The organism is Ammoniphilus sp. CFH 90114 (assembly GCF_004123195.1).
Lineage (GTDB): Bacteria > Bacillota > Bacilli > Aneurinibacillales > RAOX-1 > YIM-78166.
Window position 1 is genome coordinate 807,402 of the sequence record NZ_SDLI01000001.1, and the last position, 57,671, is coordinate 865,072.

At 42.0% G+C, this 57,671-nt stretch carries 59 protein-coding genes and 1 pseudogene (2 of these 60 cut by a window edge); 42 read left to right on the forward strand and 18 right to left on the reverse strand.

From position 1 onward, the window contains the following. Together EIZ39_RS04270 and EIZ39_RS04275 are read right to left on the reverse strand one after the other, a co-directional pair. Positions 1 to 16, reverse strand: partial view of a DEAD/DEAH box helicase gene (locus EIZ39_RS04270; protein WP_129197720.1) — the start only. 2,726 nt of this gene lie to the left of the window's left edge; the window shows 16 of its 2,742 coding nt (coding positions 1-16); its start codon is at positions 14 to 16; its stop codon lies off the left edge, out of view. Beyond that, positions 13 to 1,515, reverse strand: a complete 1,503-nt coding sequence (locus tag EIZ39_RS04275) for an SWIM zinc finger family protein (protein ID WP_129197722.1) — start codon at positions 1,513 to 1,515, stop codon at positions 13 to 15. The genes EIZ39_RS04270 and EIZ39_RS04275 overlap by 4 nt, the downstream gene beginning before the upstream one ends. Before the next feature lie 166 nt (positions 1,516 to 1,681). Between EIZ39_RS04275 and EIZ39_RS04280 the strand changes: the two genes are divergently transcribed. The 20 genes from EIZ39_RS04280 (at position 1,682) to EIZ39_RS27205 (ending at position 21,595) form a co-directional block, all read left to right on the forward strand. After that, a complete protein-coding gene (locus EIZ39_RS04280) occupies positions 1,682 to 2,380 on the forward strand; it encodes a DUF881 domain-containing protein (RefSeq protein ID WP_205668502.1) in 699 nt (232 codons plus the stop codon). Beyond that, the gene (locus EIZ39_RS04285) at positions 2,381 to 3,118 is read left to right on the forward strand and encodes a DUF881 domain-containing protein (protein WP_129197726.1); all 738 of its coding nucleotides are present in this window, start codon (positions 2,381 to 2,383) and stop codon (positions 3,116 to 3,118) included. It begins immediately after the preceding gene. A 233-nt stretch (positions 3,119 to 3,351) separates the two neighbouring features. Then, positions 3,352 to 4,809 (forward strand): stalk domain-containing protein, encoded by a 1,458-nt coding sequence (locus EIZ39_RS04290; protein ID WP_129197728.1) that lies wholly within the window; start codon positions 3,352 to 3,354, stop codon positions 4,807 to 4,809. Between the two features lie 31 nt (positions 4,810 to 4,840). Further along, complete coding sequence (locus tag EIZ39_RS04295) at positions 4,841 to 6,211, forward strand: efflux RND transporter periplasmic adaptor subunit (RefSeq protein ID WP_129197730.1); 1,371 nt, start codon at positions 4,841 to 4,843, stop codon at positions 6,209 to 6,211. Then, the gene (locus tag EIZ39_RS04300) at positions 6,208 to 9,291 is read left to right on the forward strand and encodes an efflux RND transporter permease subunit (protein ID WP_129197732.1); all 3,084 of its coding nucleotides are present in this window, start codon (positions 6,208 to 6,210) and stop codon (positions 9,289 to 9,291) included. Before EIZ39_RS04295 ends, EIZ39_RS04300 begins: the two co-directional genes overlap by 4 nt. Positions 9,292 to 9,432: 141 nt before the next feature. Beyond that, positions 9,433 to 10,245, forward strand: coding sequence for a TrmB family transcriptional regulator (locus tag EIZ39_RS04305; protein ID WP_129197734.1), 813 nt, complete (start codon positions 9,433 to 9,435; stop codon positions 10,243 to 10,245). Positions 10,246 to 10,311: 66 nt separating this feature from the next. Continuing rightward, positions 10,312 to 11,043 (forward strand): AzlC family ABC transporter permease, encoded by a 732-nt coding sequence (locus tag EIZ39_RS04310; RefSeq protein ID WP_240675688.1) that lies wholly within the window; start codon positions 10,312 to 10,314, stop codon positions 11,041 to 11,043. After that, positions 11,040 to 11,357 carry an AzlD domain-containing protein gene (locus EIZ39_RS04315; protein ID WP_240675689.1) on the forward strand — a complete coding sequence of 106 codons (318 nt, stop codon included), beginning with the start codon at positions 11,040 to 11,042 and terminating at the stop codon, positions 11,355 to 11,357. The genes EIZ39_RS04310 and EIZ39_RS04315 overlap by 4 nt, the downstream gene beginning before the upstream one ends. A gap of 92 nt (positions 11,358 to 11,449) precedes the next feature. Next, positions 11,450 to 11,746, forward strand: coding sequence for a hypothetical protein (locus tag EIZ39_RS04320; RefSeq protein WP_129197736.1), 297 nt, complete (start codon positions 11,450 to 11,452; stop codon positions 11,744 to 11,746). Next, complete coding sequence (locus EIZ39_RS04325; protein ID WP_129197738.1) at positions 11,743 to 12,201, forward strand: hypothetical protein; 459 nt, start codon at positions 11,743 to 11,745, stop codon at positions 12,199 to 12,201. Before EIZ39_RS04320 ends, EIZ39_RS04325 begins: the two co-directional genes overlap by 4 nt. A gap of 235 nt (positions 12,202 to 12,436) precedes the next feature. Continuing rightward, on the forward strand, positions 12,437 to 13,744 hold the full coding sequence (locus tag EIZ39_RS04330) for an ABC transporter substrate-binding protein (protein ID WP_129197740.1): 1,308 nt from the start codon (positions 12,437 to 12,439) through the stop codon (positions 13,742 to 13,744). Between the two features lie 118 nt (positions 13,745 to 13,862). Next, positions 13,863 to 14,780 carry a carbohydrate ABC transporter permease gene (locus tag EIZ39_RS04335; protein WP_129197970.1) on the forward strand — a complete coding sequence of 306 codons (918 nt, stop codon included), beginning with the start codon at positions 13,863 to 13,865 and terminating at the stop codon, positions 14,778 to 14,780. 17 nt (positions 14,781 to 14,797) lie between these two features. Further along, positions 14,798 to 15,610 carry a carbohydrate ABC transporter permease gene (locus EIZ39_RS04340; RefSeq protein WP_129197742.1) on the forward strand — a complete coding sequence of 271 codons (813 nt, stop codon included), beginning with the start codon at positions 14,798 to 14,800 and terminating at the stop codon, positions 15,608 to 15,610. A 9-nt stretch (positions 15,611 to 15,619) separates the two neighbouring features. After that, the gene (locus tag EIZ39_RS04345; protein ID WP_129197744.1) at positions 15,620 to 16,366 is read left to right on the forward strand and encodes an MBL fold metallo-hydrolase; all 747 of its coding nucleotides are present in this window, start codon (positions 15,620 to 15,622) and stop codon (positions 16,364 to 16,366) included. A gap of 132 nt (positions 16,367 to 16,498) precedes the next feature. Further along, positions 16,499 to 17,302 carry an HAD-IIA family hydrolase gene (locus EIZ39_RS04350; protein ID WP_129197746.1) on the forward strand — a complete coding sequence of 268 codons (804 nt, stop codon included), beginning with the start codon at positions 16,499 to 16,501 and terminating at the stop codon, positions 17,300 to 17,302. A gap of 84 nt (positions 17,303 to 17,386) precedes the next feature. Beyond that, on the forward strand, positions 17,387 to 17,986 hold the full coding sequence (locus tag EIZ39_RS04355) for a glycerol-3-phosphate responsive antiterminator (protein ID WP_129197748.1): 600 nt from the start codon (positions 17,387 to 17,389) through the stop codon (positions 17,984 to 17,986). Positions 17,987 to 18,145: 159 nt separating this feature from the next. After that, positions 18,146 to 18,817 (forward strand): MgtC/SapB family protein, encoded by a 672-nt coding sequence (locus tag EIZ39_RS04360; RefSeq protein WP_129197750.1) that lies wholly within the window; start codon positions 18,146 to 18,148, stop codon positions 18,815 to 18,817. A gap of 20 nt (positions 18,818 to 18,837) precedes the next feature. Beyond that, on the forward strand, positions 18,838 to 20,526 hold the full coding sequence (locus EIZ39_RS04365; RefSeq protein WP_205668503.1) for a glycerol-3-phosphate dehydrogenase/oxidase: 1,689 nt from the start codon (positions 18,838 to 18,840) through the stop codon (positions 20,524 to 20,526). Positions 20,527 to 20,622: 96 nt separating this feature from the next. Continuing rightward, positions 20,623 to 21,159: a GNAT family N-acetyltransferase gene (locus EIZ39_RS04370; protein WP_164984890.1), complete on the forward strand. Its 537-nt coding sequence runs from the start codon at positions 20,623 to 20,625 to the stop codon at positions 21,157 to 21,159. Positions 21,160 to 21,241: 82 nt separating this feature from the next. Next, positions 21,242 to 21,595 carry a WGxxGxxG family protein gene (locus EIZ39_RS27205; RefSeq protein ID WP_129197754.1) on the forward strand — a complete coding sequence of 118 codons (354 nt, stop codon included), beginning with the start codon at positions 21,242 to 21,244 and terminating at the stop codon, positions 21,593 to 21,595. Between the two features lie 45 nt (positions 21,596 to 21,640). Here the strand turns inward: EIZ39_RS27205 and speD are convergent, their stop codons facing one another. The 3 genes from speD to EIZ39_RS04390 all read right to left on the reverse strand — a co-directional run bounded on the left by speD (position 21,641) and on the right by EIZ39_RS04390 (position 23,245). Further along, the gene (gene speD, locus EIZ39_RS04380; protein ID WP_129197756.1) at positions 21,641 to 22,039 is read right to left on the reverse strand and encodes an adenosylmethionine decarboxylase; all 399 of its coding nucleotides are present in this window, start codon (positions 22,037 to 22,039) and stop codon (positions 21,641 to 21,643) included. A 196-nt stretch (positions 22,040 to 22,235) separates the two neighbouring features. Beyond that, positions 22,236 to 22,811: a non-ribosomal peptide synthetase module gene (locus tag EIZ39_RS04385; protein ID WP_129197758.1), complete on the reverse strand. Its 576-nt coding sequence runs from the start codon at positions 22,809 to 22,811 to the stop codon at positions 22,236 to 22,238. Positions 22,812 to 23,035: 224 nt separating this feature from the next. Further along, entirely contained in the window at positions 23,036 to 23,245 is a 210-nt protein-coding gene (locus tag EIZ39_RS04390; RefSeq protein WP_129197760.1) for a hypothetical protein, read from the reverse strand. A gap of 154 nt (positions 23,246 to 23,399) precedes the next feature. Between EIZ39_RS04390 and EIZ39_RS04395 the strand changes: the two genes are divergently transcribed. Further along, the gene (locus tag EIZ39_RS04395; RefSeq protein WP_129197762.1) at positions 23,400 to 23,579 is read left to right on the forward strand and encodes a hypothetical protein; all 180 of its coding nucleotides are present in this window, start codon (positions 23,400 to 23,402) and stop codon (positions 23,577 to 23,579) included. Positions 23,580 to 23,594: 15 nt separating this feature from the next. Continuing rightward, positions 23,595 to 23,939 (forward strand): annotated as a pseudogene (locus EIZ39_RS04400) (hypothetical protein); the annotation flags it as partial. 59 nt (positions 23,940 to 23,998) lie between these two features. Here the strand turns inward: EIZ39_RS04400 and EIZ39_RS04405 are convergent. Both EIZ39_RS04405 and EIZ39_RS04410 read right to left on the reverse strand, forming a co-directional pair. Then, positions 23,999 to 24,889, reverse strand: coding sequence for a DMT family transporter (locus EIZ39_RS04405; RefSeq protein ID WP_129197766.1), 891 nt, complete (start codon positions 24,887 to 24,889; stop codon positions 23,999 to 24,001). A 171-nt stretch (positions 24,890 to 25,060) separates the two neighbouring features. Next, positions 25,061 to 26,272, reverse strand: a complete 1,212-nt coding sequence (locus tag EIZ39_RS04410; protein ID WP_129197768.1) for a Bcr/CflA family multidrug efflux MFS transporter — start codon at positions 26,270 to 26,272, stop codon at positions 25,061 to 25,063. A 172-nt stretch (positions 26,273 to 26,444) separates the two neighbouring features. Between EIZ39_RS04410 and EIZ39_RS04415 the strand changes: the two genes are divergently transcribed. From EIZ39_RS04415 to EIZ39_RS04425, 3 genes are all read left to right on the forward strand, one after another. Beyond that, the gene (locus EIZ39_RS04415; RefSeq protein ID WP_129197770.1) at positions 26,445 to 29,522 is read left to right on the forward strand and encodes an ATP-binding protein; all 3,078 of its coding nucleotides are present in this window, start codon (positions 26,445 to 26,447) and stop codon (positions 29,520 to 29,522) included. Next, positions 29,500 to 30,183: a response regulator transcription factor gene (locus EIZ39_RS04420; protein WP_129197772.1), complete on the forward strand. Its 684-nt coding sequence runs from the start codon at positions 29,500 to 29,502 to the stop codon at positions 30,181 to 30,183. The genes EIZ39_RS04415 and EIZ39_RS04420 overlap by 23 nt, the downstream gene beginning before the upstream one ends. Positions 30,184 to 30,281: 98 nt before the next feature. Next, positions 30,282 to 30,740 carry a GNAT family N-acetyltransferase gene (locus tag EIZ39_RS04425; protein WP_129197774.1) on the forward strand — a complete coding sequence of 153 codons (459 nt, stop codon included), beginning with the start codon at positions 30,282 to 30,284 and terminating at the stop codon, positions 30,738 to 30,740. A 91-nt stretch (positions 30,741 to 30,831) separates the two neighbouring features. Here EIZ39_RS04425 and EIZ39_RS04430 read toward each other — a convergent pair whose 3' ends face one another. Both EIZ39_RS04430 and EIZ39_RS04435 read right to left on the reverse strand, forming a co-directional pair. Then, positions 30,832 to 30,921 carry a YjcZ family sporulation protein gene (locus tag EIZ39_RS04430; protein WP_129197776.1) on the reverse strand — a complete coding sequence of 30 codons (90 nt, stop codon included), beginning with the start codon at positions 30,919 to 30,921 and terminating at the stop codon, positions 30,832 to 30,834. A gap of 369 nt (positions 30,922 to 31,290) precedes the next feature. After that, positions 31,291 to 32,304 (reverse strand): LLM class flavin-dependent oxidoreductase, encoded by a 1,014-nt coding sequence (locus EIZ39_RS04435; protein WP_129197778.1) that lies wholly within the window; start codon positions 32,302 to 32,304, stop codon positions 31,291 to 31,293. A 94-nt stretch (positions 32,305 to 32,398) separates the two neighbouring features. On the opposite strand from EIZ39_RS04435, the gene EIZ39_RS04440 reads away from it, so the two are divergent. The 3 genes from EIZ39_RS04440 to EIZ39_RS04450 all read left to right on the forward strand — a co-directional run bounded on the left by EIZ39_RS04440 (position 32,399) and on the right by EIZ39_RS04450 (position 35,273). Then, complete coding sequence (locus EIZ39_RS04440; RefSeq protein ID WP_129197780.1) at positions 32,399 to 33,202, forward strand: S1 family peptidase; 804 nt, start codon at positions 32,399 to 32,401, stop codon at positions 33,200 to 33,202. A gap of 40 nt (positions 33,203 to 33,242) precedes the next feature. Continuing rightward, positions 33,243 to 34,502 (forward strand): MFS transporter, encoded by a 1,260-nt coding sequence (locus EIZ39_RS04445; RefSeq protein WP_240675690.1) that lies wholly within the window; start codon positions 33,243 to 33,245, stop codon positions 34,500 to 34,502. 93 nt (positions 34,503 to 34,595) lie between these two features. Continuing rightward, entirely contained in the window at positions 34,596 to 35,273 is a 678-nt protein-coding gene (locus EIZ39_RS04450; RefSeq protein ID WP_129197782.1) for a GNAT family N-acetyltransferase, read from the forward strand. A gap of 24 nt (positions 35,274 to 35,297) precedes the next feature. On the opposite strand, the gene EIZ39_RS04455 is transcribed toward EIZ39_RS04450, so the two are convergent. After that, positions 35,298 to 37,475: a cell division protein FtsA gene (locus tag EIZ39_RS04455; protein ID WP_240675691.1), complete on the reverse strand. Its 2,178-nt coding sequence runs from the start codon at positions 37,473 to 37,475 to the stop codon at positions 35,298 to 35,300. Positions 37,476 to 37,643: 168 nt separating this feature from the next. Between EIZ39_RS04455 and EIZ39_RS26410 the strand changes: the two genes are divergently transcribed. The 9 genes from EIZ39_RS26410 (at position 37,644) to EIZ39_RS04495 (ending at position 43,264) form a co-directional block, all read left to right on the forward strand. Next, positions 37,644 to 37,820, forward strand: coding sequence for a hypothetical protein (locus EIZ39_RS26410; RefSeq protein WP_164984891.1), 177 nt, complete (start codon positions 37,644 to 37,646; stop codon positions 37,818 to 37,820). 87 nt (positions 37,821 to 37,907) lie between these two features. Beyond that, positions 37,908 to 38,255, forward strand: coding sequence for an STAS domain-containing protein (locus EIZ39_RS04460; RefSeq protein WP_483296009.1), 348 nt, complete (start codon positions 37,908 to 37,910; stop codon positions 38,253 to 38,255). Beyond that, entirely contained in the window at positions 38,255 to 38,713 is a 459-nt protein-coding gene (rsbW, locus tag EIZ39_RS04465) for an anti-sigma B factor RsbW (RefSeq protein WP_129197786.1), read from the forward strand. The genes EIZ39_RS04460 and rsbW overlap by 1 nt, the downstream gene beginning before the upstream one ends. Further along, on the forward strand, positions 38,710 to 39,477 hold the full coding sequence (locus EIZ39_RS04470; RefSeq protein ID WP_129197788.1) for a sigma-70 family RNA polymerase sigma factor: 768 nt from the start codon (positions 38,710 to 38,712) through the stop codon (positions 39,475 to 39,477). Before rsbW ends, EIZ39_RS04470 begins: the two co-directional genes overlap by 4 nt. A gap of 14 nt (positions 39,478 to 39,491) precedes the next feature. Further along, on the forward strand, positions 39,492 to 40,499 hold the full coding sequence (locus tag EIZ39_RS04475; protein WP_129197790.1) for a SpoIIE family protein phosphatase: 1,008 nt from the start codon (positions 39,492 to 39,494) through the stop codon (positions 40,497 to 40,499). Between the two features lie 238 nt (positions 40,500 to 40,737). Further along, positions 40,738 to 41,037 (forward strand): hypothetical protein, encoded by a 300-nt coding sequence (locus tag EIZ39_RS04480; RefSeq protein WP_129197792.1) that lies wholly within the window; start codon positions 40,738 to 40,740, stop codon positions 41,035 to 41,037. 99 nt (positions 41,038 to 41,136) lie between these two features. Further along, positions 41,137 to 41,526 carry an ATP-binding protein gene (locus EIZ39_RS04485; RefSeq protein WP_129197794.1) on the forward strand — a complete coding sequence of 130 codons (390 nt, stop codon included), beginning with the start codon at positions 41,137 to 41,139 and terminating at the stop codon, positions 41,524 to 41,526. A gap of 73 nt (positions 41,527 to 41,599) precedes the next feature. Continuing rightward, the gene (locus EIZ39_RS04490) at positions 41,600 to 42,310 is read left to right on the forward strand and encodes a DsbA family oxidoreductase (protein ID WP_129197796.1); all 711 of its coding nucleotides are present in this window, start codon (positions 41,600 to 41,602) and stop codon (positions 42,308 to 42,310) included. Positions 42,311 to 42,427: 117 nt separating this feature from the next. Then, positions 42,428 to 43,264 carry a hypothetical protein gene (locus tag EIZ39_RS04495; protein ID WP_129197798.1) on the forward strand — a complete coding sequence of 279 codons (837 nt, stop codon included), beginning with the start codon at positions 42,428 to 42,430 and terminating at the stop codon, positions 43,262 to 43,264. 32 nt (positions 43,265 to 43,296) lie between these two features. Here the strand turns inward: EIZ39_RS04495 and EIZ39_RS04500 are convergent, their stop codons facing one another. The 4 genes from EIZ39_RS04500 to EIZ39_RS04515 form a co-directional block, all read right to left on the reverse strand. Further along, a complete protein-coding gene (locus EIZ39_RS04500) occupies positions 43,297 to 45,408 on the reverse strand; it encodes a FapA family protein (protein ID WP_129197800.1) in 2,112 nt (703 codons plus the stop codon). Positions 45,409 to 45,592: 184 nt separating this feature from the next. After that, positions 45,593 to 46,126: a helix-turn-helix domain-containing protein gene (locus tag EIZ39_RS04505; protein WP_129197802.1), complete on the reverse strand. Its 534-nt coding sequence runs from the start codon at positions 46,124 to 46,126 to the stop codon at positions 45,593 to 45,595. A 63-nt stretch (positions 46,127 to 46,189) separates the two neighbouring features. After that, positions 46,190 to 47,239, reverse strand: a complete 1,050-nt coding sequence (locus EIZ39_RS04510; RefSeq protein ID WP_129197804.1) for an ABC transporter substrate-binding protein — start codon at positions 47,237 to 47,239, stop codon at positions 46,190 to 46,192. Between the two features lie 31 nt (positions 47,240 to 47,270). After that, complete coding sequence (locus EIZ39_RS04515; protein ID WP_164984892.1) at positions 47,271 to 48,623, reverse strand: nitroreductase family protein; 1,353 nt, start codon at positions 48,621 to 48,623, stop codon at positions 47,271 to 47,273. Between the two features lie 220 nt (positions 48,624 to 48,843). On the opposite strand from EIZ39_RS04515, the gene EIZ39_RS04520 reads away from it, so the two are divergent. Beyond that, entirely contained in the window at positions 48,844 to 50,751 is a 1,908-nt protein-coding gene (locus EIZ39_RS04520; protein WP_164984893.1) for a SpoIID/LytB domain-containing protein, read from the forward strand. 76 nt (positions 50,752 to 50,827) lie between these two features. Here the strand turns inward: EIZ39_RS04520 and EIZ39_RS04525 are convergent, their stop codons facing one another. Then, positions 50,828 to 51,697, reverse strand: coding sequence for a LysR family transcriptional regulator (locus EIZ39_RS04525; RefSeq protein ID WP_129197819.1), 870 nt, complete (start codon positions 51,695 to 51,697; stop codon positions 50,828 to 50,830). Between the two features lie 120 nt (positions 51,698 to 51,817). Here EIZ39_RS04525 and EIZ39_RS04530 point away from each other — a divergent pair, with 120 nt between their 5' ends. From EIZ39_RS04530 to EIZ39_RS27695, 3 genes are all read left to right on the forward strand, one after another. Continuing rightward, complete coding sequence (locus EIZ39_RS04530; RefSeq protein WP_164984894.1) at positions 51,818 to 52,783, forward strand: cupin domain-containing protein; 966 nt, start codon at positions 51,818 to 51,820, stop codon at positions 52,781 to 52,783. 73 nt (positions 52,784 to 52,856) lie between these two features. Further along, positions 52,857 to 53,081, forward strand: a complete 225-nt coding sequence (locus EIZ39_RS04535; RefSeq protein ID WP_240675707.1) for a DUF1450 domain-containing protein — start codon at positions 52,857 to 52,859, stop codon at positions 53,079 to 53,081. 85 nt (positions 53,082 to 53,166) lie between these two features. After that, entirely contained in the window at positions 53,167 to 53,436 is a 270-nt protein-coding gene (locus EIZ39_RS27695; protein WP_129197822.1) for an adhesin, read from the forward strand. A 64-nt stretch (positions 53,437 to 53,500) separates the two neighbouring features. On the opposite strand, the gene EIZ39_RS04545 is transcribed toward EIZ39_RS27695, so the two are convergent. The 3 genes from EIZ39_RS04545 to EIZ39_RS04555 all read right to left on the reverse strand — a co-directional run bounded on the left by EIZ39_RS04545 (position 53,501) and on the right by EIZ39_RS04555 (position 57,011). Further along, a complete protein-coding gene (locus EIZ39_RS04545; protein WP_129197824.1) occupies positions 53,501 to 54,145 on the reverse strand; it encodes an ABC transporter ATP-binding protein in 645 nt (214 codons plus the stop codon). Then, the gene (locus EIZ39_RS04550; protein WP_129197826.1) at positions 54,142 to 55,779 is read right to left on the reverse strand and encodes an ABC transporter permease; all 1,638 of its coding nucleotides are present in this window, start codon (positions 55,777 to 55,779) and stop codon (positions 54,142 to 54,144) included. The genes EIZ39_RS04545 and EIZ39_RS04550 overlap by 4 nt, the downstream gene beginning before the upstream one ends. Positions 55,780 to 55,916: 137 nt before the next feature. Beyond that, the gene (locus tag EIZ39_RS04555; protein WP_483296010.1) at positions 55,917 to 57,011 is read right to left on the reverse strand and encodes a Fe(3+) ABC transporter substrate-binding protein; all 1,095 of its coding nucleotides are present in this window, start codon (positions 57,009 to 57,011) and stop codon (positions 55,917 to 55,919) included. Between the two features lie 192 nt (positions 57,012 to 57,203). Here EIZ39_RS04555 and EIZ39_RS04560 point away from each other — a divergent pair, with 192 nt between their 5' ends. Beyond that, on the forward strand, positions 57,204 to 57,671 hold the beginning of the coding sequence (locus tag EIZ39_RS04560) for an electron transport protein (protein ID WP_129197828.1). Its footprint extends 1,413 nt past the window's final position; 468 of the gene's 1,881 nt are visible here — the first part of the coding sequence; the start codon lies at positions 57,204 to 57,206; the stop codon falls past the right edge of the window.

Sequence of the window (57,671 nt, forward strand, 5' to 3'; positions counted from 1 at the left end):
TATCAGCTTTCATCATGGAATGAGTTTTCCTTTCTGCAATTCTTCCTGCAAAGCGCGTAAACGCTTATGTTTGTCTACTAGTTGTAGAATAAAAATATTCCAGCGTTCCACTTGTTTTAATTTCTTATAGAAAGTTCGGAGCTTCTTTAACATTTTTACTGCTTGCTTATACGACTTGCGGTTTTTCTCTCGAATGAATTGCTCGACAGCACGATGGTATAGGGGAAGCAGTGCAGGTAAGTGAGCTGCCTCGATCCGCTTCAATATATCTTTATGAATATAAGGGGGAATAAAGCCTTCTGCAAGATGAAAGTCCACCCAAAGTCGATATTGTTCTGTTCTGAGCAAGTGCTCTACATAAAATGAGGTGCTAGATGGAAGAAAAGAGACAAGGACGTCCATCCATTCCTCGTCTGTTGATTGAACTTCAGCCCATTTTGCCCAGTATCGCAGGACCATGTGAACTTCAAATCGCTCTGCATATTTGAGTTGAGGGCGGAGCCAATGCAACCAGGCGTATAATCGATCCCATTGCTCCATATGGCTCATCAAGGATAAATAAGAATGAAATTGAAAAAGTTCGTTTGCCTCCAAAACAGGCTCTAATAAAGCCCTTGCTGATTCGTCTTGTCCAAGCATAAATTCCATGTGAGCAAGCATGAGTCGTAAGGTTCGTTTTTGTACGAGCGGAAGAGAGGGATGACTCCAGAGGCCCTCAAGCTTGAGTTTTTCCTCCCATGTGGACTCGGTATCAACCATCATATGGGACCATACCTGTCGGTAGACGACTAACCAGTCAATGGCTGCTGTATCTGATGCTAATACCTGAAAGGTAAGAAGAGAAGCCCATTCTTTGATCTGGTTAGGACTAGCCTTATCATCAGTTAGGGTGAGATACTGAAGTCGGTTTAAGTGCAGATGGAAAGCATCTTTTAGCTGTCGGTCCAACCCATAAGTGGATCGTCTAGAGACGTCCTCTAACTTTTGCAAACCAAACAATAAGAGATAAAGTTCATAAAGAAAGCGTTGTGGTTTGGACCAAAACTCGGTGTGTTGTTCCATATCAGCAAAAAATTTCTCATATCGGTAGGTTAGATCATAATTCAGCCCAGAAACATAGAGGGGAAAAGCTTGTTCAAAGATTTCCATCCATCGTCCAGGAGAATCTGTTTCTAAAAGCTCTACCGTTGATTCTTCTTGACTTGATAGGAAAAATTGTTCAGGATCTGTTAGTAAGGACAGAACCTGGCAAACGGTAGCTACAATATGCTTGCAAACGACATGATAGGGACAGCTGCAATGGCTTTCGAAAAACTGATCTAAATTTAAAATAACATGATATTGCCTAGTTCCTTTGACTATGGCGTCAATTCGATTATCACGAGCAACGGTGCTCTGAACGAACCCTCTTTGATAGTAATCGAGTCCTCGTTGTAAAATCACCTCGTCCACTGCTTCTCGCACGGTTTCGGCAGTATGAAGAACTTTGTTTTTGTTGATTTCAGGATACCTCACGTTCATTCCTCCCTTAAGGGAACATCATGCTTTACTTTAACAGAAGGTTTGGAAGGAAGCTAGAAGCAAAGATTTTCCGTAGTTTGACTTTTTTGCATGATCCATACTAGAATTTGTAGTATGATACATCCTATTTTGATCTTAAACTAGGGAAGTGATTCCTGGCGTGAGGATAAGAAAAGTACATGTATACATGAGTTTAGTAGCTCTAGTATTTGGATTTATGATCTCTTTTTCTGTGAAGTACACGAAGCAGGTGCAAGTCTGGGAGGAAATTCCGGAGCAATTAGACAAAAAGCAAGAAATACAGGAACAAATGATTAAGGAGCAAGTAGAAAAGCAGGCCTTAATGGATCAGTTGGTGACCGTCAAACAGGAAGTGTCAGCTTTCGAGAAAGAGCTTGCGTCCAAAGAAGCTTATGGAGAGGGCTTATTAGAAGAGTTGCAAACACTTCGTATGTGGGGTGGAGTGATTCCGGTTAAAGGACGAGGAGTTGCTGTAACACTTACGGAGAGTACTCAACAGAAGGACAATCTTGGGGGCGAGGCAACAGTACGCGAGGAGACCTTAAGACAAATCATTAATGAGCTTTTTGCAGCTGGAGCGGAAGCCGTTAGTCTGAATGGCCAGCGATTAACGACTCATTCGGCGATTGTATATTCTGGTTTAGTCATGTTGGTTAACGACACCAAAATTAATGCCCCGTACGAAATCTTAGCAATAGGAGATCCCGTTATACTTAAGACAGCATTGGATATGCCTGGTGGAGTCCTTGATCACTTAAGGCGCTATTCTAATGCGGGTATGCTTATTGAGAAGAAGGATGAGGTAGAGCTCCCTGCCTTCACAGGAGGTTCCTTATGAGTGATCGCAGCAAAAAAAAATAGAACAACCCTTTTACTCATAACGGTCACTTGTTTACTAGTTGGCTATCTCTTAGGTATACAATATTTATCTAATCAGCAAGAATCACAAAAAGATAATCAGGACGTTACCCTCCTTCGGCAAGAATTACAAAAGAAACGCGAAAATAATATGAACCTGCAAGCCGATATTGAAAAATCTCATGGCCTCCTTCAACAATATAGAAGTTCCATCAAAGAGGCAGATTCTTTTTCTGTTATTCAGGAAGAAATTGAACGTCTTCAAACCTTAACGGGGAGTGCAGGCGTGGAGGGTCAAGGGCTTATCGTGCGAATTGAAGACATTCCCTACGACGATAACGATAGTTATTTTGAAAACTACTTTGATGAGATTGTATATGATGATGACCTTCGGTACCTTGTTAATGAATTGTTTGCGTCTGGGGCTCGTCATATGGCTTTGAATGGCCATCGGATTACTCCTACCACTTATATTAGAACCGTTGGTGACAACATATTAATTGACACCATACCTATTAATACCCCGTATATCATTGAAGCCATTGGAGACCCTGCTCTATTAGAATCTTCTATAAAGATAAAAGGGTTTGAAGAGTATTTTAGCATCATGAATAAGCAGCTCGTCTTGGAAAGAATAGATAAAATGAGGATTAGCCCTTTTCGAGGCAGTCCCTATATTCGTGAGATGAAGCCTTTAGAAGAAAAAACATCAGGATAAAGCATCACCATTAGATAAGCCACCCTCAAAGAAGGGTGGCTTTAGTTGTTAAAACATCTTAACGAAGTGTTTTGACATGTTCCTGACACAATTCTCCATTACAATAATGGGTGCAATAAAGTCTTCTTAAGCTCAAAATGTGGAAAAAGTTGGCGAACTTCCACGAATTTAATTAAAATAGATATAATTCGCTGTTTGTTCAGCACGATACTTGCCAATGGAGGTGGAAGAGATTGAAGTGGAATCATAGATTAACTATTTTTCTTGCTTTAGGTTTACTTGTTGGATCGATTCCCAATGAAACTAGTGCACACTCGGATATACAGGTGAAAATTGACAACCATCCTATCTCTTTTGAACAGGCACCCATGATCTATCACGATTTTACCATGGTACCGATGCGAGAGATCTTCGAGAAATTAGGTGCAGAGGTGAATTGGAACCAAGACACGCAAACCGTGATAGCCTCAAAGGATAACGTGACTATTCAACTAAAGATAGGTTCAACGTATGCATTAAAAAATTATCAGCAGATTCCATTGGATGTGCCAGCATTCGTTCAAACTGGAAGGACAGTGGTCCCGCTGAGGGTAGTTAGTGAGTCCTTTGGGGCTGATGTGATTTGGGAGAAATCAACCAAAACGGTCTATATCACTTCCCCACAAGAGAAAATAGAATCAGATCCTTCCATAGCCATTTTAACCATGGAAGATGCGGTGAAGTCAGCGGAAGCGCATAGTTATGATATGAAAACTGCGCAACAGAACATCGAAAGCAATGATATAAAAATGGAAGACGCAGCGGATGAATTGGAGTACACCCCCATAGGCACTGGGAATGGCCAAGACGATGCGGCAGTTCGTTCAGCCTTTAAACAGGTTGCCTCTTCTAATATCAATTACTCCATGTCGAAGAAACAAGCTGAAGTGACAAGCGATCAGGTCCGGTTCAGTGTGATGAAAGCCTATCAAGATATTCTCGTAAAACAAAATGATGTCATTGATAGAGAAGAATCACTAGAAGTAGCCCAAATGGAAGAACAGGCTGCTCTAGCGAAAGCCAAAATGGGCCGAATATCCGAGGTGGAAAAAAATCAGATCATGAAAGCCAGGACAGAGGCTGAAAAGAATGTGCAAACCGCAAAGACGGCTCTTTCTGATGCCTGGACCAAGCTCAATACCTTGATGGGAAAATCAAAGGATCGTACTTATCTATTAGCGGACAAGCCTACCTATGTCGAGCCGGAGGAATGGGATGTGAACACCCAAATTACGAGAATGATATCGAGTAGTCCGTCCATTTGGCTCCTAGAAAAACAAGTAGAGCTTGCAGAGCTTGACGTGAATCTATTTTCGTTCAATGCGGGCGGAAACTATGATCTAACGAAGATGGATGTGGAGAAAGCACAGACGACATTGGCCAGAAGCAAAGAGCAATTGGAGGAGACGATCCGCAGCATGTACTCTGATATGGAGAGATTGAAGGACCAGTATCATGTGCTGAAGATCAATCTGCAAACAGCGGAAGACAACCTACGTGTAACCGAAGCGAAATACGCTAAAGGCTTAGTCACTGCCCTGGAAGTGAAAAGGGACAAAAACAGTTTCAACCAAAAGAAGAGACAGCTGGAAGAAATCGCAATCCAGATGGATCAGTTGAATCACAGGTGGAATAAGCCATGGACCAATTAAAAGGACAAGTCATGATGAGGGGAGAAACAAGATGAAAAAAAATCAGCTGGTGCTTTTAACGGTGTCCTTTTTGTTGATTACAGGCTGCTCGTCCGGCGGACCACAGGGATCGATGGGTGCCGCGCGTGGTCAGGGAGGCTTTGGGCAAGCTCAGCAAACTGTCGCTGTAGAGGTAGAACCGGTAGCTAAGGGAGATTTGACGGTTACCAAAAAAATCCTAGGAAATGTCGTATCGGATAGCGTGAGCGAAGTTTCTTCTGGAATATCCGGGGAGCTAATATCCCTTCAGGTTAAAAAAGGCGATAGGGTTCAAAAAGGGCAAATTCTTGCCACGGTGGATATCTCCGATACCCAAGAAGCGATCACACAATCGGAAATGGAAATAGAAAGCGCCAAGCAGCAGCTTGAGAATGCTCAAATTTCCAAGAAGCAAGCCCAACAGAAGGCACGGGATCTTCAACAGGCGGAGACGGATTGGGACAAAGCCAAGGAGGAACTAGAAGAAGCTCAGTACCTCTATGAACAGGGTGCCATCGCTTTAGCTGAATTGAAAGCTGCCCAGACGCTGGAGGAGGAAAGAAAAACGGCCTATGAGAATCAAGAGGCTTCTTTAGAAATTGAGATGGAAAAAGCGGATTTATCGATACGACAAAACGAGCTAAGTGTAAAAAAGGCGGAAATCAATCTCCAGCAAACGCTCAAGGATGTACGTGATACGCAGAGCGATGGGGTCATCCGCGCACCTATTTCAGGAGAAGTCATGGCCGTTAACTACAAGGTTGGCGAGAATGTATCTAGTCAACAGCCGCTGGTTACCATCTCGAACAACCAGCAACTAATCATCACCGCACAGGTTACAGCGGAGCAAAAAGCGCTTCTTCCGAAAGGGCGAGAGGTGAATGTGGAGACTGTCGCAGAAAGTAAAACGCTCAAGGCTAAGGTCGATTATGTCAGTGGAGCCACAAATGAGAATGGACTTTTCGATGTGGAATTGACCTTTGCAACCTCGGATACCTCTGTTGCTAGCGGTGAGGTGGTGCAGTTGACCTTTACGGAAACGTTGGTCGAGAATGCACTTCTCGTTCCAACGAAAGCCATTTTGCAGGAAGGTGACTCGCGTATTGTCTATACGGCTGAAGGCGGAAAAGCGGTTAAGCGGAAGGTGGAAATCATTAATAGTCAGACACACCTTACAGCGGTCCAAGGAGATCTTCAGGAGAATACTCAGCTCATAGTCAATGGGCACAAATTGGTGTCGGATGGAATGACCATCCTGCTTCCTGGACAGGAGCTCCCTGCGGTTGGCGGGGGTCCAGGTGAGGGGGAGAACGCTCAGGGACAAGCCGGGGAAGGGCAGCGAAGACAAGGACCGTCAGGTACTGGCGGGGGTGGCAGATCGTGAATATAATCAAGTCATCGGTACATCGCCCAGTTACGGTCATCATGCTCGTGATTTGTTTGCTCCTGGTAGGAGCGGTGACCCTGCGGGATATACCCATTGATCTGTTTCCGGAAATCGAAAACAAAACGGTAACCGTTTCAGCCTCCTACAATAATGTAGCACCGCAGGATATGGAAGAGATGGTGACGAGGCCCCTCGAGGCCCAAATCGCCTCTCTGAGCGGCGTAGAAGAAATGGTCTCCACGACGAGCACGGGATCAGTCCGTATCCGAGTGACGTTCGCGAATTCGGTGGAATTTGACAAAGCTGTTTCCGATCTTCAGATGAGAATGTCCAGAGTGGGTCGAACGCTTCCAGATGGGGTGGACACCCCTACAGTGGCCCAATTCGATGTGAACAGCATACCGGTGATGACGCTGGCCTTGGTGGGTAAAGACACGATTAGTCTGCAACAGATAGCTGACGATATGATGCCAAGTTTCGAGCGAATTGAAGGAGTTGCAGGCGTCTCCGTCCAAGGCGGAAGATCCGCCGAGTTGAAAGTCATACTCAATCCCATCTTGCTTAAGCAATATGGGTTGACGGCAAGCAGCGTGTCGACTGCGATCCGGGAGAAAAACGCTGCAGGAACGGTCGGTGCAGTTCCCAAAGGAGATGAAGAGATTCAGATCCGTGTAGATGGTGAGTATACTTCACTCGATCAGATCGCCCATACTCCCATTCGCTTAAAAGATGGAAAAACCATTACGGTCGAAGATGTTGCTGACATTACCAATACGTCAAGTGAAGTAGACAACATAACGCGAATCAATCAGGAAGAGGGCGTGCTTTTTTCCATTTCTAAACAGTCAGGCAGCAATACGGTGGATATCGCCGACAAGGTTTTAGCTACTATGGAAAACCTTCAGAAAGAATGGGGAGAAGACATCCGGCTTGTTGTGGTGAACGACCAGTCCACCTTTATCCGAAACGCAATTAGCGGAGTGACGCAAGCGATCACCATCGGGGGCGCCATTGCGGTATTGATTTTGCTATTCTTCTTGCGCAGTCTTCGAGCCACTTTGGTGATTGGTGTTTCGATCCCGCTTGCGGTCGTGACGACCTTTATTCTCATCCGCTATTCCGATCAGACCCTTAACGTAATTACTCTCTCCGGGCTAGCCTTGGGAATTGGGATGATGGTTGATAGCTCGATTGTTATTTTGGAAAATATCATCAAACATAAGCAAGACGGGCTTAGTGCAAAAGAGGCGGCAATTCAGGGTGGCTCGGAATTAGTTTCTGCCGTCATCGCATCGACAACGACGACGCTCGTCGTTTTCCTACCGCTCATTATGATCGATAACGGCCAAATTTCACAGCTGTTCGTTCCGATGGCGGTCATCGTTTCCTTTTCGCTTATTGCGGCTTTAGTCGTTGCTGTAACTTTTGTTCCTATGGTTGCGTCCAACATGCTAACCAACACCAAAAATGATAGGTTGGCGACAGATCCCGCATGGATCCGGTTATTATCCCGATCCTATGAACGCTTGTTACGGCTGAGCTTGAAACTGCGTTGGCTGGTCGTGCTTACTGTGGTTGCTATTACAATTGGAAGCTGCTTCTTTTTCTCCTCCTTCGAGGTTCAGACCTTCCCTCGTTCTCAGGAGCAAAGGCTGGACTTGTCTGCCAACTTTGATGAAGGAACCGAGTTTTCTAAGGTAGAGGCTTATGCCAATCAAGTCGAAGGAATTTTACAGAAGTACAAGGAGAATATTAAATTACTTCAAACCTCAATCAGTGAGACCAGAGTTCAAGTGTCACTTCAGCTGGTCAAAGCGGATGAGATGACAATGCCGACAGCGGCATTGAGTGCTGCAATTCAGTCGGACTTAAAGCAAAACATCGTGGGAGCTAATTTTACGGTGGGACGGCAATTCCGTTCGGCTGGGGGAAGTGGTTCTGCGCTGCAAGTCAGTATAGCGGGGCCCGATCAAGAAGTATTAACCACGCTTCTTGAACAGGTCGAACTCTTGTTATCGAGGGTCCCTTCGCTTGAGAATGTTGAGGTTCCGAGTGTGAGTGGGCGACCGCAATTTACTGTAAGGGTAGATGACACCGTAGCCTCTCAATACGGTCTTACGCAAGGGGATGTGATGGACCAGCTTAGTACGGTATTTGATGGTTTGTCCGCTGCTACAATGCAGCAAGATGGAAAAGAGTATAATGTGGTTATTCAATTACCTGAGACCGAATCGGATACTATCGAAGATTTATACGGCTTCTTGGTGCAGACCTCTGGTGGACAGCATGTTTCTCTCGAAACGATTGCCAGCATAGAGGAGGGCAAAGGGCCGGTTTCGATTCAAAGAGAAAACCAGCGCCAAATGTACACGGTGACAGCAGACATGGTAGAAGGAACAAGTGCTGCTCAGGTCATGGGACAGGTGAATCAGCTGCTTTCGCAAATTCCGGTACCTAACGGATATGAGGTCACTATGGGCGGTATGCGACAGCAATTCAACGAGTCACTAGGGAACCTCTTGTTAACCATTGGTCTGGCGATATTCCTCGTCTATACCGTGATGGCCGTGCAATTCGAATCCTTTACTCAGCCGTTTATTGTTATGTTCACCATCCCTACCGCGGTTGTAGGAGTGGTTGTAGCCTTATTAACCACAGGGTTACCGTTGAGCTTTCCGGTCTTTATTGGGATGATCGTATTAGCGGGAATCGTTGTGAACAATGCGATTATACTGATTGAGTATATTAATCAGTTAAGGGAGCGAGGAATGGATAAAGTAGAGGCCATCGTGGAAGCGGGGGGAAGACGTCTTCGGCCTATTTTGATGACCACCGTCACAACCGTGCTGGGGATGCTTCCTTTGTCCTTAGGTTTGGCTGAGGGAAGCGAAACGCAGCAGCCCATCGGAGTGGTCACGATCTTTGGTTTAAGTATATCCATGCTCTTCACCTTGTTTTTCATACCCATCATGTACACGTTAGTCGATGATGCTGTTTCATGGCTTAAACGCTTGTTTACAAAGGGAAATGAAGTGATTAAGGAAACGGGCGGCAACGGCAAACCGATGGAATCCTAGCATTTTTAATAGCGGGTGACCTAAAACAATGGGCCAGGCTCTTTGTTTTAGGTCACCCTCTTTTTTATTTTTTGTTCTTGATCTTTTTATCCATTTCGTGTGTAATAGTAAGTAGGATAATAACGACTAAGGGGTGTGGGGTTGGAACTTCTATTTAGTGAACTTCAGAAGCTAGGATTTTCTCAATATGAAAGTAAAGCCTATGTCGCCTTGTTGCAAAACTCACCGGTTACAGGTTATGAAGTTAGTAAGCGTTCTGGTGTACCACGATCGATGATTTATGAAGTGTTAGGTAAGCTGGTTGATCGGGGAGCTGTTTATCTCGTCCCCTCTGAACCTGTCAAGTATGCTCCTGTACCAGCTAAGGATATGCTTCAACGCATGCGAAATAATTTAGAAAACTCTATGGCTTTCTTGGAGACGACGTTAGAGTCTCTTGAACGAAAACCTGATTTGGAAGTCATTGTTCATCTCGATGGGGAAGAACAAGTGCTTCAAGAAATGACAGACGTCATTGGCCGAACTCAGGAGGAATTGTGGATTTCGGTGTGGGAGCCACAGGTGGAAAGAATCAAACGTGCGGTGGAGGAGCAGGTATCTAAAGAAGTATCCGTTTACTCTATTGTTTTCGGTGGCCAGGATCAACGAATTAGACACACCTATCATCACAATTACATGCCACCCGAAGTCGTGCAGAAGCGTATGGGTGGGCAATTGACAATCGTTGCACGGGACGGGGAAGAAGTAGTGATAGCTAATTTTTCAGACCAATCTGTGCCATGGGCGGTGAAAACGAAGAACCCAGCTCTTGTACTGGTGGCTACAGAATATGTGCGACATGATATTATGATCGAGGAAATCACGAGAGAGTTTGGAGAAGAGAAACTAGATCAACTTTGGCGCAATCGCCCTGATCTTTATCAAGTGGTTACTGGTAAACGGTTCAACCTCTAATGAACCGTTTCCTTTATGTTTTTTAATGTAGTGGTTAGAATGATAACTTCTAAAGGAGTGAGTAGTTTGAGTAACTCACCACAAGAACGACAATGGAAACAAGGCATTATGGATGCCGTGCCCATTGGATTAAGCTTTCTTTTATTTGGTGGAATTTTTGGCATGATGGCCATTCAAGCTGGGTTAAGCATATGGCAAAGCGTCGGGATGTCTTTCATCGTGTTTGCCGGCTCCGCGCAGTTTACTAGTCTTTCTATGATATCCGATCAAGCAAGCATATTGGCTATTATTTTAGCTACCTTTTTGATTAATTCTAGGCACTTGTTAATGGGATTATCCATGTCCCCTTACTATGCTGGATTCTCTAATCGATTCGTAACATTGCTTAGTTTCTTTCTTATCGATGAGCAATATGCCCTAACACTGAATAGATTTCGCCATTTTGCGCCAACGAAGTCTTACATTATGGGAGTGAGTTTTACCCTTTATTTTACTTGGGTTTTTGGAACTTTCCTTGGCACCATGACCGGCAGTTGGATTCCTGACCCAGAGGCGCTCGGCTTAGGCTTTAGTTTTACGGCTATGTTCCTTGCACTAGTTTTCTATCAGCTTACGAATTTGTTGCGTATCGCGACCTTTTTCTTATGTGGAGGGTTAGCAGTTGCTCTTGTCTTTGTTGTACCTAATGGTTTGCACCTACTGATAGCTGGTGTTCTATCCTTTGCCATCGGTTACGCATTCCCAGCAAAATCGAGGAAGGTAGTAAAGGAAGAACAACCAAAGGAGGTTACTGCGTGAGTATTCAAACAACCTTATTGCTGTTCTTCGGCATGGCAGCAGTAACTTACTTTTGTAGAAGAGCGTTCTTGCGCTTACCGAATCAACAATTATCAGAACGGTTGATGAGCGGTCTTTCGTATATTCCTATCGGGATTTTTGCAGGACTGATCTTCCCTTCCGTGTTTGTCCGAGAGGGTGCTTTTGAAGTCAATCCCCTCTATGTCATCGCTAGTATTTTATGTATGGCTCTTATGGTTTGGAAAAAGAATGTATTCTTAAGTTTTGGGCTAAGCTTATTGTTTGTTGTGGTATGGACGACGACCATGGGCTAAAACTCTTGTTCCATTCTCCATAGTGAAACCTTATCTGAATTGTTGCGTATAAGAGTGTTGCTGGATTTCCCTTTTATGGAGGATGGGATAGGATGATTATTTCTACACAACCGTACATAGAAATATCGCGGACCATTCAGTCGAACGGTCAGCATCGAATTGAATCAGAGCAATTATTAGTCTTATATAGAGATAAGATTATCACCGAGTCTCGTCATTTCTCACTTCAAGATATACTGGACATTTCGTATAAAGTGATTTCTGAAGAAACTGGATTTCTTTATCTGCATAGCAACCACCAAGTATTTTCTTTTTATGTAAAAACAAGTCCAACTGAATTTATCACCGAATATAAAAGATTAAAGGCAGAGGGGTACACGAACGAATGATTTTCTGGAATGTAAAAAAGCTAGCGGATTTGTTAAGAAATAATGAACTTACATCGAATCAAAAGCTAAGATATATCTTGGTGGTTTTTGCTTTCTTATCTATTACACCTTATGCCTACTTAGATAGTTCGTTTAATTCCGTTTATGCTTTAGAGATGATGGCTATTCTTTTTACGACGGTTTGGGGAATACGACTATGCTTTGAAGCGAATGAAGAGGGTGATGGGAAGGATTTTTTTGAACGATTTATCTGTATTGGCTTTCCTATTGTGATTCGGCTCGCTGTTATTCTAATCCCTCTTTATTTTGTTTTTTATATTGTCGTGTCCATTATTTCACAGGGTTATTATGGGGTTGGCACAGAGTATGGTTATATGGATGTGCTTGGAACCGTGCTTATTGAGATCATGTTCTATCTTCAAGTTCGAAAGTGGATTCGATACATGGCTTCATAGCGCAATGGAGAAAATTTCGAAGAATAGAATAAAAGATATTGAAAATATGTAATTATTAGTGTATTATTTGTTTCAAGATGTTACCAATATGTATTCTGGGTAGAGACGCGGAGAGCCCTGATTGCACCTTTTAATTCTTTCAGAAGTGAAGGAGTTATTTGTGCACTCAGGGTTTTTGTACTTTTTCTCAGAATAGCCATGTCCAGCCAATAATGAATAAAGAGGGGGATTAAAAGTGAGACGTTTATGGGCCTTATTTCTTGTTTTTACCTTAGCGCTGACAGCATGTAGCAGTGGAACAACGAATTCGAATTCAACTGCACCTGCTGGTTCAGGTGACAAACCAATAGAATTGGAGTTTTACTTTCCAGTTGCTGTTGGTGGACCTATCACCAAGATCATTGATGGTTTAGCTGCAGATTTTACGAAGGAAAACCCTAACATTAAAGTTACACCGATCTTCGGTGGAAGTTATCAGGATACGATGACCAAAGTGGCGACAGCTGTTCAGGGTGGCAATGCTCCGGACATGGCAGTACTATTGTCCACAGAGTTGTATACGCTCCTATCTATGAATGCTATTGAAAATTTGACACCACAATTTGAGAAATCCTATATCGATGATTTCTTTGAAGGGTTCATGGCCAATTCCAAAGTAGGCGATGATGTTTGGAGTGTTCCTTTTCAACGTAGTACCATTGTTTTGTATTATAACAAGGATGCCTTCAAAGCAGCCGGATTGGACCCAGAAAAAGCACCATCCAATTGGCAAGAGCTAAGAGAGTATGCGCAGAAGCTTACTGTAAAGGATGGACAGGGAAATGTGACACAATGGGGATTGGAGATTCCGAGCACAGGTTTTCAATATTGGATGTTTCAAGCTTTAGCGCTACAAACCGGGGATAATATTATGTCCGGAGACGGAAAGCAAGTCTTCTTTGATAATCCAGCCAACGTGGAAGCGCTTCAATTCTGGCATGATCTTGGAAAGAAGGATAAAGTTATGCCGGAAGGAATTATTGAATGGGCGACTGTTCCTTCTGATTTCTTAAGTGGTAAAACAGCCATGATGTTCCATACGACAGGAAACCTAACGAAAGTAAAGAACGACGCAAGCTTTGACTTCGGAGTGGCTTTCCTACCTGCTAACAAGCAATTTGGTTCACCAACTGGTGGAGGTAACCTTTATGTGTTTAAAGATATCCCTGAGGAAAATAAGAAGGCATCAGCCAAATTTATTGAATTCTTAACATCCCCTGAACGAGTGGCCCAGTGGTCCATTGACACCGGGTATGTGGCAACTAGAAAGTCTGCTTATGAGACAGATACATTAAAAAAATATGTGACTGATTTCCCACATGCGAAAGTAGCGATGGATCAACTTCAATACGCAAATAGTGAATTATCTACTTACCAGAATGGGCAGGTTCAAAAGATCTTGAATGACAATATTCAAGCTGCCTTAAATGGTACGACTAGCGTTAATGAAGCCTTACAAAAGGCTCAGACTCAAGCCGACCAAGTGTTAAAGAACTTCAAATAACATCGAAGACGGAAATAGGAGACTTAAAACTTAAGCGTTTTAAGTCTCCTATACCATAAAGATTGGGGGCTCTGTAGTGAAAGTGGAATCAAAGATGCAAGACAGTCCGTCCGTGATGATGGAAAAGAAGGTGAACTGGTTAACCGGGACGGGGAGAGGGTCCTTACCCCCCACTCGTTGGAAGAAAAATGCGTTTGCCTATAGTTTATTGCTGCCTTCTATGATTTTCTTGATCTTATTTACTTATTATCCAACCTTGAAGTCTATTTATTTAAGTTTTTTTAATTCAACAATGGGCCAAACCGAATTCGTAGGACTACAACAGTATAAGCAATTATTAGAGGATGATATCTTCCTCAAAGTCATGAAGAATAATCTCTTGCTTGCCATTGGAACGGTTCCAACGAGTATATTCTTAGCGATTTATCTAGCGATTTGGCTGAATGGCAAACTGAAAGCGAATGCTTTCCTGCGAGCCGCCTTTTTTTATCCGACAGTTATTCCTATGATAGCGATTGCTAATATATGGTTGTTTATTTATACACCTAGTTATGGATTATTAGATCAGTTTCTTGAGGTTTTTGGGGTGAAGGGTGTCAATTGGTTAGGGGATCCTTCATGGGTTATGTACTCTATGATTTTTATGCTCATTTGGAAGGAAGCTGGCTTTTTTATGATCTTCTACTTAGCAGGTCTTCAGAACCTCCCTCAGGATGTTTATGAAGCAGCTAGAATAGAAGGGGCGAAGCCTTTTCAAATATTCCGTCATATTACTTTTCCATTACTCATGCCTACCACGATGTTTGTTCTTATTATTGCGGTGACCAACTCTTTTAAACTTGTGGATCATCTCTATATTATGACAAAGGGTGGACCCGACAATGCAAGTAATCTTTTGCTTTACTACATTTATGAGACTGCATTTAGTTTTTGGGATATGGGGAAGGCTTCCGTCTTGACGGTTGTTCTGCTGGTCATATTGCTTGCGATCTCTATCTTTAACTATGCCTATCTGGACAAGCGGATTCATTACTAGAGAAAGGGGGATAGACCATGTACCGAATCGTAAACTACAGTGTTGTAACTCTTCTAGGCATTGCCTTTTTAATTCCGTTGATCTGGACCATCTTTACCTCCTTTACACCAACAAGTGAAGTAACATCGAGTTCGAATCCATTCTGGATTGATAATCCGACCGTGAGCAATTATATCGAGGCATGGAATACAGCGCCTTTTATCCAATACTATTACAATACCTTTATTATTGTGTTTGGAATCTTAGCTGTTCAGCTTTTTACGATTACGCTGGCAGCTTATGCTTTTGCTAGATTGGACTTTTGGGGTAAAAATGTAATCTTTATCTTGTTCTTAACTCAGCTTATGATCCCACCGGATATCTTAATTTTTCCAAACTATACGATCATGAAAGAATTAGGCTTAGTGGATTCGAAGCTAGCCGTTATGCTTCCTTATTGGGCTTCTGCCTTTGGTGCTTTCTTACTTCGCCAAACGTTTAAGCAAGTTCCTATCGATCTTGAAGAAGCGGCAAAAATCGACGGTTGCAGTTGGTGGAAAATCCTTTGGCATGTATATATTCCCGCGGCAAAGCCAACCTACGTAGCTTTTGCTCTTATTTCAATTAGTACGCATTGGAGCAACTTTATGTGGCCTTTGGTCGTAACGAATACGGTAGGTAGTCGTCCGTTAACGGTGGGAATGGCCATATTCGCTCAGTCTTTTGAAACAGGAGCGCAATGGGGAACGGTTACAGCAGCTACCATTATGGTTATCTTTCCTTTACTGCTTGCCTTCTTTGTTTTCCAGAGGCAGTTTGTGGAGAGCTTTATGCATTCGGGAATCAAATAGGAGGGCAATATGGATATTTTGTTAATGGGAACAGCGAGTGCTACGGCTGGTGCTGAACGTGATAATACGTATTTGTTAATTAGACCGCAAAGCCATTGGATTATGATTGATGTAGGAGGGAATCCACTTGGCAAGCTTAAGAAGCTGGGCATAGCAACTGACGAAATAAAAGAGATAGTATTCACTCATTTTCATATTGATCATATCTATGGGTTACCTTCTCTTCTTTGGGGGATGTGGCTGGATGGACGTAAGGAACCGTTAACGATCTATTGTTCAGAGGATAATGAATTAAGGTTAAGAAGTTGGTTAGAGGTAATGGGGGTAAAGGAATGGCCCATACAATTCGCCATTCAAGTTAGGACTTTTCCATGGAAAAAGGAGACTCAACTCATAGGTGGCGAAGGGTTTTCTATGATGACCTTTCCAAGCCTGCATTTAGGTTCTACGGTCGGCTTGAAAATGATGGATCAAGATGAAGTAATTGTCTATTCCGCAGATACCATGTTAAATCCGAGGATAAAAGAAGAGCCAAGAATTGATCTGTTAATTCATGAAGCTACCACAGCGTTTGAAGATCTTCCCAATCACACATCCTTAAAGCAGCTAACAGAATTCTATGAGCTGGACCGAGTGGGTGAGGTGATCGCGGTCCATTTAACAGATGGGGAGCCTTATGAGGAAGTAACGCAATCATTGAACCCACACATAAGAGAGAAAGTGAAGATTGGCTACGATTTAATGAAAATCAAATAAGCTACTGTGCAAGGGACAGAGACGTGGAGAATCCCAAGCCATGGAAGACTTTATCATTCGAAGGGTAAGGCTTTTTGTGGTTTGGGTTTTTTGTATTTTGTCTTAAAGAACTTTTGTGTAGAGGAGAAGCGTATGAAGAATTTTTCAGGGTATATTTTTGATTTAGATGGAACGATTTATTTAGGGGAGGAAATGATTCCAGGAGCTGTTGATGTCATTGATACTCTGCAGACAATGGGGAAGAAAGTGCTTTTCTTGACAAATAAGACGATAGAATCTAGGCAAAAATATGTAGCGAAGTTAAATAGATTTGGGATCAAAGTAGGTTTGCAAAATATTCTTAGCCCTGCCCTTGTTACCATAAAGTATCTTAAGGAGAAACACCCTGGTGAAAAGGTTTACGTAATTGGCGAAGAGATACTGAAGGAAGAGCTTGAGCAGGAAGGGATCTTATTCGCATCTACTCCGCAAGAGACCCAGGTCGTTCTTATCTCTTGGGATCGAGAGTTCCATTATTCGCATTTAAACTTTGCTTATCAAGCTATTAAGAAAGGTGCTGTCGCTATTGCTACCAATCCGGATCGTACCTGTCCGGTCCCTGATGGAGACGTTCCAGACTGTGGAGCTATGATAGGTGCGATTGAAGGCGCTACAGGACAGAAAATCGATGGAATCATGGGTAAGCCATCTATTTTGACAGCCAGTACAGCTTTAGAGATTCTAGAGTTAAAGCCTGAAGAGTGCCTTATGATTGGGGATAGAGTGGAGACGGATATCTTAATGGGTAAAGTGGCAGGGTTAAATACGGCACTTGTGCTAACTGGAATTACAAAACGTGAAAATATGGAAGGGGCTCCATACCAACCTGATTATATCCTAGATTCGGTTTACGATATCGTGTTGAAAAGGTCAACAGAGGAGTCATTTACGAGGTAATCTCTGAGAAAAGGAGGAAGTCGGTCATTTTTGCAGAAAACATTTAGATAGAGTTAGTATTCATGAGAAGGGCGTGCTGCAAAAATGAAAGACAATCAGGCCATCAAGACGATCCAATATGCATTGAAGAACAAGCCAGTGATCACATCTCTCGTAACGGAGGATGATTTAGACGCTATATTAGGGACCACGTCAAATATCATTTTCTTACTTAAAGGTGATATCTTTACATTAGGGAATTACGCTGAGCGAATTCGGGATGCTGGCAAACTGATCTTTGTCCACTTTGATCTTATTGAAGGGATTGGAAAAGATCAGATGGGTGTCAGGTATTTGGCCAATGAGATTGGAATTGACGGCATCGTCACGACCAAATCCAATATTATATTAGCAGCTAAGAAATACGGGATGATGACGATACAGCGGTTATTTGTCTTTGATTCGGTCTCTTTAGAAAATGGTATTAAAACCATTAAGAATTCTCAGCCCGATGCAATTGAGGTATTACCTGGAATGGTCATTCCGCGTATTTCGAAGCGTATTCAATCTGAATTAGGGGTTCCTGTCATAGCAGGGGGATTGATCCTAGACTTGCAAGACTTAGAGTTGGCTTTGGATAATGGAGCGATTGGCATCTCAACTTCGGCTAAAGAACTATGGCAATGGCAAGATATGAAAGCTTAGGATAAACTCTAGACAAGTTAATATGTAAATGGGTAGAGATGAGGAGAAACCCAACACGTGTGAATAGTCAGAAGACTAGTCTCATTGTGTTGGGTTTTATTAATTGGTTGAGAAAGGGAGGAGATCCAAACGTATACCATTGAACTTGATCATTATACGATGATGCTGCGCTTAGGATTAGCAGCTCTATTAGGCGGAATTATTGGTTGGGAGAGGGAACGGAGGAATAAACAAGCTGGTTTCAAGACTCACCTGTTAGTTTCAGTCGGATCTGCTCTGATTATGCTTACATCGATCTATGGTTTTGGGGATCACCTTCTCAATCATCCCAATGCTCGCTTTGATCCAGCACGTTTAGCGGCCCAAGTGGTAAGCGGAATTGGATTTCTTGGAGCAGGCGCCATTCTTCGTCATTCGAATCAAGTGATAACGGGCTTGACTACAGCGGCAACATTATGGGTCGTGGCAGCCATTGGTTTAAGTGTCGGTTCTGGTTTTTATGTTCCTGCTATTGCTACAACGGCAATCGTTATGTTTAGTGTTTTACTTCTAAGAGGAATAGAAAATCGTTTTGCTTCCTCTACTCAATCAAGAAAGCTTCGTATATTAGTAGCAGATCGACCAGGAAAATTAGGAGAGATAAGTACTGTATTAGGTTTTGAAGATGTGGATATTCGTAATATCTTCATCTCCGAGGAAATTGTAGATGAACTTCATAGTAGAGTAGTTATAGAGATGCAAATTCGCACGTCAAGGCACAAGAACGTCCTTAACATAATAGAAGGCCTCCAAAAAATTGAAGGAGTAAAGGAAGTACAGTTTGAAAGCTAACTGGAGAGGAGAGACTCGGTTTGAAAACTTATTTTTCTGCACGAGAAAGAGGAACTATTTTAAAAGAAATGGCAAGTGATACGTTGGATGTACTCGTTATTGGAGGGGGAATTACAGGTGCTGGGATCGCCCTTGATGGAAGTGTTAGAGGACTTCACATTGGATTAGTGGAAAAGGCAGACTTTGGCTCAGGCACAAGTAGCCGTTCCACAAAGCTTATTCATGGGGGGTTACGTTATTTAAAGCAAGGAGAGGTAAAACTGGTTCAGGAAGTAGGGAAGGAACGGGAGATTCTTTACCGGAATGCTCCACATCTTGTCATTCCTGCCCCAATGCTACTTCCAATCTATAAAGGAGGTACATATGGATATTGGGCATCCTCTATCGGTTTGTACATCTATGACGTTTTAGCCGGTGTGGCACGGAAGGAAAGACGCAAGATGCTAAGGAGTGAAGCTACGAAAAAGACAGAGCCTCTGTTAAAAGTGGACGGATTAAAAGGGGGTGGACTCTATTATGAGTATCGAACGGATGATGCCCGGTTGACTCTAGATATTGTGAAAACAGCAGTAAAACATGGTGCAAAGGCTATCAATTATGCAAAAGTGACGGAGTTCATCTATGATTCTACAGGTCAGGTCGTTGGGGTGAAGGTTCAAGATCAACTTAACGGAAAAAGGATTAATCTATTTGCTAAAAAAGTGGTAAATGCAGCTGGACCGTGGGTAGATGGGGTCAGAGATCTAGATGGTTCCTTACAGGGTAAACGCCTTTTCCTAACGAAAGGAGTTCATCTAGTGGTCGACTATCAGCGCTTACCAGTCAAACAGTCTGCTTACTTCGATACACCTGATGGGAGAATGGTGTTTGTTATTCCACGAGGACGGATTACTTATATTGGTACAACAGATACTGCGTATGATCAATCCATTGATGAACCTCGTGCAACAAAGGCCGACCGAAATTATCTTATCCAGGCAGTTAATGCGATGTTTCCGGAAGTGAAGTTAAAGGAAGAGGATATTGAATCTCACTGGGCAGGGTTACGCCCTCTTATTTACGAGGAAGGGAAAGGGCCTAGCGAGCTCTCAAGAAAGGATGAGTTGTTTATTTCTAGTTCAGGACTCATTACGATTGCTGGAGGAAAATTAACGGGCTATCGCAAGATGGCAGAGAAGGTTGTTAACCTTGTTTCACGTGACCTTAACACTTCGCTAGGAAGAGCACTCGTTAAGTGTACCACAGATCAGGTAATTATTAGCGGCGGGGAACGTATGGGTTACACCTCATTTGCAAATTGGAAAAAAGAGCTGTTTAAGAGAGGAGTAACCCTTGACCTTGAGGAGGATATCGTTCGTGAATGGATTGATGTGTATGGAACAAATACATTAAAAATCTATAAGAAACTAAGTGACTTGCCCAAGAATTCTCCCCATCGGGCCCTTCGTGCACAGCTGGCTTATTCTATCGAAGAGGAAATGACTGTGAATGCCACAGATTTCTTGAGACTGCGAACCGGCTGGACTTACTTTAACTTGAAGAAAGCGACAAAGTACGGTTCAATAATCATTTCTTATATGGCTGAAATGTTAGGTTGGGATCAGACGGAGGTTCAAAAACAGAAAGAAATGGTCTCAAACTTATTGAAACAAATTCATGAATTACCAGATTCGGATCAACCTTTGCGATCCCTAGCCATAGGAGAATAAGATTCGACTTTATAAAAATCTTCTAGACAAACTCAATTGATGGATTATATCATAAATTTAAGTTATTTGGTAACTTTTTACAATCAGGAGGGTGCAATGATCCATCAATTGAGGGAAATTCAAACGAACCGGCTTATCTTAAAGCCATTGGACAGGGAGGTTGATCTGTTTTCCTATGCTCAAATTATGAGTGAGGATGAAGTAGGGAGATGGTTACCTAAAGGTAGAGGCTATACTCTTGATGAAACCATAAGTTTTATGACTTATATGGAAGGTCATTGGATAAAGCATGCTTACGGGATTTGGGGAGTGTATTCAAAAGAAAGTCAAACCTTATTAGGTCACTGTGGGTTGAATTTTATTGAGGACTTGCAAAAGGTGGAAGTCCTTTATGCTTATGGTCAGAACGGGCGTGGAAAGGGATATGCAACAGAAGCAGGAGCACAGGTGCTAAACACTGCGTTTGAACAATTACATTTGCAAGAAGTCATTGCCTTAGCAAAACCTGAAAATAACAGGTCAAGAAGAGTAATTGAAAAACTAGGTTTACTTTATCAACAAGATATTCAAATGTGGAATATGGACTTGGTTTATTATTCGTTAGATAAGAATCAAAGAAACAAAGCGAAATGAGGATGTATAAGGGTTTGTCTCCTGGAAATGCTATAACTAATCTTTATTACTAACTAAGCATAATGACAGGAGGACAGACAACATGAAGAAGATGGCAACTGCTGGATTGTGTGCGCTTATCCTAAGTATGAACTTATCTATGGTTCAAGCTGCAGGAGATCGGACAAATACTACGGGAACGGATACAACTGGGACGACAATTAGAGGTGCAAATACTGTTGGAACACCTGGTGCAGGACCTGATGGGGCTGCCATGTACAATGTGGATAGAACTGGATATGGTACAGGTGCGGGAACAATGGGAACACCAGGAACTGGAACAGCACGTACAACCGCCGCTGACACAAGAGACTGGGGTTGGCTTGGGCTACTGGGTTTAGTGGGACTTGCAGGTCTTATGGGCCGTAATCGCAATCCAGAACCCACTAGGGAATAGAGGAAAAAGCTCGTCTATAACCCAGACGAGCTTTTGTTATGTTAATTATTTCACCATTACCTTTTCAATAGAACGTTCCACCACTTCAAGATCTCCGGTACCACGAATTAATTTCTTGGAGTGAGTCGTATTCGGTTTTAATACATTAACCATATATTCAATAGCTACTTCGGGATCAACGGTGTCTCCACAGGTATAGCAATCAAGTGCCGCAAAGCCGCGCTCAGGGTAAGTGTGGATAGAAAGGTGGCTTTCAGATAGGAGTACCAGTACAGTTGCACCTTGTGGGTCGAATTGTTGTGCTTGAACGGATAGCACGGTAGCACCACAAGCTTCGGCTGCTTCTACCATATGAAGTTGAAGACGCTCCGCATTGTTGATCAAATCAAAATCTACTCCCCAGCAGTCAATCGCTACATGTCTTCCAAAAGTTGAGTATTCGATTTCCTCCAGCCCCTCTCATTTCTTTGTATTACAAGATGTATATTAAGTAGTTTACGCTTTTTTTCACAACGATAGTAACTATAACATGTTTCGACAGGGGGATCAATACCCTAAAAATATAAAGAGGGTTCCTACTAAAGGAAACTTCAGTCAAAGTTTACCTTCAGAGTCGCCCTCACTGTATTCAATACAGAGTTTAAGCTTCAAGGATAAATAACTCGTGCGTTAGATTTTTTAGCTCCTGGTCAATTTCTTTTGTAAATTTACCTTTGCGTCTCTGATCAAGCAATTGATCAATCTGAAGTCGAACCCATGCAATTTGATCTTCCACGGACTGGTCAATGAGAAGACGCTTTAGCTCTCCCGTAATATCTTTAAATTCAAATACCAATCGAGTATCTTCACCACGGCATTCTTGAATCTTCGTGACTTGTCCGTATTGGTAGCTGTACTCCATGTGATAGCCTTCATATACCCGCTGTACCTTTCCATGGCCTTCAAACTGCTGAATAGCTTTTCGGAAGGTATTGGCTAATTTAAGATCCTTAACAGTAAACGAACCCTCAAAAACAAAGCGTTGCCCTAAAGGATGGAAAGTTAAAGGAATAGCCATTCCTTGGTCGTATAGGATGAACTCATGGTCGCCGTTCTCTAAAATGCGCACCTGAGTATGAGTTTGTTGTAAATCTAATAGCTCTAAGAAGGATTTCATTTGATCAAAAGTCAACTCTAGCTTCAACAATTCGTAATGAGTGGCTAACCGCTTAGCCATAATATCTCGCTCCTAATTAACCGGATGTCTTTATTATATAACATTAGCGAATATTCTTCTTGAGAGTGGAGTGCGTTGTATCGGAAGGAGAAGGGAACTTTGAACAGAATCCGTTAGAAGTGAGAGAAGATAAGTTAAATGCTCTTTATTTCTCTTTATTTCTTAGTATTGCACCTATGTCCGTTAATTGTAACAAGTATTAGGGGGGATAACAGTAGAAAGGTTTAGCTAATATGCCGGACAACCGTGTGATCCTTAATCTCTCTTATACGCTTATTAATAATTTGTACTTGTTGGTAGAGAGCCATTCTTTCTTCCCAACTGATATACTCCATGATTTGGTTTTTGATGGATTCTTTTTTATCCATAAGATGGTCTATATCTTGAATCGAAGAAATGGTTCTAGAGAATTCGTAATTATTTTCAAGAAACATTTCAATTCCTCCTTGGATCATAAAAAAGTTCTGTCTATTATGTCGTTCGTACGGAAATTCTTTTTTATGACCATCATTTGGTTTTAGAGCACCTGTTTTCGATGTTTTTCTGATAAATTATGGTACAATCAGAATGAAATGGAGGGAATAAATAATGAGTAGATACATGTTGCACATGATAAGGATCATGATTGTATCCCTATCTCTTGTCATCCTTGGAGCTTGTGCTAAAGAAAACCCAGATTCATTGCAATTAAAAAATCAGGATAATCAATGGGTCACTATAACAGGAGACAAGCCATCGGTCCTCTTCTTTTTCACTACTTATACCTGAGGGACCTGCCAACAACAGCTCGTGGAGCTGCATACCCATCTTGAACAACTCGATCCATTAGACGTAAACTTGTTCGCCATAAGCAAGGATAGCCCGAATGAATTGAAACGTCTTTCGGACGCTATGAAGGAGAGCTATCCTAGAGACGATGAAAGAGAGATCATCTTTTTATCAGACCCAAGCTTTGAGCTCATTGAAGCCATGAATATGAGAGACGGTGACACGGCTTACCGTGGATACGGCTTATTAGACCAGAAAGGCGAAACGGTGTTTGTTCAGATCGATGATCACTTTGGAGAAGAACTCGATAAGACGATATTGAGAATTACAGAAGAGTTAAAGAAGGTGCAACGCCCGTAAGAGGGCATGATGAAGGGCTGACTCAGATGAGCAGCCCTTTTTTCTTAAGTTTAAATAGGTTAACTTGCTGTTGGAATTCGACGAGGCTTCATTCGATTGACTTGAATGGTCCCCATAACTACCCCTACCACGATGAGAAGAGAGCCCATAAGCTGCGGAATGGTAATTTCTGTGCCTAGCAGGAGAAAACCGGAGACCATCGCAACAAATGGTTGAAGATTAAGAAAGATAGAGGCTTTCCCAGCACCGATTTTTTTCAATTGATTATTCCAAATTAGAGCGCAGATCCCTTGCATTACGATAGCAGTGGCAATGAGAAGCAGCCAGGCCCATAGGGGATGATTGCCACTCGATATTGGCTCAAAAGTAAAAGCAACAGGGATCAACAAAAACGTACCAGTGGCCGTAGCATACACGGTGGTAATAAACGAATCAAGCCGTTCCGTTAGTTTTCGTACGATAATAATGGAACAGGAAAAGGTGATCATGGCAAGAAAAATAAGGAGAACTCCAAGGGATAGATGGATACCGCTTCCTTTCCCAATAACGAAAAATACCCCAAGAATAGCGATCAATGATCCAACAATCATGTTCTTTGTTAATGTTTCACCCAAAAATACGGAGGCGAGATAGGCCGTAGTGATAGGGGTTAAAGATAGTATAAGAGCCGCAGTAGTCGCATCTGTTAGCTTCAAACCATTAAAAAAGGCGGTTTGGTTTAGAAGTGTGCCTATGAATCCTAAGAGCAATAAGAGCTTCCAGTCTTGTTTTGTGATCATGACCAGCCTGTTTGTGGAGTAGGCGTACCCAAGTAAAAATAACGTGGTAACCAAAAGACGAAAAGCGGCTAATAAAAGAGGAGGGAATTCTTGCACAAGAATAGAACCAAACACAAAGTTGCTCCCCCATAATGACACACAGAGTAACAACCATAAATAAGAACGAAGCATACTTGCAGCCTTCTTCCGGAGGTAATATATTGCTACCTCATCTTACCTCCGTAAATAAAAAAAAGTCCATATACATCTGTCTAAGTTTTATCAAAAACTAAGAATGAAGATAGGCAAAATAAGCCCTCAGCTCCAAAATATAAGCTGGGGCTTATTTCTTCGGTTAGGGATTCAAGCCGCTTCTTGTTTCTTTTCGCGTACAAGAACGGTATAGGCAAGAACCGAGCAGGCACTCGAACAGGCGATTACGATGCCCATTGGGAGTGCTGTGTGGCTCCCTCCTAAACCAACTAGAGGAGCGAACAGACCTGCAATAAGTAAAGACGTTACTCCAAGTAAGGCTGCAGCACTTCCGGCGACTTTACTTTGGGTTTGCATAGCTAAGGAGAAGCCTGCTGTATTTACTACACCAACACTTGATACTACGAAAAACAAGGGAGGGAGTACGGCAAACAGGCTCGCCTTGAGGAGTAGCATGATAAGTAGGATGGACCCTCCAAGAGCAGACATACGAAGTCCGATCATAAGCAATGTTGTTTCCCCTATTCGTCCTGCAAGTCTTCCTGTTACTTGCGTTGCAAGAATAATCCCTAGTCCGTTTAAGGCAAAGATATAACTGTACATTTGTGGCGTTACCCCAAAAACATTTTGAAAGACGAAGGAGGATCCAGAAATATAGGCGAACATGGAAGCGAAAACAAGGCCTTGTGAAATGGCGTACCCCATGAATGTGCGATTAGCCAAGAGCTGTCTAAAAGTTCTTATCGTTCCCTTGAATCCTCCCGTCATTCGGCGTTCCTTCGGCAGAGTTTCTGGCAACCAGAACGAGACGGTGATCAGAAGAATGGTCCCAACAATACTGAGTACAACAAATACTCCGTGCCATGAAGTAAACTGGAGTACTTTGGCCCCAATAATAGGAGCGAGGATCGGACCAAGTCCATTTACTAGCATAAGTAGTGAAAAAAATTTCGTTAATTCTGAGCCAGAATATAAATCTCGTACGATGGCTCGGGACAACACAATTCCCGCTGAACCTGCCAGCCCTTGGGCAAACCGAAAGAAAAGCAGGGCTTCAATGGAAGGGCTTAAGGCACATAATAATGAAGCTGAAGAATAAACAAGGAGTCCAATTAATAAGGGGATGCGCCGACCGCGAATGTCACTAAACGGCCCAACGACTAATTGACCGAGAGACAATCCGAGCAAGAAGAAGGTTAAACTAAGCTGAACAAGTGAGGCATTGGTACCTAGATCCTCTGCGATAATAGGAAAAGCAGGTAAATACATATCAATAGATAACGGGCCGATGGTGGCTAATGAGCCTAGGATGAGCGCAAATTTAATGCGATGTGACCCGGAGGGTTCCGTAAGGCTGTTCATGCACTACCACTCCTTTTCTTTCTCTCATCTTACATCCAATCATTAGACTGGTCCATATACATCTGTTCAACTTGTATGTAGAAAAAAGGATGTAGATCATTTAATTGTTTCTTGACTTGTTCCTTATACCAATTAAACTTAAAGATATTAACAGATTAATTGGAGCTTGGATATGAAAATAAAATTATATGCCTTGTTCGTTATTGTTCTATCTGTAGTTGTTGGCTTGCTAGGAACGGTGGCAGTTTTTGAAAATAAGAGTGCAGAAAATCCTAAGGCGAAGCAAGGTTATCTTGATTTAAGCCACTACGATTTTAATGATAAAGGACCTTTAAAATTGGATGGGGAATGGGAATTTATTCCTAATAAATTGGTGGATTCTCAATATTTCATAGATAACCAGAAGACTCCTCAATATGTAAAGGTTCCTTCTTTATGGAGAAAGTACTCGATAGAGGGGCAACAAGTTCCCTTATTTACTAGTGCAACCTACCGACTTGTGGTGAAGACGAATAATAAAGGGCAGATTCTTGGAATTAAAACTTCTAATATCCGGATGTCAAATACCCTTATCGTTAATGGGGAGAAAATAGCCCAAAGCGGTGTGCCTAAAGAGGATTCATCCTACGTTGCTCATAACACACCTTATGCTAAGTTTTTTTATGCAACGGATCATGAGTTAGAAATCATTGTTCATGTAGCGAATTTTGATTACGCATCTGGTGGAGGGATTATTGGTTCCATTTATTTTGGTGATGAGAGAAGCATTACCCATTTTCGAGAGAAGTCATTAGCCTATGATTGGATCATGATTGCTTCTCTATTGACAATGGCTGTCTATTATGTCGGTTTCTACTGGCATTTGCGAAAAGACGTACACTTGTTTTACTTTTCTTTGTTTTGTTTTGCAATGGTTCTTTATTCGGCTACTCATGGGGAGAAGTTACTGCATGGATTATATCCAGGGATGCCCTATGCCTTGTTTCAGAGATTGCAGGGGATATCTACTGTCCTCATAGGTTTTTTCTTGCTGCTTTACTATCATTTCTCGTTGCAATCTTTCTCCAAGCCATTCATGATAAAGCTTCTGAGTGGCTATGGGGCGATGCTCATGCTGTCACTTTTCTTACCCGCTTCGATTAACTCTCAGTTTCAGTTATTGCACTCTATCTACTTACTCATGGTTTTTCTCTACATTATATATATACAGGTGAATGCCATCCGGCAAAAAGTAACAGGTGCGATGTATCTTGTGAATGGGTCAATTACCTTAATTATTTATTTTGTCGTTGGAACATTAAATGTTATGGGAGATACGAATCTTAATACTTTACCTCCATTTCTTCCATTCATTTATCTTTTAATGCTTTCCCTATTTATGGCTCATCGTTTTTCGGACACTTATCGAAAAAACGAAGAATTATCACAACAATTACTAAAAGTAGATAAATTAAAAGATGAATTCTTAGCCAAGACGTCTCATGAATTTAAAACTCCTCTACATGGCATCATCAATATTACCCAAACGTTAATAGAGGATTTAGGGGGAAAAATCACGGTAGAGCAAAGGGAAAGTCTGTCCATTGTAACTCAGATTGCCAAGAGGCTTGCAAGACTGGTCAACGACATTCTGGATTTATCGAAATTAAAGCAAGGGCAATTAGAGCTGGATCCCAAACCGTTAGATGTTCACTCTTCTGTTCATGGGATCTTGCAAGTCTTTCGGTTTATACTGAAAGATAAAGAAGTAGAACTTATTAACGCCGTTCCTAAGAATCTAGCAAACATGTATGCAGATGAATTTCGCTTCGGGCAAATCCTCTTTAATCTTATAGATAATGCTGTAAAACATACAAAGGAAGGCTTTATTGAGATTACGGCAGAGGAGAGAGGCAACTACATTGAGCTATCCATTCGAGATACGGGAACCGGGATTCCACAAGACTTGCTAGAAAATATCTTTCAGCCATTTGCTAAGCGATCCCTAGAGGGTACTGGGCTAGGACTACCAATTACCAAGCAATTAATTGAACTTCAAGATGGATTCATCTCTATTCACTCTGACTTGGGACAGGGGGCTATTGTAAAGCTGCAGCTCCCGATTTCTAAAGGTACAAGGGAAATGAACTCCATTGATGAAGCGTTTATAGTCTCCTCACCGTTTCCCCATCCGTCTATGCGTTTAGAAACCCCTCAAGATCAGTATATTGGTGGAGAGTATACCATATTAGTCGCAGACGATGATGTTACGAACTTAAAATTGCTTATAGATGGTTTGTCTAGAGAGGGGTATAACGTTCTGGCAGTTCAGAGTGGAAGAGAGGTACTTGAACAGTTAGCAACGAAACGAAAAATAGATTTAATTTTATTAGACGTCATGATGCCCGAGATGTCCGGCTATGAAGTGTGCAAAGAAGTTCGCAAAGTCTACGGTTTAATTGAGTTGCCTATCGTGATGCTAACGGCGGCTATTCATCAAGATGAGATGCAAGCGGCTTATCATTCTGGAGCGAATGACTTCTTGCATAAACCATTTGAAATTCATGAATTAACCATGCGTATTCGAAGCTTGTTAATGATGAATCGAGCGGCTGTTGACATGGCCAATATGGAGGTTGCTTTCTTACAAGCTCAAATTAAACCTCATTTCCTATTCAACGTGTTTAATACGATTCTCTCTCTAAGTTATACAGATATTGAAAAGGCAAGGCATCTTATTAACAAACTGGCGGAGTTCTTAAGAGGTAGTTTTGAATTTACAAACACAGAGCATATGGTCCCTCTCTCAAGAGAACTTGCACTGGTTAAGGCTTATGTTGAAATTGAACGTGCCAGATTTAAAGATAGAATAAAAGTAGAGTATCAGCTTTCACAGGGAGTAGAGTTCCTGTTACCGCCACTTATCTTACAGCCTATAGTTGAGAATGCTATAAGACATGGGATAATGAAAAGAGCAGAAGGTGGATGGATTAAAGTTGGAGTTGAGCAAGTCAATGAAACCTATGTTATTTATGTAGAAGATAATGGAGTCGGTATGACCGATGAGCAATGTGGGGAGATTCTATCCGATCAATATAAAGGGAAGAGCGTAGGCCTACGAAATATTCAAAAGCGTTTATTTCACTTTTATCGTACAGGCTTGGACTTGAAAAGTGAAGTGGGAAGGGGGACAAGGGTGGTCATCCATATTACCCCACAGGCAATAGGCAAGAGAGGAGTAGAAATGGATGATAAAAGCCTTGTTAATTGATGATGAAGAGCATGCCTTAGACTTATTAGAAATTCTGTTGAATCAAGTAGGTGATGTTGAGATGGTTGGTAAGTTTACCAACCCCCTAAAGGCTGTGGAAATTCTTGATTCACTGATCTGTCACGTTGTGTTCCTGGATATGGATATGCCAAGGATGCTAGGGCTCGAAGTTGGTAAGATAATCAGGGAGAAAGCGTTAGACATTGATATCATTTATGTTACAGCCTACGATCATTACGCTATATCCGCTTTTGAATTAGAGGCCCTTGATTACTTGTTAAAACCAGTTGGATTAGACCGGCTTAATCAATCATTAAATAGAATTCGAAAAAAACGAGATGGCAAAAATGAGACTCAGAAAAAGTTTAGCTATCAGGGACTCGAAATTAATTTTGATACGTATACCGTTCTTAAGAACGGCAAAACAATTGAATTATCCGTAAAGGAGAAGCAATTGTTATTGTATTTAGTCGAACACCCCAATCAAGTATTTAGTTTAGATTCTCTGTACTCAACCATTTGGGGGGCTGAGAGTTACCGCGATACAAGAACCGTCACAGTTCATATGAGCAATCTACGCAAGAAAATAGAGGACAACCCGCTTCAACCAAAGATGATAAAGACGGTACGAGGATTTGGTTACCGATTCGAGATGGAATGATAAGATGACGCGAAAAACACTCCTATCCTTGGGGTGTTTTTCTGTACTCTGTTTCAAACAATATATCCTAAGCAGCTCATTATTAGGAGGTGAGAAGGATGAAGAAGGTTCAAAAGGTCGATCTTGATGAATTCTTAGACTTTCGCCAGTCATTGCAACTCTTGTCAATTGGAGCTAATGATCAAGGATTATTAGACGCAATAGAAGATTCATTGAGGAACGGGGAAGTAGTCTATGGGGCGTTCCACAATGGAGATCTGGTAGGTTTAATTGAATGTAGCGAAGAGGCTTTTCGACTCCATAATGCCCACAGTGCAAAAGAGATGTTGATTGGTACCATTTTTGTTCATCCAGCTTTTCGAGATCAAGGTATAGGTAAAGAGCTGGTGCAATTTGTGGTGAAGCAGGCAAAAACGGAGTATGTTGTAACAGATCCTATCGATCAACGTGCACAAGAGTTCTTTACTCATTGTGGTTTTATGCCTAATGAGATATTTCAGATGGATGAGGGAGGGGATTGGATGATGGTACTCCCGGTAAGCTATGGGAAATTTTAATCAAGAATTATCTGAAGTTTCTGTTGCTCACCCAACTATTTTGAGCATAAGTAAAGGGCTTACCCATAAGGGTTAAGCCCTATATTTGCGTCTATCGTGCAATAATGACCAGAAGAATGAACAGAACCAAAATTAAACTTAACCCTGTTCCTCCGTGTAATCCTCCCATAGGTGTACTCATCACTGAATCACTCCTTTTGTTTGGATTACTTTTATCTTATGCCTTTTCCCATCATCCGGGTGGGCTGCTGCCCTTTCAGAAGAAAAATAGGTTCATGCCTAGACTAAGTTGCTTGTCCCTGATGCGGTGGTGGGAGAGGAGATTAAAATAGGTGATTCAATAAGGGGAAGAATTCCCCTTATTTTTAAATTCATAGGAAAATGTTAAGATTTAAGGGGAAAAGTTTCCGTTATATTGGTAAAAAGGACTTATTACAGCCCTTTTTTGTTAATTAGCGGAAAATACTCCCCTTATTATTCCTATTTATAATATTTCTTCTGAAATAGCGGAGGATTTTCCTATTATTTCCGTCCTGGAGAGCCTTATAAACTAGGCTTTAGCGATTTCAGCTATCAGTTCATACGACCGAAGACGCGCTTGCTGGTCATAGATATGGGCAGCAATGATAAATTCATCGGCACGGGTTTCATTTAGAAATGCTTGGAGTTTATTCTTTACGGTTTCAGGGCTGCCAACGATGGTTGAGCGCAGTTGTTGGTGCACGATAGCTTTTTCACGTTCATTCCATAGCTCGTCCATATTCTTAACGGGTGGGCATAACTGGCTAGGGCGACCACGTATGAGATTCAAGAACGTCTGCTCTAATGAGGTGGCTAGCCACTGGGCCTCCTCATCTGTGTCTGCTGCAATGACATTGACACCGACCATGGCATATGGCTCTTCTAGTACCTCAGATGCTTGGAAGCTTCTGCGATATTGGGCAAGGGCTGGTAATGTATAGTCGGGTGAGAAGTGACTTGCAAAGCCGAAAGGCAGACCGAGTTTTCCAGCTAGTTGAGCACTGAAATCACTGGAGCCTAAAAGCCAAATTGGTATAGAAAGGCCTTCTCCAGGTATGGCTCGTACAGGCTGCGCATGGCCTGAAGTTGGATCTAGAAATGACTGAAGCTCGCGGAGCAACTCAGGGAAGTCCTGTCCACCAGTCATAAAATCACGTCGCAGGGCACGCGAGGTAGCATGATCGGACCCAGGGGCACGACCTAAACCAAGATCGATTCGGCCAGGGTACATAGACTCCAGTGTGCCAAACTGCTCTGCGATGACCAAGGGAGCATGGTTAGGTAACATAATTCCTCCCGAGCCGACGCGTATCGTGGATGTTCCTCCTGCAATGTATCCAATCACGACAGATGTAGCAGAACTAGCTACACCAGGCATGCTGTGGTGTTCAGCCACCCAGTATCTGTTGTAACCCCATTTCTCAACATATTGAGCCAATTCTAAGCTATTGCGGAAGGTGTCTTGTGTTGTCCCACCAACGACAATAGGGCAAAGATCGAGAACAGATAAAGGGATTTGTTGGAGTGCTTTTGCTTTAGACAATTTATCGTCCTCCTTTTATAAAGTAAGCTGGTTATTATTATATCGCTCTAGAGATTATTGCGCAAAAAAGAAGCGGCTGATGGAGTAAGCTGAAGTGCTATACTATATAGAAAAAAGACAATACGCTTTAATTGGGGTTGTGGTAGGAATGGACGATAAAAGACAAGAAGACACACTGCTTGAAGAAGAGGAGGACCTGACAGCAGAGTTGCTTGAGCAGAGCGAACGACGGAGAAAGAGAGTTCGGCAGATCGTCTCCGCTGTACTCGTGATTGCCCTCCTGCTTAACGTAGCTAGTGCATGGCCTCATGTGGTTCGATTAGAAGCTATTCAATTTCTCCAGACTTCTTATCGTCTCTATCAAGATGAGGGCATGAGAGAAAGGAAGCAGTCCGTTGTATCTGTGGTGGGACGAGATGGGAAAGGAACTGGATTTGTCATTGACGCATCAGGGGTAGTCATCACGAATGATCATGTTATTGCGGGTCAAAAGGGAATTTATTTGCATCTTCCTAGTGGAGAATCGAAACCAACTATCATCGATAAGTCTTTTCCTGAACACGACTTGGCCATTCTTCGGGTGGAAGGTGACCACTTCGAAGCCTTATCGTATGCTCCTCAATATCGTTGGAGAGAAGGAGAACGTGTTACGTTTATTGGAAATCCCCTTGGTTACTTATGGATAGCGAATGAAGGAGAACTACTAGGTACAACAAGGGTAGAAGGGATTGATCATCCTGTTATGGTTATCCGGGCACCTGTCTATCGAGGAAATAGCGGTAGTCCTGTTTTTAACCAAGAAGGGGAAGTAATCGGAGTTTTATTTGCTACCCTTGCTTTACAAGGTGAAACGATGGGTTTGGCTGTTTCAATTGACCACATTATTGGCGAGTGGTGAGGCTTTCAAGAGAATGTCCGATGTTGAGGAGGTTTTGGCTGTGCATTATGGTTGGGTTGTCGTGTGGCTTACGTTTTTTGCTGTGCTTGTTGCAGCCGGCATTCGTTCTATTACGGGTGTCATCATGGTACCGTTAGAGCAAGAGTTTGAATGGAGTCGCTCCGCGATTTCCTTTGCTTTTGCGATTAATTTGACCCTTTATGGTTTTGCAGGTCCGTTTGTAGCCGCAGGACTTGAGAGGGTGGGAATAAGAAAGATGATGGTGTATGCCATGTCTTTATTGGTTCTTGGACTGTCTGTAAGCTTGTTTATGACTGAGATCTGGCAGCTTCAGCTCATCTGGGGGATTGTAATCGGGTTAGGCTGTGGGGTATTTCTTACCGTGCTTTCTGCCACGGTGGCTAATCAGTGGTTTGAAAGGCGAAGAGGACTGGTGCTTGGGATGCTAATGGCTGCTACAGCAGCGGGGCAGATGATCTTTTTGCCATTGCTTTCGTACATCACGGATGTTTATTCATGGCGAGTAGGAATGTCATTATTCATTGTTTTAGGGATTCTCATGATCCCTATTATCGCAGTATGGATGAAAGATAAGCCTATAGATAAAGGACTGCTTCCTTATGGGGTAGAAAAGCATGAATGGAGGAAGACCGAAGAAGGAAATCAGAAAAATCCGATTACAGCAGCTTTTGAAGTTCTCTGGATCGGCGTTCGTTCTGGTCCGTTTTGGTTATTATGCATTAGCTTTTTTATTTGTGGACTGTCTACTGCTGGCCTCATCGGTACGCATTTCATACCTGCCTCCGCACATCATGGCATACCTGAGGTTCATGCGGCAAGTTTGTTTGCATTTATGGGTATTTTCAATATCATTGGTACGATGTTTTCTGGTTGGTTGTCTGATCGCTATGACAATCGCTGGCTCCTATTCTGGTATTATGGGTTACGGGGATTGTCTTTGCTCGTATTGCCTTATGCCTTTGAGATGAAGTCTTATGTTATGCTTATCGGATTCGCGGTATTCTACGGACTAGATTGGATTGCAACAGTACCACCTACCATTCGGTTAGCTGCGGATTACTTTGGTAAGCAACAAGGAGCTATTGTCTATGGTTGGGTGTTTGCAGCCCATCAAGTGGGGTCCGGGGTAGCCGCGTTTCTTGGAGGCTATTTCTATGAAATTTTTCATAGTTACACGATGACATTTGTGTCCGCTGGAGTCTTATGTATTCTAGCAACCCTCTTCGTTTTAAGCTTTAAAAAGAAGGAAGCATCTGTACCTGAGGCTATTGGTGCATAGGCAGTTAAGGGGTGGAGAGTTGTTTGCTTGATAAGTTAGTAAGTTTGGATAATAATAACGATGGTAATCATTTTGAAGGGAGAGTGGAATGAGATGGAATATCATCGCATTACGAGTATTGAAGATCCTTTATTCAAAAAGATGCATCAACTGATGCAAGACGTTTTTCCTCCGGAAGAAGTATTAGCTTTTGATCTTTGGAAAGAGCCTCTTGAAGATCCGGGTATTCGTGTTTTTGTTGCTGTCCACGACGGGGAGGTTGTGGGTACTACGGAATATCGTTATTATGAAGACTTCAATGTAGCCATGACTGATTTTACGATTATTGGTAAACCAGGTCTTGGAATTGGTCGTTACCTTGCGAAAAAACGAATGGAAGACCTGACTGCTTTGGCTGAGGCTAACGGCAAACAGTTATTTGGGATGTTCGCTGAAATTTATGATCCATATCGTGTAGAGGATCATGAGTTCGGTGGAGTGAAGCCAATGGACCCATATGTTCGCCGCGAAGTTTTATCTCACTTGGGCTATATGCGTCTAGATTTCCGTTATGTTCACCCATCCTGGAAGAATGATGGCGAGGCTGTTGAGGGACTTGACTTGTGTTTCTTACCGATGGATGATCAAACAGAAGAACTTGAAGCCAGTTTAATTGTTCAGTTCTTGAGAAGATATTATGCAGATTCTGTACTATCTAATAAGCCAAAATCTTGGTACGAGATGGTTGAAGAAGTAGAAGGAAAACAGACGGTTGCATTGCTTGCAATCTAGGATAAAAGGAAAGAGAGGGCGTCCTTAAGAAAGGGGCGCCCTCTTGTTGCAATCCCAATACAGCTCTAAAGAGTCGCCATGTCGGATTGCTGTCTGGTAGCTCGCTGGTACTTCATTTACCCGAATAACAAGCTCTGTTGCGCCATCTGGTTTAGGAATCTCTTGCGTATCAATGAATCGAAAAATATCGCTGAAAATAACACAGGATTGCTCGCTTGTTATTGCCGAGATTTTATCATTAGGCTGTAAACGCTGTTCTACATGGACAGGTTGACCGTTTACTTTAATCATAGCGGGATTGCAGGAAAGTGTGATCTGTTTTCCATTTAAATTTACTTCAATTTCCCTAGGTTGTGCGTCTTTCGGAATTAAGGTGGTAATGAAAGGAGTCTCTTTCTCCTCGCACTGAATCCAAATTCGATCTCCTTGTTTAATGCGGGAATGGAGGGAAGCTGGTTGATGATTAATGTAGCAGCCTATTTCACGACTCTCCCACGTATGCTCCACCCCATTTAAGCTGTATATCCAGGGTTTAGAATCAACTATATTTAATTGATTGGCTTTAGTTAAAACCTCTTGAACAGTCTGAGGGAAGGCAAAGTGAAGGCCATCCCGATCTTCAAGAACCCTGCTGCAGTCCGTGACTACCTGACCATTAAGCTCTATATCAGGCATAAGTGAAACTAACTCACCGTCTAAGTAAACATCTAAAGTACCGATTTCCTCCATAAAGTTCTGTATGCGGATCTCGGGAGGATCACCATCTTGACCCATCTCAATTTGAATTTTATCTTGATCCTGGATGAATGTATCTAAATGGGCTTGTTCATGATTCCGGGTTAACTTGGCTGAAGATCCATGACGACCAGGAATGAATCTGACTTTTCCATTTACGGTAATGGATATGGCGAGACCTGGTCTACCATTCAATCGCTTCAAGTCAAAACCTAAATGAAGAAGGACGTCCCCAATGGTTAAGGGTTTTAGATCAAAAAGACGTACCATTTCCCCGTTGACCGTTACAGACACATATCGAACGGGATGCTGGTGGGCTGCAACAGCAATTCCAATAGGGGTAACGTACTCTGGTCCATCAAGATGGGGTAACGTATCGGTTAAATTTTTGATGGCTTCTGTGTTTCTAACCGCCACTCGGGCTGGTGGAAGACCTAATAGGGTTGCTAGTTTCTCCGGCAGCATAGGAGTTAAGCTTCCTCCTCCAATCAACATAACGGCTTGAGGTGCTTTCGCATTTAACTCCAAAATCTTTTGACAAATACCCTTACTCAATTCATCAATATTGGACTCGATGGAAGAAACAATATCTCTTGGTGACAAGGAATAGTCCATTCCCAGAATATCAGTGAATGAGATTGTCTCTGTGTGAGCTAACTTGCGTTTTACCTCCTCTGCATCAGGAAAATCTAGAATAAATGCTTCCGAAAGAGCTTCTGTAATTTCATCCCCTGCATAAGGAACCATGCCATAAGCTGTTATGGTCCCTTCCGCTGTTATGGCCACATCCGACGTACCAGCTCCAATATCAACGAGGGCAATGTTCAACTTTCTCATTGTTGAGGGAATAAGAACATGTATGGCTGCTATGGGTTCTAAAGTTAAGGTGCTCATCTCAAGCTCGGCAAGCTGTAAAGCCGTAATTAGTGAGTCGACAACAACTCGTGGCAGAAACGTTGCTATGACATCAACCCTAGCTGAGTTTCCGCGTTGATGCACTAGATTTCCAATCATATCATCATCAAGGTAATAATTAACGGTACTATAACCAACACAATAGTAGTGACTAAAATCAGAACCCTTCTGCTCCTTGGCTAATAGCAGCTGTGCTTCTTGTACTGCTGCTAATTCCATAGCTAATACATCGTCTCGAGTTAGTGTGAATCGATCACCAATAAATTGATCAAAGGTTACTCGTTTGGTCTTGAGGGAACGGCCTGCAGCCGCAACAGCGACTTCTTTTAATGGGCCATTGCGTTCACTCAATCGATCCTTTACCTGTTGAATGACGCGAGATACCTCGATGACATCGTGAATTTGACCATCAAGCATCGAACGTTCTTTGTGTTCGATCATTTCATGATCTATTATTGAAATGCTGTCTCCTTTTAACTGAACGATCAACCCTACCACACTTCTCGTTCCAATATCTAATGCGAAAATAAATTCACGATCCGGATCTAACACAAGGGTGACAACTCCTTTAGTTTAATCATTATTAGCTAGTATTCGCTAATAATCGACATATTCCTTTTTACTTGATTAAGTTGACAACGGAATCTATCATTTTAGAGTTTCAAAGATCGACTATCAGGGTAAATAAAAAGTAAGTTCAAATGAAAGGAGACCATTATAATGAAAAACATTTATGCACGAGTAAGAGTTAGAAAAGGCAATCGCGTCATGAATGGGGTAATGGCCCAGAACGAAAAGGAAATGAAGAGATTAGGAAAAGAGATGGAATCCATGGAAACTCAGCAAGAAATGAATAAACAAGGTATAGTATCAGATCCGATCCAAAATAAAAGATAAAAAAGGGGCTTCAAGCCTCTTTTTTGTGTTTCAAAACGTTTGAATGAGGTTAAATAAATAAATGACTATGTAATAGAGGTGAGTGAAGTGGATACCATCCATAAATTTATGATTAAACAAGCGATAACCGAAGAAGGATACTATCTATTATTAATGGGTGAACTGGATTTATCTATGGCAGAAAAATTCAACGAAGTGGTTGAACCATTGGCCAAAGAAATAGGAAAGAAACTTACGATCAACTTGAAGGAACTGAAATATTTGGACAGTACAGGCATAGGGATCTTCGTTGCCTTGATTAAGATCCGAGAATCTATGGATGCCCCCTTCATTATTCAGGACGTTCCGCCCAAAATACAAAGGCTTTTTGATATTACAGGGATATCAAAATTTCTTACAATAGAGCAATCTAAACAGGAAAGGAAAGAAGGATAATGTCATCGAATCCAGAGGCCTATGTGAGACTAAGCATTCCATCTGACGCTGATTATATTGATCTCGTACGCTTAACTCTCTATGGAATAGCAACAAAACAAGGATTTAGTTTCGAGGAAATAGAAGATATGAAAGTAGCTGTGGCAGAAGCATGTAACAATGTTGTCTTACATGCCTACCAATCCCCACAGATGGGTTCGATTGATATTGAATTTAAGTGGGACTCGCAATCCTTGTGCATTCATGTAAAAGACTATGGGAAAAGTTTCAATTACGAAAAAGAATATACTGAAAGTACATCCTTACATGAGAAAGAGGTTCACGAACTTAAAGTGGGCGGTCTGGGCCTTTATATGATGCAAGCACTTATGGATGAGGTCAGGGTCATGAATAACGAGGGAACGGAGGTTGTCTTAACAAAGTTCCTCAAAAGAACGGAAGGAGAGTTTCTGGCATGAGTTCGAATCATTCCGAAGGAGAAGAGACGAAGGAGATGATCCAACGCTATCAGAAAACTCAGAATGAGGAGATAGCTACTCAGCTCTTATTAAAATACGACGGCATGATCCAGATGGCAGCAAGAAAGTTAACGCGAAGCAGACCCGATCTTATGGAGGACCTGTTTCAGGTAGGGAGAATGTCTGTTCTTCGTTCCTTGAATGAGTTTGATCCAGAGCAGAATACGATATTCGAAGCGTATGCAATGAAGAGTTTAATGGGGCATATGAAAAATTACTTAAGAGACAAGTCTTGGTATATCCAGGTACCAAGGAGAATTAAGGAGAAAAGTGCATCTGTTCAGCAGATGATTGACCATTTAACAATGAAATTGGAAAGATCTCCGCAGGTTGAAGAGATTGCGAATCATCTCAATCTTAGTGAGGAGGAAACTATCGAAATTTTAGTTAGTCGTGAGAATTATCAATTGGTATCATTAGAGACACCCTTATCCAAGCAGGACGATTCTGTGACCTTAGGTGATATGGTTAGTTTGGAAAGAGATGAATTAAAGGAAGCTGAGAAGAGACTCGACATCGAGGAGGCTCTTGAAAAACTAGGGGAGGAGGAGCGGAAGGTTGTACATTTGGCTTTTTTGAAAAATTGGCCGCAAAGAAAAATAGCTAACCATTTAAATATTTCCCAGATGAGTGTAAGCCGTGTTCAAAAACGAGCGCTTCAAAAATTGAAAAAGAACTTGTCTTTTTATACAACCAAGAGTTAAAGGAGGAGAAAGGATTGGCTCAACCATTGCAATCTCAGTATTCTGAACTTCTGTTTCAATATCTAAATAACAAGGGCGAAGCCCCGCTTTATGAAGCCCAGTTTGTCTCCAAGGAGTTTATACAAGAGCAAATCCTACCTGAAGAAGCCCTCCTCATGCATCTACAAGCGATGCAAGAAAAATACGATCTTCCGCGTGTGTGGAAAGATTCCTTTCAGTTTTTCTTAGAATTTTTAGTCCAGTATGGTTTAACTTACCGTGAAAGAGATACCTTATTGGCTAAACAACAGCAAATTGAAGCAGAGTTATCGTTGGCCGCTACCGTGCAGCACTCCTTATTGCCAGATCACCATCATTCTAGTATTCCTTCTGGAATTGATATTGGGGTTAAAACTGTGGCTTCAAGAAAAGTAAGTGGGGATTTCTACAATATCAATCCATATGAGCACGGTGTAGACATAGCGGTTGCAGATGTATCCGGTAAGAGCATTCCGGCTGCTATACTTATGGCTATGATTAAATTCGCCATGGACGGTATGTTGGAGGATGGAAGTCGGCCACATGTTATGCTGGAAAAGTTGAATCGTTTTATCTACAAGAATAGTGAACCTTCAAGGTTTGTCACCATGTTTTGGGGGAATTACCATGCCTTAACCAAGCGATTTTTATATGCGAATGCCGGTCATGAAGCTGCATTGTTTTACCGCTCAAGGGAAGATAGGTTTATGGAGTTGAAAACTGAAGGATGTGCGTTAGGGATATCTACTCGTTATGGTTATGAGACAAAAAGTATAGATATGGATCCCGGGGACTTTGTCCTCCTCTATACGGATGGATTAATTGAGACTCGCAACTCAGATGTAGTGGATGATAGCCAGTTTCTTCAACACCTATTAAGACAGATGGACAGGAAGGAGTCAGCTCAAGATATCGTTGAAAAGCTTTTTCAGCAAATTCTTGCGAAAAATGAAATGGAAATAGCAGATGACCAAACGTTATTGCTTCTTAAGAGGTTGAAGTGAGGGTAGGAAGATATTTCTTACTCTTTTTTTGTTTCAAATCATTTCCAGATGGGTAATAAGTATATAAGATAAGAGGCCATTGTCACAAGCACAAGGGAGGATGACGGATGCGTGTGAAACCATATGTCTGGAGAAATATTGATTTGGATACCCGACTTCGAATTTTGGAAGTTCTTTCAATGCATCAAAAACTTCGTTTATATTGCAGAAATTTAATATAACAAGGAGGATTAAAACTATGGGTACGAAGGTTAGATTTGTGGAGGATTTGAGTGATCTTAGGTATGTGTTATTTGAATTTGGTTTGGATGGTTACCTTCGTGATCATATTTATATCCTAACAAAGGAAGGGGAGCATACAGATGTTTCTGAATGCGACGATATTCTCTCATTAAATCAATACCGATCAACGAAGAAAGAACAATTAGTAACGGTCATGGGGGAGATTGGCGGGATGGACTGGGAAGACATTGACTATTATAAAGAAGAGATTGAGGACGGACTCATTATGGTGGTGGCTACTGACTGCAGGGAATAAGTAAGTTTAAGTTTTCTTCTTCATTCTATGATTCTAGTTTTATGAATTAAGTATAGTATAATTAGTTTAATAGAAGCAGAATCATAGAGGTGTATTTCCATGGTGAACGAAATTCTCATCAATCTTAATAAAGATCAGGACATCATTAAAGCAAGAGAGTTGGGACGTGAATTAGCTAAACAAGCAGGTTTTTCAGAAATGGAGCAGATGAGAACTGTAACAGCCATTTCCGAGTTGGCTCATTCTATGCATGAATATACTGTGGAGGCTGTCTTTAGTGTGAAGATGATGAAGGAAAAAGGAAAACGAGGGTTGAAGATAAAGATTAAGGAGCAGGGGACGGTTGACTCCGAGCCCAAACTGGATTCTACATCATTAGTAAACAGCGAGAACAATGGGATATTCAATGTTAAACAGCTTGTGGATGAGTTCATCATTCAAGTGGATCATGATAGAAGGACAAGCATTGAATTTATCAAATGGGGCTAACAGTCATCATTGGATATCAGAAAGAGGAATATGGTAAAATAATCGTAGAAAGATACCCTGGGAGGTGTAATATATGAAAATTGAAATTTGGTCTGACTATGTATGACCGTTTTGCTATATTGGCGAACGCCGGCTGGATGCCGCGCTAGAACGTTTTTCACATAAAGATAAGGTAGAGATCATCTATCGTTGCTACGAACTGGATCCCCATATGGACAGGAACGTAGATTATGATATTTATGAAAAGCTATCCATGAAATACGGAATGAGCCGGGAACAAGCGATTAGTGCTTGTAACGATATGAAGAAGCAGGCTGAGTCTGTTGGATTAGTGTATAATTTTGATAATATGGTTTTAACGAATACCTTTGATGCCCACCGCTTAACTTTATACGCTGGGGAGCAAGGTAAAATGCTCGACATGTCAGAGCGATTATTTCGAGCTCTCTTTACGGAATCCCTACATATCGGAGATCATAAGACTTTAGCGGAGTTGGCTGTTCAAGTGGGATTGGACCCAGATGAAGTCGCAAAGGTATTAGAGGGTGATCAATTCACAAAAGAGGTTCGTGCAGACGAGCAAGAAGCCGTTGAACTGGGGGTACGCGGCGTACCATTCTATGTGATTAATCGGCGATACGCCATTTCTGGAGCTCAACCACCGGACGTTTTTCTTCAAGCATTAGAAAAGGCCTGGCAAGAAGAGAATCCTTTAACCTTGATTAATGAGGACGGAGAAGTATGTGACGATACGGGTTGCAGGATTCCTGGAACAGATAAATAGTCATGAAAGATAAACGATGGCAACCTATAGTTAGGTTGCTTTTTTTCATCTTCGCTGATAAAAAATGCCTTAATTCCAAACACTACTGGTACTTCATTTTAGTGAAAGGATAAGTCAATGAAAAGAAAAGCAAATTCCTATCCTTTTATTATTCTATTAATCATCCATACCGTTCTTTTGTTATTTACTTTCTATAAGCAAAAAGACAGAAAGACATTATTTGTTTTGTTGTTTTCAAACATTGGAATAGCCTACATCTTCGAATACTTTGTATTCAGTCTGTTTCAAGCGTACCGTTATAAACCGCGCTTTTTCAAGGATAATACTGTAGACAATACCTCTGGGGCCATCCTTTCTCAAGCAATCTATGTTCCTTTTACCGCATTATTTTTGACTGCCTTTCAATGGAGGGACAAGGCGAAGTGGGTGGGGAGTCTTTATTTTACCATGGTTGAAATGATGTTTCTTCGTCTAGGGGTTTACCAGCATAATTGGTGGCGAACGCCTTATACTACCATTCTCATCCCTATCTATTTTTACATTAGCGATTGGTGGTACAAACAGATTAAGCAGGGGACACCCGTTGTGTTAACCATCTCTTTGTTTAATATGATTATGGTCACAGGTACCAACCTGCTGTATGTGATGGCTTTAGTTGGAAAGTTCCGCTTCGGAATGGGCCCTCGTCACACATGGACAGAGCATTATAAGATCTCCCCCCTTTATCCTATTGTGCATTCTTTTTTTGCTACATGGTCACTAAAGAGAGAGGGAATCGTGTCAAAATTTAGAATTCTTGTCTTTGGAAATGTACTTGATTGGGTGCTATTTAGATCGAGGATCGTTGATAAGAAGTTTTATCAGCCATTGATCAACAATGTACTTCATATCTTTATGATTGTTACCTCTAACTTATATAAACGCTTGGTAGATGATCATAAGAAAAGCCAATGAGCTTCGGACAATAAACTCATTGGCTGTCTAAGTTAATACGTAGTATTCACGATACTATTCAAGGCTTCGTCATAGTAGAAGCGAGCTCGGTGAAGGGGAGAGTCAAGTTCTAGGGCAGTGTCCTGAATTTTTATCTTTGCCATTTGTAATTTAGTGACCTGAATGGACTTATCTGCTTGAAGATATGGGGTTGACCCAAATTCTGAACCTACCTCTTGAGCTATAATCTGTTCGCCTGCTTGCACCTTTCCACCCTTTAAGACACTGCGAGGATGTCTAAACACACAATTCTTCCCGGCGAAAAGATTCGATGTCATCACTCCAAGACCATTGATGATGATTGATCCGTTTGTTTGAATAGTGGAATTGGTCGCTGAGCTAAACGTGACATGACTTTCTTCCTGTATGCTGGATTCAAGCTTTTCAATTTCCTTATTAATGGCGAAAAGAATACTCGTCAATGATTCAACCGACTGAGTCAGTATAAGGTGATGCTGCGAGAAAGGAGTAAGCATTCGCTGCATGACTGTGTATTCGATAGGGATAGGCAGACGTCTACCTGCCTCTGCTAATATCTCACTTAACTGCTTAAAGTTTTCAGTTATCTTCTTGAATTTTGATTCAACTAATAAAGCAATAATATGTCCCGGGGGAGCAGAGGTTCCCCGTTCTCGAAGCACTCGTTGGGTATGGGTAGCAGCTTTCATCAATCCTTCTATCTCTTGGGCTAAACTCCGAAAGATGACATAAACCCGACTTAAGAATAAGCCATGCTGTCCGCCTGCCACCTGACTGTTAAACACATTCCCACTAACGTTCACATGTTGAGCTGACACCACATATGCGGAATAGACATTACCGTGTATATGAATATTTCCAGAGGCTTCTACCCTCATTCCCTCGCATACATCTCCATATATAAGTAAATCACCAGCAAAATAAATATTGCCAGTCTTAATGTCAACATTCTGGTGAACGGTGTAACTTCGGCAAACCTCTATCGTTTTAACTATTTGTCCTGTAATGGAAGGTCTTCCTTGTTTTAAAGCTAAGATTCGCCCATCTGTATTTAACTCTACATTTTTACCTAAACGAAAAGCAACTTGCTTGGGAGGTTTAGGTTGAAGAACCTTCCCGTAAAGGTCCTTTCCATTTATTCCATTGATAGGAGAGTGAATGATGGCAATAACATCTCCAGGATTTACCGTTGGGATTCGTAAACGCTCTCGATAGTCAACTCGCCCATTTACTTCTTTTAGACCTTCTTCAGGTTGTCCATCTATTATGCATTCTAAATAGCCGTCTTTGGAAGGAGTGAGGGGGGTTCCCTCGGCAAGAAGTATGTAATGAAACGATGGCGTAAATAATTCGTTATCTAGGGCTTCCTCATTAATCTGAGCCATAATCCCCATGGATAATAAATCCTGTAAGATGTGGTCCTTAAGCCATATTTGTCCATCATTTTCCAGATCATAGAGTAAAACGAGCTTCACCCGGGGGGATATATCCCTAAGTCTAGGGCGTTTCAAGGCATCAGGTGATAACTTCAAAAATAACTGAAGTTGATCTGGACTTACTTGGAGCTCATAGGGTTTGATAGACGGATTACGAGACCAGGACACAAGGTCACTAGAACGGACATGGGTTGGAGTTTTAATAATTTCACCATTTACTCGAATCTCTAATTCATCGTGTGGGCAGAGAATAGGGAGCCTTCCACCTTCACTTGGATCGACCACGCGTAGTTCCCCGTCCTTAATCGTGATATAACCATCTAGAGGGAGGGGGATATTGTCAGGGGTGTCATTTAAGTTAAACCAATCATCGGTATCAGAAAACTTCACGTCACTCTTAGAATCAATGGATCGAATGATGGCTAGGAGCTCTTTTTCACTAATAGCAGAAGGGATAGTAGAGGAGTAAGAGATCGGATTATTTTGTCTAAGGATCTGATCAGAGCGCTCAAGGATAGAGTTTTTCGGTATCGATTTAACAGTTTGTTCATCCTCTACATAAACAAAAAGAGTCTGTTCATCTTCCAATACAATACGGCCAGAGCAAGTAAAGCGTGTATCTTGGTGTTCCCAAACGACATGAATGATGGTGGGTAGATTATCTGAAGTCGAAGATAACGAATTCATCATACATTTCTCCTTTTGGGTAGAATTTATTGCTTGGTATTATAACAATATCACCCATAAGCTTAGTTCGACAAGGGAAAATCTTGAAAGTGTGTAAACTTATTAGAGGAGATTTCTCCATACAGGAACAGGTTTATGTTTGAGTCTGCTCCTGCATAGGTAGGTAGAGTACGTCTTAATATTGTTCCTATTTAATAACGATCAACAAGATCTGTGCTGATTCTTTAGAAGGATTGTGGAAACGGTGCTCATTTTGCGATTCAAAGGTAATCGAATCTCCAGCGTGTAAAAGATGAGTGGTGTTTGAAAATTCGACTTCGACCGTCCCACATTGAACAAATAAAGTTTCTTTACCCTTATGATTTAATTTGTTTTCAGAGCTGTATTGGCCTGGTTGCAAAGTCATTAGTAAGACTCGAACCTCACCGTCCATCTCACTAGGTGTAATGAGTTCGTAAGAGTTGGTGTGGGAGGCGAAGTGAAGTCTCCTGCGCTCGTCTTTCCGTACAATAAATTGTCCCGCTTCTTTTTCCTCGAAGAAAGACCCAACTGGACACTGTAATACTTCTGCCATCTTAATCAGAGAAGCGATGGATGGGCTTGCTTGATTACGTTCGACTTGACTCACTAGACTTGGTGAAAGGGAACAGAGTTTGGAAAACTCTCTTACAGAATAGCCGTGATGCTCTCTTAATGTTTTAATCTTATTGCCAATATCCATCTCCAACACCACTCCCTATATAAAAATGAGCACCAGGAACAAGTCCTGGTGCGGATATGTTTATTACTGTACTAATTCAGCCTTATTCTTCATCTCATCTGTTAAGGTAACGCCTTGCAATTCAGCTGCCTTAGGATTGATCAATAGTTTTAATTCCTCTGGATAGACTACAGGGAGATCGCCCGGCTGCTTACCTTCCAACACTTCAACAGCAAGTTTTCCTGTGGTGTAACCAAGATCGAAGTAATCAAAGCTGTAGGTGGAGAAGCCTCCTCGCTGTACGGCCGCCGAATCGGGCGCAAAGATAGGCATTTTGTTGTCATTGGCCGTTTTTACGATTGTCTCAAATGCAGAAATAACCGTATTGTCCTGGGGTAAAAGAATAACGTCAGCTCGATTAACTAGGGATTCAACTGCAGTTGTAACTTCTGCTGTTGTAGTAATCGCCGCTTCAACCGGCTCAAGTCCTAGCTTGCTCATGATTTCCTTGGATTCATTAACACTAACAACCGAGTTCTGTTCTCCAGAATTATAGATGATTCCGACCTTTTTGGCGTCTGGAACAAACTCTTTAATGGATTCAACAATCTTGCGAGCAGCGTCTGGATGGTTGCTGGAGGATCCTGTGACGTTCTTGCCAGGCTTCTCTAGGTTATCTACGAGCTTAGCACCTATAGGGTCAGAAATCATACTGAATATCACAGGTATATCAGATGTAGCCTTGACTGCGGCCTGGGCACTTGGAGTAGCAATAGCTAAAATTAAATCTACTTTATCACCCACAAACTTCTGAGCTATAGTCATATTGTTGTTCATATCCCCTTGTGCAATCTGTACATCAACTTGGAGATTCTTTCCTTCTTCAAAGCCAGCATCCTTAAGGGCTTGAAGGAAACCATTGCGAGAAGCATCTAAGGCAGGATGTTCGACGATTTGCGTAATACCAATCTTAAATGTTTTAGCAGGTGCTGGTGCTTCTTCTTTAGCAGAGGGTGGGGAAGAATCAGTCTTAGCAGGTGTCGCTTCACTTGGGCTAGGTTGGGAGGTTGTTGTTGTCCCGCACCCTGTTAACAATAGCATCATCATCATAAAAAATAAGAATCCTTTTTTCATACCTTAGTCCTCCTCGTCAGCGATGAATAGTTTAAAATTTAACTAGAATTTCAGAGAGTGGCTTCTTCGTGATGTCTGGTACTTCGCAATCGGGTGCTGGATATCCTACTGGCAATAGAACAAATGGCACTTCATTCTTGGGACGATGGAGTAAATCACGCAAGAAAGTCATGGGACTAGGGGTATGGGTCAACGTGCATAATCCGGCATGATGTAAACCACCCATAAGCACACCTACCGCCATTGCGGCAGACTCCATAGCGAAATTATTCTTAGGGTACAATAGACTTTGGTCAAGTACGTTAGCTTCGTTCGGGTTCTCATCTACCTTGAAGGCAACGATGAGATGAGGCGCATCCGTAAGATGTGGTTTTTTCCAATTGGTCCCTAATGGTGCTAGGGTATCACGCCACTCTTCAGAAATTCTTTGTTCATAGAGTTTCTTTTCTTCAATCTCCGCCAGCTCTCGAATCTTTTGTTTAGTTTCCATATCACTGACAATGGCAAATCGATAGGGTTGTAAATTTCCTCCTGAAGGAGTAGTTGCTGCAGCACGAATGGCATAGTGAAGCAACTGAATATCGACTTCTTCTGTGGAGTAATGTCGTACGTTCCTGCGCCGGCGAATATGTTCATAGTATGTGTTGGCCTTGGCTACTTGCTGTTGCTCCTCCATCTTTGGTCTTGGTAAGTATTCAGGAGCTTGAAGAATCTCCGTTGAGAAGGGAGAGGGTGTATTGACTATTTCAGACAAAGGTCGGCGCTTAAGAGAAGGAGCCTGATAATCATCCTTCGCATACCCAACGGCAAATAGTAAGGATGGACTTTCGTTCTTCGGGCGCCCGAGAATATCCTGTGCAGCTAGTACAGGGGCGTGCACAAGACTGTCTAATCCAGCATGCTGTAACGCGGCAAGGAAAAAACCAGCTGAGATATGAGCGGATTCTTGAACATAGTAGTGTTTAATCTTTTGTTCTGTTCCATCCGTTGTTAGCCCGTAATTAATCTTAAATAGGGCAACAAGGTAAGGTGCCTCCTCTAAGTAGTCCTTGTTTCCAGTCATGTTGAGCATGTCTGTCTGGTCAATACCTATATTTTCTAGTCTCTGCTGCTCCTCTAATTCTGCGGCCTCTCGAATTGCACGTTTAACTTCTGGATCCTGTATTAACACGTAGGTCCAGGGTTGTTGATTAGCACCAGATGGAGATGTCCCGGCAGAATGAATAACTTTCTCTATAACAGCTTCCGGGACAGGTCGATTAGAGAAAGATCGAACACTTCTTCTTTGCTCCATTGTTGCTGTGTAGTCACTTACCTGATTCAGTTGCTCTTCCGGGGTTAAGCGCGTAAAATCCAATTTTATGTAGCCACTGCTAACTGCCATAGAGAAAACGTCCTTTCCTTCTTTGTTTAACAAGATTATACACATTAACAATTGAATTGTACATAATATTATTTAGAAAATTTATAATAATTTAATATCCTAACTTGCTGTGACTCGATAAAGTGGCGAATACACTCGAATTGAGTCTAAAGATGGAAGGAAAATGAGACGAATATACCGAAAAGATATCTTACAAGTAAAAATTATTTGGAGGTATCTTTTGAATACGAAGAACTTGTTAGTACGCATCACTGTTATGGCCTTACTCTTCTCTTGCTTCCTTCCCCTAATTCAAGGGGCGGCTTCTGCCAATTCAGATCCCTACATCTCAGTAAAGTTGGTGAATACTGTAGGGAACAGTACGGAGTTAAGCTTAGAAATCACTGGAAACTATCAACTGAAGGAGAAAACGGACACTATAACCACAGGATCCTATAAACTCCGTGCAGAAAAAAACTCCCTAGTTCTCTATCAGGGATCGGAGTCGATTTATCGTGGAGAGAATCTAACTTTTCAGCCAGTAGAGTATGGAGAGTCCTCTATTATTAAGGTGAATAATCGTCCTTATCTTGGTGACATGAAATTCATCCTAGAAAATGGTCTCTTTGTCCGTCCAATAAATACGTTGCTGTTAGAGGATTATTTAAAAGGTGTAGTTCCTCGAGAGATGCCAGCATCGTGGGAATTAGAAGCGTTAAAGGCCCAAGCGATAGCGGCAAGGACCTATGCCATGAGATATGTTTCGAAGTTAGTCGATGATACGATTAATTATCAAGTATATGGTGGATATCAATGGCATGATAAGTCTACTCGAGCAGTAGAAGAGACCCGGGGACAGTTGCTTGAGCATCAAGGTTCTCTAGTAGAGACAGTGTTCTCCTCCTCAAATGGAGGAACCATCGAGGCTAGTGGAAACCTTTGGAATACAGTGGTTTACTTAGACGCAAAGGAAGATCCCTTTGATCCACAGAATAAATGGAGTCTAGCCATTAGGAAGAAGCAACTAGAGCTCGATGGAAAAGATTTATTCAATCCTGAGAGCTGGTGGGCTACAGCGAAAGAAATGGATCAACCTCTAACTAGTGCGATGAAGGCTTGGCTACAGCAAAATGGATATGAAAATCATGATATAAAGGTGGTCACGATCAAGGATTTCTCAGTGCATCCGGACAGGACATCAGGAAATCGAATGAAAACGGGACGACTGTCACTTCAGCTGCTAATAAAACACCCACAGACGGGCTTTCTTCGCCATCCAGATGGGTCTATCCGTTTAGTAGACTGGGAAAATAGTAATCTGACCGCTGCCTCCATCCGTAGGATAATGGGAGGCGGAAATGTGTTTAAGAGCACTTTAGTAGATTCCATCCATACGGATGGAAATTCTATCACTATTCAAGGCCGAGGGTTCGGTCATGGGATTGGAATGAGTCAATATGGCGCGAATGAGATGGCCAAACAAGGAAAAAAGGTGGAAGAGATTCTAGCTTTCTACTATCCTGGAACAAGCTTAACGGCAGAAGTAACTGGACCAACTATACCTGTCCCTGATGCGAAACCTATACCAGTGACGCCGCCGATTACCATCCCAGAATCAAGTGGGGAAGAATTGGCTCTTCTGCAAGACATTAAATTATCTACAGAGACATTCACCATCGGTGATCCAAAAGGAATCAAGATTGAGTATAAACTAAATCATTCGGCTTCCGTCGATGTCCGAGCCTATGATGCCAATGGAGTAATACGAAGAGTCATGCAGAGTGGATCTAACCAGAGTGCGGGATTAAAAAGTCTTCAGTGGGATGGTTATGGGTTAGGAAAAGGTGTATATACGGTAGTGATCGAGGCGAGGGATGAACAAGGCGTAGTTAGTAACATCACGGCTAAGATCCAATTTATCGAACCTGTCATATCTAGGTCAACTTCACAATTAGTTCGGAAAGGAGTCATCAAAGCTACCGTAAAAGTAGGACTTCGTGCTACGCCCGATCTTAAGGTTAAACCGACTAAAGTATTAAGTCCTGGGAATGCTGTGGAAGTATTAGAGAAGAAGGATCGTTGGTATAAAGTTAAACATGGAACAACAATTGGCTATGTGCCAGATAATTATGTTCAACTAGTAAAGTAATAATGCGAGGGTGTCCCATAAGGTCGGTATAACCGACTCCTAGAGGGCACCCTTTTTACTTTAGGCGGTCAGGGTGTCAAATGTTATTTATATCCATCGCCATCTCGATGAAAGCTTGCACCAAGGGAGAACGGTCATTTTGCCTCCAGGAAATCCCCATATTGGCCACAGGTAATTGATTTTCCATATCGAGATAGACAACATGTTGGGTATGCAGGTTCATTGCAGACTTTGGAACGATTGCAATACCTATGCCTGCTGCTACTAAACCAATGACAGTCTGAAACTCTAAAGCTTCTTGACGGATCATAGGATTACATAATCCGAGTATGTCATCATAAAGACCTGCCCAGGTTTTGCGAGAAAGCATGACAAAAGGATAGGGAGAAAGGTCTCCAATCGATAAGTTCGTGACTTCCGTAAGGGGATGCTGTTTGGGAACCGCTAAAACACAAGGCACGGTTGAAATAATTTCAGTATATAATGTAGGATCATGAACAGGCGGTCTTAGTACACCAATATCGATTTCGTCTTCACGAAGAGCGGAAAGTTGAACAGGGGTAGACATCTCAAGAAGATTCACCATGACATGGGGGTACTGATTTCGAAATTCTCGAATAACAGCAGGAAGAATATCGTAAGTAGCTGAGCCGACAAATCCAACAGTAAGTGTTCCAAGTTCTCCTTGATGGGTACGTTTGGCAAGGGAGGTTGCTCTGTCTAGGTGGTCTAAAATTTTACGAACCTCGTCTGCAAATACTCTTCCTGCTTCTGTTAATTGTACATGTCGGTTTGTTCGATGGAATAATGAAAACCCTAATTCCTTCTCCAGGTTCTGTATCTGTAGGCTTAAGGGAGGCTGCGTAATACGCAGACGTTCAGCTGCTCTACTAAAATTGAGTTCCTCAGAAACAGTTAAGAAATACTGTAATTGACGTAATTCCATCGGTTTCCCCCTTTTTACATGTTATATACTATTTGTATCATAATAATATGAATTATATATTATACAAATACATTCATTCAAGATAGGATGATAGTAATGAATAATGAGGAGGAATTAACCATGGCGAATCATGTGAAACCAGGGCAATTTAGCGTTGGAACTGCAGATGAGAACTGGACTGGGGATGCGCAATTCCTTGAATATACGACGGCAGCGGATCCGATTGGGAGCGGTATCATCAGTCCTGTACCAGCTAAAGAATTTGGACCGGAACTGTACAATTCTGGGGAGACTCGCATCATTACTCTAGATTTATCGAAAGAGCTAAGAACGGAGTATCCAGCGACAAGCCCATCGCTGCTTGCTCAGTTTATTCGAATTAATGCTAAAGATCATATTGATACCCAACCAAACGCGACGAGCGAATTGTACTATATTATTTCTGGGGCGGGTAGCACCACAGTAAATGGGAAGAAGATCGATTGGGAAAAAGGGGATTTTCTTACATTACCAGCCGGATCAGCTAGTCGCCACACTGCTAAAGAAAATACGACGATTTACTATATTCTCGATACGCCACTTCTTGATTACCTCGGAGCTAAAGCAACAGAAGCGAAGTTTGAACCTACGCTATTTACTGCTGAGGAAGCTAATGCGAAGTTATCAGAGGTTGCTAATGCACCGGATGCCCATCTTAAGAATCGAATTTCTATATTATTAAACAACCAAAGATTTGATCAAACGCTAACTATTACCCATGTGTTATGGGCGATGTTGGGGATCGTTCCTGTGGGGGCAAGCCAAGCTCCTCATAGCCATAAATCGGTTGCACTGGATTTCGTTGCCTATGCAGCACCAGGAACGTATACGTTAGTGGGGGATAAAGTAGATCCTTTGACGGCCCAAATTATTGATCCCATTCGTATCGATTGGGAAACGGGAAAAGCGTTTGTTACACCTCCTGGTCTATGGCATTCTCATCATAATGAGTCGGGAGAACCTGCGTACATTATCCCTATACAAGATGCAGGTTTGCAAACTTACCTACGTACACTAGACATTCAGTTTACTCATTATGAAAAGTAGGATGTAATGAATCGAGCCCTAGAATGGTTTCTAGAGGCTCGTTTTACACAGAAAGGGCGTTTGTTCATTGAGAGTGGCCAAATTTTGTGAACGGAATGTTCATACCACGGAAGCCAAAGAAGCCATTGATATTCTTCAGGAGCAATATGCTTCGGTTGTGGAGGTTCGTGTTGTAGATTGTTTCCGGAGATGCTTACAATGCAGAGTTAGGCCATTCTGTCGTATTCAACTAGAGACCATTGAAGCAGAGGGAGCAAACGAATTAGTAGAGAAAGTTCTAGAGAATATAAAAGGCTAGGGTGTGCCGTACACTCTTTATCACAGCTGAGTGTAGTGATATGATAGAACATACTGAGTGAATCTAAATTGAGTGAGGTGCAAAAATGAAAATTACAGATGCCGCAAGAGATATGATCCAAGGGGTACTAACGGAAAATGGAGCTAAGAATATTCGTGTGTTCTTTGCTGGGATGTCCTGAGGAAGTCCCAAGTTGGGATTGGCTCTGGATGAGCCAATGGAAGAGGACAAGGTTGAAACGATAAATGAAATTGTTGTGGCTATTGATAACAAGATTATCGAGTATACAGAAGAACTAAGCTTGGATGACCAAAATGGTGGATTAGTCATGCTTGGAAACCAAGGGTGTTGTTAAAGCACGATAATGGTAAAAATAAGAAAAGCCTCTGGTGTAAAACCAGAGGCTTTTCTTATTTTTGTTAGCTTGCTTGCATCTTAATGGCTCGATCGCAGATGGCTTCTACATCCTGATGGTCATGTGTAACAAACAGACAGGTCATCTCAGCTTTACGCAATATGTCTTGGATCTCACACCGAATGGAGCTCTTCAAGTCGGCGTCTAAATTGCTAAAAGGTTCATCCATTAAGAGAAGTGAAGGGCGTGGCGCAAGAGCGCGAGCAATAGCTACACGTTGTTGCTGACCTCCACTCAATTCGTGTGGGTAGCGGTCTTTATATTCGCTTAGGTGCACCAGTTCTAACATCTCTTGTACCCGAACGGTTCTCTCCGAACGAGGCAATCGATGTAAACCGAATGCTACGTTTTGAGCAACGGTTAAGTGGGGGAATAAGGCATAGTCCTGAAAGACCATTCCAACTCCTCGTTGTTCTGGATTCAAGCAGATGTTATCATCCACAACCGTTTTACCAGAGAGAATAACTTTTCCTTCAGATGGGTGTTCTAAACCTGCAATGACACGGAGTAGGGTACTTTTTCCACTTCCACTTGCACCAATTACACCAACGATCTCTCCTTTTTCTATAGAAAAGGTCAGATCACGAAAGACAGGTTTTTGTTTTCGGCCATACTGAAATGAGACGGAACAAACATCTACAACGGTCATCCTTGTTTCTCCTCTCCGATACGATGAAATATGAAAACGGAAAGCATGCTGACTGCAATAATACAAAGCGAGGGTATGGATGCTTCAAATATACGTTCATCACTAGCATACTGGTAAGTCTTCGTTGCTAGCGTTTCAAAATTAAAGGGACGAAGTAATAAGGCCAAGGGTAATTCTTTTAACACTTCAACAAACGTAAGGATACCGCCTGTTAACAAAGCACGACGGAGCAGAGGAAGATCTACTCTCCAAAATGTGCGAGTGATTCCTAGTCCTAGTAGGCGTGAAGCCTGAAGGTAGGAGACTCCCATCTTCTCATATCCCGCTTCTACAGCATTATAGCCTGTTGCCATGAAACGAACGACATAGCCGAATATCAGCATGGCAATGGACAGGCTAAGCCAAAGCCCCTCTTCCCCACGCCAAGAGGAGATCTGGTGATCAAGACCAATGAAAACATGTAGAACTCCAACGGCAATGACTGCTCCTGGAATAGAATAACCTGAAGTAACAGCTTTCGCTAAGATGTTGGAGAACAAATTGGACTGGAGGCGGCAGCTATTGGCTACGACAACGGATACGACCATAATAATAGCGGTGGCAATAGCAGCCACTGTAAATGTGTTCTTCATTAACATATAGAAAGAAGAGGTCCACACACTTTCAAACGACCAAACAGCCCAAACCAATAACTGGAGTAGTGGGATAAGAAAAGAGAGAGCAAATACGAAAGTACATGCGAACCAGGCAATCCATGCACTTCCCCCACGAAGTCGTTGCGGTAAAAAGGATCGGGCCTTGCTCGTGGATGCGCTATATTTACGATTGCTTCGAAGAAAATGTTCAAGGGCGAATAACCCTAAAATTCCAATCATAAGCCACGAAGCTAATCGAACGGCTGAATCTACATCATACATACCAAACCAGGTATTAAAGATAGCTGTCGAGATGGTTTGAATACCGAAATAGCTTACAACCCCATAGTCACTCAATACCTCAAACATCACCAGCATAAGACTCCCTACAAGAGCCGGGCGACACAAGGGGAGAGCAACGGTGAAAAAGGTACCCATTGGGCCACGTCCAAGTAACCTGGCATTCTCGATGTATGAGGCACTTTGGCGTGCGAAAAAGGATTTAGTTAATAAGAAGACATACGGAAAAAGAAAGAGAGTGAAAATCATAACGGCGCCTCTCATGGACATGACCCCAAACCAGCTAGGATCAGGAGAGTAGTTAAAATAAGTCCGCATGGTCTTCTGTACAATTCCCGTATAACTAAACATATTGCTGTAGGTATAAGCTGCAATATAGGGTGGGACAGCTAGCGGAAGCAACAAGGCCCAACTGAAAAATCGCTTCATAGGAAAATCATAAGCAGTGACAAGCCAAGCTAAACTGACGCCGAGAACAGCGGTGAATAACACGGTAAGTAGGACCAATTGAGTTGATTGAATGATGGCTTCGATTAATACATATTGTCGGATATGCTCCCAATTTTCATTAGCGGGTTGAATTATTGTAATAAGTATGGATAGTATGGGGAGCAAGATAATGAAGGCAGCAATAACACTCGGAAACCACCAGCTATGAAGTTGTCTCCGTAGGTCTCTGATGTAACGTACATTCGGCACAGGGCGTCACTCAATTCATATAAAAGTTGATAATGATTATCGCTCCCTTGTATCCTACCATCTGCCTGCGAAATTTGTCAAGAAACTGCGGGTAATGAAAAACGAGTAACAGGGGCCTGTTACTCGTTGATGTCGGATTATTTCCAACCTACTTTGTTCATGATTTCGGTTGCCTGCTTATTGTTTGTTGCTAGTACGGTATAATCTAAGTCTTGTGCTTTAAAGCTTCCCCATGTTTTAAGCAGTTCTGGAAGATCAGCTTCTGGATTCACTGGGAACTCGAAGTTTTCGTTGGCAGAAAGGGTTTGCGCTTCCTTGGAAGTTAGGTACTCTACCAATTTGATAGCATTTTCCTTGTTCTTGCTGGACTTGATTAAACCAACTCCACTAATATTGAGGTGTGTCCCAGTTGTATCTTGGTTAGGGAAGAATACACCAACTTGTTCAGCCACTTTTACTTCTTCTGGATCCTTAGAATTAAGCATTAAGCCTACATAATAGGTATTGGAAATTCCAACATCTCCAAGACCGGCAACGATACCTTTTATCTGATCTCGGTCTCCGCCTTCAGGATCGCGCGCCAAATTGTTTGCGATTCCCTTTGCCCATGCTTCCGTTTGCTCTGCTCCGTTCAATTCAATGAAGGATGCTAATAGGGATTGGTTGTATTGGTTTGAAGAAGAACGAACCAATACTTTTCCTTTCCACTTGTCAGTAGCTAAATCTTCATACGTGGATAATTGGTCTGGTTGAACACGATCCTTGGAGTAAACAATCACACGCGCGCGAGTAGAGATTCCAACCCAATTGTTTTCCTTATCACGGAATTGCTCAGGCACTTGCTTAGCAATCGTTTCGGACTCAAGAGGCTGGAAGAACTCTTCAGCATTACTCAATGCGCCACCATCAACCGTGACAAAGAGGTCGGCAGGTGTGCTGCTGCCTTCACGTCTTAAGCGTTCAGTTAATTCGTTAGCTTTTCCTTTAACGACGTTAACAGTAATTCCTGTTTTGGTCTTAAACTCTTCAAATAATTTATCGTCAATCTCATAATGACGCGCGGTATAGACATTAACTTCTTGAGGCCCTGCAGGTTCTTTTGGTGCGGCATCTGCCTTAGGTGCTTCCTGGGCTGGTTGTGTTGGCTGTGTTTGACCAGCTCCGCATGCACTAAGAAGCGAGGTTGCAAGCGCTGCGGTTAGAAATGTTGACATCCATTTAATCTTCTTCAAGTTTCTCTCCACCCTTTTATGTATTTACTAATGATCATCATTATCACAAGAAGTGATAATCAATCTCATATATTTATGATAACATTTATCAATCTCAATTGTCAATACTTTATTCCGACTTTCAATTTTAGAAAAACCACTTTATTGGAAGACTATGGTGATAGCTCTTATAGAAAATAAGTGGAGGTAAGTATGTTTAGGAATCTAAAAATGTTTAAGTTAGGACTTGTCACACTGTCTACGCTTGTTTTGGTTTCCATTTCATGGTTCGGCTCCAATCCTACCTATATCTATTCACCCTCTAAGCCAAAGGTAAAGAATCCTGAGCAATTGACTACAGTACGTGTACAAGCAAATGAAGATTATAGTTCCTCAACATTAGAATTAGGAAGAAAGATGTTTTATGAGGAAACGTTTGGTAATGAAGTATTTTTTACGGATATTATGGGTTCTTTCGATGGCCCCTTGACGTTGGCAAATATAACGAAAGCGGTTATTTCCCTTGGAGGAAGAGGTACAGCAAACCTACAGGTAGAGTTAGCCGAATCTTTTAAGGTTGGCGACAAAAGCTTTCAAAAAGGAGAACTTTTCGATACCGGACTTGATGTTGCGAAAGGAGCTTATTCTCCGCTGGGGGTGAAGATTACCTTTGACGATGGA

Coding starts and splice junctions, on each gene's coding strand:
- EIZ39_RS04295 (WP_129197730.1), top strand. CDS start 4,841: ATGAAAAAAAATCAGCTGGTGCTTTTAACGGTGTCCTTTTTGTTGATT.
- EIZ39_RS04320 (WP_129197736.1), top strand. CDS start 11,450: ATGATTATTTCTACACAACCGTACATAGAAATATCGCGGACCATTCAG.
- EIZ39_RS04325 (WP_129197738.1), top strand. CDS start 11,743: ATGATTTTCTGGAATGTAAAAAAGCTAGCGGATTTGTTAAGAAATAAT.
- EIZ39_RS04335 (WP_129197970.1), top strand. CDS start 13,863: ATGGAAAAGAAGGTGAACTGGTTAACCGGGACGGGGAGAGGGTCCTTA.
- EIZ39_RS04340 (WP_129197742.1), top strand. CDS start 14,798: ATGTACCGAATCGTAAACTACAGTGTTGTAACTCTTCTAGGCATTGCC.
- EIZ39_RS04345 (WP_129197744.1), top strand. CDS start 15,620: ATGGATATTTTGTTAATGGGAACAGCGAGTGCTACGGCTGGTGCTGAA.
- EIZ39_RS04350 (WP_129197746.1), top strand. CDS start 16,499: ATGAAGAATTTTTCAGGGTATATTTTTGATTTAGATGGAACGATTTAT.
- EIZ39_RS04355 (WP_129197748.1), top strand. CDS start 17,387: ATGAAAGACAATCAGGCCATCAAGACGATCCAATATGCATTGAAGAAC.
- EIZ39_RS04360 (WP_129197750.1), top strand. CDS start 18,146: ATGATGCTGCGCTTAGGATTAGCAGCTCTATTAGGCGGAATTATTGGT.
- EIZ39_RS04370 (WP_164984890.1), top strand. CDS start 20,623: ATGATCCATCAATTGAGGGAAATTCAAACGAACCGGCTTATCTTAAAG.
- EIZ39_RS27205 (WP_129197754.1), top strand. CDS start 21,242: ATGAAGAAGATGGCAACTGCTGGATTGTGTGCGCTTATCCTAAGTATG.
- EIZ39_RS04385 (WP_129197758.1), bottom strand. CDS start 22,811: ATGGCTAAGCGGTTAGCCACTCATTACGAATTGTTGAAGCTAGAGTTG.
- EIZ39_RS04390 (WP_129197760.1), bottom strand. CDS start 23,245: ATGTTTCTTGAAAATAATTACGAATTCTCTAGAACCATTTCTTCGATT.
- EIZ39_RS04395 (WP_129197762.1), top strand. CDS start 23,400: ATGAGTAGATACATGTTGCACATGATAAGGATCATGATTGTATCCCTA.
- EIZ39_RS04405 (WP_129197766.1), bottom strand. CDS start 24,889: ATGCTTCGTTCTTATTTATGGTTGTTACTCTGTGTGTCATTATGGGGG.
- EIZ39_RS04410 (WP_129197768.1), bottom strand. CDS start 26,272: ATGAACAGCCTTACGGAACCCTCCGGGTCACATCGCATTAAATTTGCG.
- EIZ39_RS04415 (WP_129197770.1), top strand. CDS start 26,445: ATGAAAATAAAATTATATGCCTTGTTCGTTATTGTTCTATCTGTAGTT.
- EIZ39_RS04420 (WP_129197772.1), top strand. CDS start 29,500: ATGATAAAAGCCTTGTTAATTGATGATGAAGAGCATGCCTTAGACTTA.
- EIZ39_RS04425 (WP_129197774.1), top strand. CDS start 30,282: ATGAAGAAGGTTCAAAAGGTCGATCTTGATGAATTCTTAGACTTTCGC.
- EIZ39_RS04430 (WP_129197776.1), bottom strand. CDS start 30,921: ATGAGTACACCTATGGGAGGATTACACGGAGGAACAGGGTTAAGTTTA.
- EIZ39_RS04450 (WP_129197782.1), top strand. CDS start 34,596: ATGGAATATCATCGCATTACGAGTATTGAAGATCCTTTATTCAAAAAG.
- EIZ39_RS26410 (WP_164984891.1), top strand. CDS start 37,644: ATGAAAAACATTTATGCACGAGTAAGAGTTAGAAAAGGCAATCGCGTC.
- rsbW (WP_129197786.1), top strand. CDS start 38,255: ATGTCATCGAATCCAGAGGCCTATGTGAGACTAAGCATTCCATCTGAC.
- EIZ39_RS04470 (WP_129197788.1), top strand. CDS start 38,710: ATGAGTTCGAATCATTCCGAAGGAGAAGAGACGAAGGAGATGATCCAA.
- EIZ39_RS04480 (WP_129197792.1), top strand. CDS start 40,738: ATGGGTACGAAGGTTAGATTTGTGGAGGATTTGAGTGATCTTAGGTAT.
- EIZ39_RS04485 (WP_129197794.1), top strand. CDS start 41,137: ATGGTGAACGAAATTCTCATCAATCTTAATAAAGATCAGGACATCATT.
- EIZ39_RS04495 (WP_129197798.1), top strand. CDS start 42,428: ATGAAAAGAAAAGCAAATTCCTATCCTTTTATTATTCTATTAATCATC.
- EIZ39_RS04500 (WP_129197800.1), bottom strand. CDS start 45,408: ATGATGAATTCGTTATCTTCGACTTCAGATAATCTACCCACCATCATT.
- EIZ39_RS04505 (WP_129197802.1), bottom strand. CDS start 46,126: ATGGATATTGGCAATAAGATTAAAACATTAAGAGAGCATCACGGCTAT.
- EIZ39_RS04510 (WP_129197804.1), bottom strand. CDS start 47,239: ATGAAAAAAGGATTCTTATTTTTTATGATGATGATGCTATTGTTAACA.
- EIZ39_RS04515 (WP_164984892.1), bottom strand. CDS start 48,623: ATGGCAGTTAGCAGTGGCTACATAAAATTGGATTTTACGCGCTTAACC.
- EIZ39_RS04525 (WP_129197819.1), bottom strand. CDS start 51,697: ATGGAATTACGTCAATTACAGTATTTCTTAACTGTTTCTGAGGAACTC.
- EIZ39_RS04530 (WP_164984894.1), top strand. CDS start 51,818: ATGGCGAATCATGTGAAACCAGGGCAATTTAGCGTTGGAACTGCAGAT.
- EIZ39_RS04545 (WP_129197824.1), bottom strand. CDS start 54,145: ATGACCGTTGTAGATGTTTGTTCCGTCTCATTTCAGTATGGCCGAAAA.